Source organism: Halobacterium hubeiense (assembly GCF_001488575.1).
GTDB classification, from domain to species: domain Archaea; phylum Halobacteriota; class Halobacteria; order Halobacteriales; family Halobacteriaceae; genus Halobacterium; species Halobacterium hubeiense.
Map to the genome: position 1 here is coordinate 1,471,868 of NZ_LN831302.1, position 55,159 is coordinate 1,527,026.

Annotated in this window: 55 protein-coding genes (2 of these 55 cut by a window edge); 20 read left to right on the forward strand and 35 right to left on the reverse strand. The window is 69.0% G+C overall.

Annotated elements, in window-relative coordinates; translation table 11 throughout:
- Nucleotides 1-854, forward strand: the 3' portion of a protein-coding gene (locus HHUB_RS07675; RefSeq protein ID WP_059057045.1) for a tyrosine-type recombinase/integrase. 28 nt of this gene lie to the left of the window's left edge; 854 of the gene's 882 nt are visible here — the last part of the coding sequence; the start codon falls outside the window, past its left edge; it ends in the stop codon at nt 852-854.
- A gap of 31 nt (nt 855-885) precedes the next feature.
- On the opposite strand, the gene HHUB_RS07680 is transcribed toward HHUB_RS07675, so the two are convergent.
- The 4 genes from HHUB_RS07680 to HHUB_RS07695 all read right to left on the reverse strand — a co-directional run bounded on the left by HHUB_RS07680 (nt 886) and on the right by HHUB_RS07695 (nt 3,429).
- Nucleotides 886-1,494 (reverse strand): RipA family octameric membrane protein, encoded by a 609-nt coding sequence (locus tag HHUB_RS07680; protein WP_059057046.1) that lies wholly within the window; start codon nt 1,492-1,494, stop codon nt 886-888.
- Nucleotides 1,491-1,910: a TIR domain-containing protein gene (locus HHUB_RS07685; protein WP_059057047.1), complete on the reverse strand. Its 420-nt coding sequence runs from the start codon at nt 1,908-1,910 to the stop codon at nt 1,491-1,493. The genes HHUB_RS07680 and HHUB_RS07685 overlap by 4 nt, the downstream gene beginning before the upstream one ends.
- Nucleotides 1,911-1,998: 88 nt before the next feature.
- Nucleotides 1,999-2,865: a hypothetical protein gene (locus tag HHUB_RS07690; protein WP_143416374.1), complete on the reverse strand. Its 867-nt coding sequence runs from the start codon at nt 2,863-2,865 to the stop codon at nt 1,999-2,001.
- A 363-nt stretch (nt 2,866-3,228) separates the two neighbouring features.
- Nucleotides 3,229-3,429, reverse strand: coding sequence for a DUF7511 domain-containing protein (locus tag HHUB_RS07695; RefSeq protein WP_059057049.1), 201 nt, complete (start codon nt 3,427-3,429; stop codon nt 3,229-3,231).
- A 117-nt stretch (nt 3,430-3,546) separates the two neighbouring features.
- On the opposite strand from HHUB_RS07695, the gene cyaB reads away from it, so the two are divergent.
- Entirely contained in the window at nt 3,547-4,167 is a 621-nt protein-coding gene (gene cyaB, locus HHUB_RS07700; protein ID WP_059057050.1) for a class IV adenylate cyclase, read from the forward strand.
- 81 nt (nt 4,168-4,248) lie between these two features.
- A complete protein-coding gene (locus HHUB_RS07705; RefSeq protein WP_059057051.1) occupies nt 4,249-5,469 on the forward strand; it encodes a methionine adenosyltransferase in 1,221 nt (406 codons plus the stop codon).
- Between the two features lie 249 nt (nt 5,470-5,718).
- Here the strand turns inward: HHUB_RS07705 and HHUB_RS07710 are convergent, their stop codons facing one another.
- Both HHUB_RS07710 and HHUB_RS07715 read right to left on the reverse strand, forming a co-directional pair.
- The gene (locus HHUB_RS07710) at nt 5,719-6,291 is read right to left on the reverse strand and encodes a hypothetical protein (protein WP_059057052.1); all 573 of its coding nucleotides are present in this window, start codon (nt 6,289-6,291) and stop codon (nt 5,719-5,721) included.
- Between the two features lie 74 nt (nt 6,292-6,365).
- Nucleotides 6,366-7,526 (reverse strand): cystathionine gamma-synthase, encoded by a 1,161-nt coding sequence (locus tag HHUB_RS07715; RefSeq protein WP_059057053.1) that lies wholly within the window; start codon nt 7,524-7,526, stop codon nt 6,366-6,368.
- 125 nt (nt 7,527-7,651) lie between these two features.
- Here HHUB_RS07715 and HHUB_RS07720 point away from each other — a divergent pair, with 125 nt between their 5' ends.
- Nucleotides 7,652-8,929: a dicarboxylate/amino acid:cation symporter gene (locus HHUB_RS07720; RefSeq protein WP_059057054.1), complete on the forward strand. Its 1,278-nt coding sequence runs from the start codon at nt 7,652-7,654 to the stop codon at nt 8,927-8,929.
- 3 nt (nt 8,930-8,932) lie between these two features.
- On the opposite strand, the gene HHUB_RS07725 is transcribed toward HHUB_RS07720, so the two are convergent.
- Nucleotides 8,933-9,217, reverse strand: a complete 285-nt coding sequence (locus tag HHUB_RS07725; RefSeq protein WP_059057055.1) for a hypothetical protein — start codon at nt 9,215-9,217, stop codon at nt 8,933-8,935.
- Between the two features lie 82 nt (nt 9,218-9,299).
- On the opposite strand from HHUB_RS07725, the gene HHUB_RS07730 reads away from it, so the two are divergent.
- On the forward strand, nt 9,300-12,011 hold the full coding sequence (locus HHUB_RS07730; RefSeq protein WP_059057056.1) for a DEAD/DEAH box helicase: 2,712 nt from the start codon (nt 9,300-9,302) through the stop codon (nt 12,009-12,011).
- On the opposite strand, the gene HHUB_RS07735 is transcribed toward HHUB_RS07730, so the two are convergent.
- Both HHUB_RS07735 and HHUB_RS07740 read right to left on the reverse strand, forming a co-directional pair.
- Complete coding sequence (locus HHUB_RS07735; protein ID WP_059057057.1) at nt 12,012-12,599, reverse strand: archaellin/type IV pilin N-terminal domain-containing protein; 588 nt, start codon at nt 12,597-12,599, stop codon at nt 12,012-12,014. It abuts the gene before it with no gap.
- Nucleotides 12,600-12,696: 97 nt separating this feature from the next.
- Nucleotides 12,697-13,710: an alcohol dehydrogenase catalytic domain-containing protein gene (locus tag HHUB_RS07740; protein ID WP_059057058.1), complete on the reverse strand. Its 1,014-nt coding sequence runs from the start codon at nt 13,708-13,710 to the stop codon at nt 12,697-12,699.
- Nucleotides 13,711-13,797: 87 nt separating this feature from the next.
- Between HHUB_RS07740 and HHUB_RS07745 the strand changes: the two genes are divergently transcribed.
- Nucleotides 13,798-14,310 (forward strand): hypothetical protein, encoded by a 513-nt coding sequence (locus tag HHUB_RS07745; RefSeq protein ID WP_059057059.1) that lies wholly within the window; start codon nt 13,798-13,800, stop codon nt 14,308-14,310.
- Nucleotides 14,311-14,315: 5 nt separating this feature from the next.
- Here the strand turns inward: HHUB_RS07745 and HHUB_RS07750 are convergent, their stop codons facing one another.
- Nucleotides 14,316-15,422 carry a sensor histidine kinase gene (locus tag HHUB_RS07750; protein WP_059057060.1) on the reverse strand — a complete coding sequence of 369 codons (1,107 nt, stop codon included), beginning with the start codon at nt 15,420-15,422 and terminating at the stop codon, nt 14,316-14,318.
- A gap of 45 nt (nt 15,423-15,467) precedes the next feature.
- On the reverse strand, nt 15,468-18,188 hold the full coding sequence (locus HHUB_RS07755) for an ATP-dependent helicase (RefSeq protein WP_059057061.1): 2,721 nt from the start codon (nt 18,186-18,188) through the stop codon (nt 15,468-15,470).
- Nucleotides 18,189-18,656: 468 nt separating this feature from the next.
- Here HHUB_RS07755 and HHUB_RS07760 point away from each other — a divergent pair, with 468 nt between their 5' ends.
- Nucleotides 18,657-19,391, forward strand: a complete 735-nt coding sequence (locus HHUB_RS07760) for an MBL fold metallo-hydrolase (protein ID WP_059057062.1) — start codon at nt 18,657-18,659, stop codon at nt 19,389-19,391.
- 1 nt (nt 19,392) lies between these two features.
- On the opposite strand, the gene HHUB_RS07765 is transcribed toward HHUB_RS07760, so the two are convergent.
- From HHUB_RS07765 to HHUB_RS07795, 7 genes are all read right to left on the reverse strand, one after another.
- Nucleotides 19,393-19,884, reverse strand: a complete 492-nt coding sequence (locus tag HHUB_RS07765) for a cation:proton antiporter regulatory subunit (protein WP_059057063.1) — start codon at nt 19,882-19,884, stop codon at nt 19,393-19,395.
- A 45-nt stretch (nt 19,885-19,929) separates the two neighbouring features.
- Nucleotides 19,930-21,126 (reverse strand): cation:proton antiporter, encoded by a 1,197-nt coding sequence (locus HHUB_RS07770; protein WP_059057064.1) that lies wholly within the window; start codon nt 21,124-21,126, stop codon nt 19,930-19,932.
- A 41-nt stretch (nt 21,127-21,167) separates the two neighbouring features.
- On the reverse strand, nt 21,168-22,637 hold the full coding sequence (locus tag HHUB_RS07775; protein ID WP_059057065.1) for a globin-coupled sensor protein: 1,470 nt from the start codon (nt 22,635-22,637) through the stop codon (nt 21,168-21,170).
- 64 nt (nt 22,638-22,701) lie between these two features.
- Nucleotides 22,702-23,769, reverse strand: a complete 1,068-nt coding sequence (locus tag HHUB_RS07780) for an mRNA surveillance protein pelota (RefSeq protein WP_059057066.1) — start codon at nt 23,767-23,769, stop codon at nt 22,702-22,704.
- 35 nt (nt 23,770-23,804) lie between these two features.
- Entirely contained in the window at nt 23,805-24,434 is a 630-nt protein-coding gene (locus tag HHUB_RS07785; RefSeq protein WP_059057067.1) for a DUF4013 domain-containing protein, read from the reverse strand.
- Nucleotides 24,434-26,554 carry a ribosome rescue protein RqcH gene (gene rqcH / locus HHUB_RS07790; RefSeq protein WP_059057068.1) on the reverse strand — a complete coding sequence of 707 codons (2,121 nt, stop codon included), beginning with the start codon at nt 26,552-26,554 and terminating at the stop codon, nt 24,434-24,436. The genes HHUB_RS07785 and rqcH overlap by 1 nt, the downstream gene beginning before the upstream one ends.
- A 191-nt stretch (nt 26,555-26,745) precedes the next feature.
- Nucleotides 26,746-27,552, reverse strand: coding sequence for a ZIP family metal transporter (locus tag HHUB_RS07795; protein WP_059057069.1), 807 nt, complete (start codon nt 27,550-27,552; stop codon nt 26,746-26,748).
- A 103-nt stretch (nt 27,553-27,655) separates the two neighbouring features.
- Between HHUB_RS07795 and surE the strand changes: the two genes are divergently transcribed.
- Complete coding sequence (gene surE, locus HHUB_RS07800) at nt 27,656-28,429, forward strand: 5'/3'-nucleotidase SurE (protein ID WP_059057070.1); 774 nt, start codon at nt 27,656-27,658, stop codon at nt 28,427-28,429.
- A 215-nt stretch (nt 28,430-28,644) separates the two neighbouring features.
- Here surE and HHUB_RS07805 read toward each other — a convergent pair whose 3' ends face one another.
- The 5 genes from HHUB_RS07805 to HHUB_RS07825 all read right to left on the reverse strand — a co-directional run bounded on the left by HHUB_RS07805 (nt 28,645) and on the right by HHUB_RS07825 (nt 34,012).
- Nucleotides 28,645-30,291, reverse strand: a complete 1,647-nt coding sequence (locus HHUB_RS07805; RefSeq protein ID WP_059057071.1) for a tRNA uridine(34) 5-carboxymethylaminomethyl modification radical SAM/GNAT enzyme Elp3 — start codon at nt 30,289-30,291, stop codon at nt 28,645-28,647.
- Between the two features lie 43 nt (nt 30,292-30,334).
- On the reverse strand, nt 30,335-32,416 hold the full coding sequence (locus HHUB_RS07810) for a DHH family phosphoesterase (protein ID WP_059057072.1): 2,082 nt from the start codon (nt 32,414-32,416) through the stop codon (nt 30,335-30,337).
- 80 nt (nt 32,417-32,496) lie between these two features.
- A complete protein-coding gene (locus HHUB_RS07815) occupies nt 32,497-32,733 on the reverse strand; it encodes a hypothetical protein (protein WP_370683880.1) in 237 nt (78 codons plus the stop codon).
- Nucleotides 32,734-32,784: 51 nt separating this feature from the next.
- On the reverse strand, nt 32,785-33,423 hold the full coding sequence (locus HHUB_RS07820; protein WP_059057074.1) for a YIP1 family protein: 639 nt from the start codon (nt 33,421-33,423) through the stop codon (nt 32,785-32,787).
- A gap of 1 nt (nt 33,424) precedes the next feature.
- Entirely contained in the window at nt 33,425-34,012 is a 588-nt protein-coding gene (locus HHUB_RS07825; protein ID WP_059057075.1) for a thymidine kinase, read from the reverse strand.
- A 112-nt stretch (nt 34,013-34,124) separates the two neighbouring features.
- Between HHUB_RS07825 and HHUB_RS07830 the strand changes: the two genes are divergently transcribed.
- Nucleotides 34,125-34,553 carry a universal stress protein gene (locus HHUB_RS07830; RefSeq protein WP_059057076.1) on the forward strand — a complete coding sequence of 143 codons (429 nt, stop codon included), beginning with the start codon at nt 34,125-34,127 and terminating at the stop codon, nt 34,551-34,553.
- Nucleotides 34,554-34,577: 24 nt separating this feature from the next.
- Here HHUB_RS07830 and HHUB_RS07835 read toward each other — a convergent pair whose 3' ends face one another.
- Together HHUB_RS07835 and HHUB_RS07840 are read right to left on the reverse strand one after the other, a co-directional pair.
- On the reverse strand, nt 34,578-35,585 hold the full coding sequence (locus tag HHUB_RS07835; protein WP_059057077.1) for a sodium:calcium antiporter: 1,008 nt from the start codon (nt 35,583-35,585) through the stop codon (nt 34,578-34,580).
- A gap of 63 nt (nt 35,586-35,648) precedes the next feature.
- Nucleotides 35,649-36,566, reverse strand: a complete 918-nt coding sequence (locus tag HHUB_RS07840; protein WP_059057078.1) for an HhH-GPD family protein — start codon at nt 36,564-36,566, stop codon at nt 35,649-35,651.
- 94 nt (nt 36,567-36,660) lie between these two features.
- Here HHUB_RS07840 and HHUB_RS07845 point away from each other — a divergent pair, with 94 nt between their 5' ends.
- Together HHUB_RS07845 and HHUB_RS07850 are read left to right on the forward strand one after the other, a co-directional pair.
- Nucleotides 36,661-36,975, forward strand: coding sequence for a hypothetical protein (locus HHUB_RS07845; protein WP_059057079.1), 315 nt, complete (start codon nt 36,661-36,663; stop codon nt 36,973-36,975).
- A 57-nt stretch (nt 36,976-37,032) separates the two neighbouring features.
- Nucleotides 37,033-37,449 carry a plastocyanin/azurin family copper-binding protein gene (locus tag HHUB_RS07850; protein ID WP_059057080.1) on the forward strand — a complete coding sequence of 139 codons (417 nt, stop codon included), beginning with the start codon at nt 37,033-37,035 and terminating at the stop codon, nt 37,447-37,449.
- Here the strand turns inward: HHUB_RS07850 and HHUB_RS07855 are convergent, their stop codons facing one another.
- Both HHUB_RS07855 and HHUB_RS07860 read right to left on the reverse strand, forming a co-directional pair.
- Nucleotides 37,450-38,826: a class-III pyridoxal-phosphate-dependent aminotransferase gene (locus tag HHUB_RS07855; RefSeq protein WP_059057081.1), complete on the reverse strand. Its 1,377-nt coding sequence runs from the start codon at nt 38,824-38,826 to the stop codon at nt 37,450-37,452. It abuts the gene before it with no gap.
- A 65-nt stretch (nt 38,827-38,891) separates the two neighbouring features.
- Nucleotides 38,892-40,196 carry an MgtC/SapB family protein gene (locus HHUB_RS07860; protein WP_238323938.1) on the reverse strand — a complete coding sequence of 435 codons (1,305 nt, stop codon included), beginning with the start codon at nt 40,194-40,196 and terminating at the stop codon, nt 38,892-38,894.
- Between the two features lie 97 nt (nt 40,197-40,293).
- On the opposite strand from HHUB_RS07860, the gene HHUB_RS07865 reads away from it, so the two are divergent.
- Nucleotides 40,294-41,445, forward strand: coding sequence for an AI-2E family transporter (locus tag HHUB_RS07865; protein ID WP_082687204.1), 1,152 nt, complete (start codon nt 40,294-40,296; stop codon nt 41,443-41,445).
- Here HHUB_RS07865 and HHUB_RS07870 read toward each other — a convergent pair whose 3' ends face one another.
- On the reverse strand, nt 41,446-41,688 hold the full coding sequence (locus HHUB_RS07870) for a hypothetical protein (RefSeq protein WP_059057082.1): 243 nt from the start codon (nt 41,686-41,688) through the stop codon (nt 41,446-41,448).
- A gap of 2 nt (nt 41,689-41,690) precedes the next feature.
- A complete protein-coding gene (locus HHUB_RS07875; protein ID WP_058983503.1) occupies nt 41,691-41,969 on the reverse strand; it encodes a PadR family transcriptional regulator in 279 nt (92 codons plus the stop codon).
- 176 nt (nt 41,970-42,145) lie between these two features.
- Here HHUB_RS07875 and HHUB_RS07880 point away from each other — a divergent pair, with 176 nt between their 5' ends.
- The 3 genes from HHUB_RS07880 (at nt 42,146) to HHUB_RS07890 (ending at nt 44,365) form a co-directional block, all read left to right on the forward strand.
- Nucleotides 42,146-42,391 (forward strand): hypothetical protein, encoded by a 246-nt coding sequence (locus HHUB_RS07880; protein ID WP_059057083.1) that lies wholly within the window; start codon nt 42,146-42,148, stop codon nt 42,389-42,391.
- Between the two features lie 63 nt (nt 42,392-42,454).
- Nucleotides 42,455-44,047 (forward strand): SLC13 family permease, encoded by a 1,593-nt coding sequence (locus HHUB_RS07885; RefSeq protein WP_059057084.1) that lies wholly within the window; start codon nt 42,455-42,457, stop codon nt 44,045-44,047.
- Nucleotides 44,048-44,158: 111 nt separating this feature from the next.
- On the forward strand, nt 44,159-44,365 hold the full coding sequence (locus HHUB_RS07890) for a cold-shock protein (protein ID WP_059057085.1): 207 nt from the start codon (nt 44,159-44,161) through the stop codon (nt 44,363-44,365).
- Nucleotides 44,366-44,663: 298 nt separating this feature from the next.
- Here the strand turns inward: HHUB_RS07890 and HHUB_RS17065 are convergent, their stop codons facing one another.
- From HHUB_RS17065 to HHUB_RS17630, 3 genes are read right to left on the reverse strand one after another with little or no spacing between them, the layout of a single operon-like run.
- Entirely contained in the window at nt 44,664-44,810 is a 147-nt protein-coding gene (locus HHUB_RS17065; RefSeq protein ID WP_169793401.1) for a hypothetical protein, read from the reverse strand.
- A gap of 37 nt (nt 44,811-44,847) precedes the next feature.
- On the reverse strand, nt 44,848-45,759 hold the full coding sequence (locus HHUB_RS07895) for a DUF1028 domain-containing protein (RefSeq protein ID WP_059057086.1): 912 nt from the start codon (nt 45,757-45,759) through the stop codon (nt 44,848-44,850).
- Nucleotides 45,760-45,790: 31 nt separating this feature from the next.
- The gene (locus tag HHUB_RS17630) at nt 45,791-46,240 is read right to left on the reverse strand and encodes a DUF7528 family protein (protein ID WP_082687205.1); all 450 of its coding nucleotides are present in this window, start codon (nt 46,238-46,240) and stop codon (nt 45,791-45,793) included.
- Nucleotides 46,241-46,430: 190 nt separating this feature from the next.
- On the opposite strand from HHUB_RS17630, the gene HHUB_RS07905 reads away from it, so the two are divergent.
- Entirely contained in the window at nt 46,431-47,345 is a 915-nt protein-coding gene (locus HHUB_RS07905) for a glycosyltransferase (RefSeq protein WP_059057088.1), read from the forward strand.
- Nucleotide 47,346: 1 nt separating this feature from the next.
- On the opposite strand, the gene HHUB_RS07910 is transcribed toward HHUB_RS07905, so the two are convergent.
- The gene (locus tag HHUB_RS07910; RefSeq protein WP_059057089.1) at nt 47,347-48,630 is read right to left on the reverse strand and encodes an alpha/beta hydrolase family protein; all 1,284 of its coding nucleotides are present in this window, start codon (nt 48,628-48,630) and stop codon (nt 47,347-47,349) included.
- A 99-nt stretch (nt 48,631-48,729) separates the two neighbouring features.
- On the opposite strand from HHUB_RS07910, the gene HHUB_RS07915 reads away from it, so the two are divergent.
- The 3 genes from HHUB_RS07915 (at nt 48,730) to HHUB_RS07925 (ending at nt 50,788) form a co-directional block, all read left to right on the forward strand.
- Complete coding sequence (locus HHUB_RS07915) at nt 48,730-49,440, forward strand: DUF7117 family protein (RefSeq protein WP_059057090.1); 711 nt, start codon at nt 48,730-48,732, stop codon at nt 49,438-49,440.
- 68 nt (nt 49,441-49,508) lie between these two features.
- A complete protein-coding gene (locus HHUB_RS07920; RefSeq protein WP_059057091.1) occupies nt 49,509-50,195 on the forward strand; it encodes a hypothetical protein in 687 nt (228 codons plus the stop codon).
- Entirely contained in the window at nt 50,192-50,788 is a 597-nt protein-coding gene (locus HHUB_RS07925; RefSeq protein ID WP_059057092.1) for a hypothetical protein, read from the forward strand. Before HHUB_RS07920 ends, HHUB_RS07925 begins: the two co-directional genes overlap by 4 nt.
- 70 nt (nt 50,789-50,858) lie before the next feature.
- Here HHUB_RS07925 and HHUB_RS07930 read toward each other — a convergent pair whose 3' ends face one another.
- The gene (locus tag HHUB_RS07930) at nt 50,859-51,752 is read right to left on the reverse strand and encodes a bifunctional methylenetetrahydrofolate dehydrogenase/methenyltetrahydrofolate cyclohydrolase (protein ID WP_059057093.1); all 894 of its coding nucleotides are present in this window, start codon (nt 51,750-51,752) and stop codon (nt 50,859-50,861) included.
- 92 nt (nt 51,753-51,844) lie between these two features.
- Nucleotides 51,845-53,092: a serine hydroxymethyltransferase gene (gene glyA, locus HHUB_RS07935; protein ID WP_059057094.1), complete on the reverse strand. Its 1,248-nt coding sequence runs from the start codon at nt 53,090-53,092 to the stop codon at nt 51,845-51,847.
- Nucleotides 53,093-53,226: 134 nt separating this feature from the next.
- On the opposite strand from glyA, the gene HHUB_RS07940 reads away from it, so the two are divergent.
- Nucleotides 53,227-55,159 carry the 5' portion of a hypothetical protein gene (locus HHUB_RS07940; RefSeq protein WP_143416375.1) on the forward strand. Its footprint extends 131 nt past the window's final position, so only the first 1,933 of its 2,064 coding nucleotides appear in the window; the start codon lies at nt 53,227-53,229; its stop codon lies beyond the right edge, outside the window.

The window sequence follows — 55,159 nt, forward strand, 5'->3', positions numbered from 1 at the left end:
CCACCAGAGAGTACAAGTCCTGGATAAAGCGCTTCGACGAGTGGATTGACCAGGAGCCGGACCTGTCCAGCCTCAGGGACTTCGACGCCGTTCTCCGCGACCCGGACGCAATCGCCGAACTCAAGAAAAATGCGGGCAGATTCACCGCTTGGAGCACCGCGCGGCCCCCAGATGACGGCTACTCATACAGCGCGCGCGTCAAAGCACTCTCCGCCGCGAAGTCCTGGCTCGCGTTCGCCCACGACGTCAGCTTCAACGGCGGCCCCGGCGACCTCGTCAACAACATCGCCAAGGGCGACTACAACGCCTTCGACCCCGAGATAGCCACACCGGAGCAGGTCGCCGACGTCCTGGACGACACCGCCGACTGCAACGCCGACTCCTGCCACGCGATGGCCCGCCTCTCCTACGACGCCATCCTCCGCGTCTCCGAGGTCGTCCGCATCGAGTGGGACGACGTCGACCTCGAGCGCGGCACCGTGTACGTGCGCGCCGCCAAGGGGAGCCAGAACCGGCACGTCGGCCTCTCCGACCGCACGCTCGACGTGCTCGAGGACTACCGCGGCCTAGTCCGTGAGCGGTTCGACGACCCGGAGTGGCTGTTCTACGGCTTCTACCAGCACAACTGGAACAGGCCCTGGAAGGCGCACGCGTACTCCTCGCACTTCCAGCGCAACCACTGGGATGCCGGCCACCACTCCTTCGCGCGCCACTCCGCCATCACCAACCGGCTGCGGAACGGCGAGAGCCTCACCGACGTCAGCCAGCGAGCCAGGCACTCCTCGCTGAAGATGACGCAGAAGTACAACCAGTTCGCGCGCAACGGAGACACGGTCCCGCCGGAACTCCGATAGCCCCGCGGCCTGATTTCGATGACGGCTTGAGCTATTCCCCCGTGTAGTCCCAGTATCTCTGGCTTGGACTCTTCCCGCGCAAGACCATAATGGCGTATACAACCCATAGAGCGGTGAGTGCCGCGAGGCCGTATGGGAAGTAGCTGAGCGCGTTCAAGAGCGAGAGGGACCCGTAGAGTACGAGAACGCCATAGAAGTAGCCGAATACGCGCGGCCACCAAACCTCAACCGTGGTGTGCTTGATGTACGCGTGCGGTTCCTGCCCCTCCTTCAGCCGCGTCCATTCCATATTGAACGGGTCGAACGGAAGCTCCTCCGCCATCTCCCACATGACGCGGTACTTCCCGCTGTTCAGCTGTTTGTAGGAGAGAATGTGGAAGGACCACAGCACACAGAACGGCAGCCCCACGGCCCCGATAATGAGTATCCCTACGTCCGAGAAATACCCCAGCTTTGCCCCAATTCCTGCGATTCCGAGGAGTGCGATGAGGAGGCGGAGATAGAACCGATTGTTTCTGAGGCGGCGGTTACTAACGTTGAGCGTGGTCTGTCCGTAGAATTTCCACTGTTCCAGCGCGGCGTCCGAGTCAACACCCCCGTCATCCGTCGGGTCGTCGGATTTCTCCCCACCGCCACTCATGGCGCAAGGTCGCGGACGCCTTCGACCACCGAGTCGGTGTTCCAGCCAACCATCTCATCGGCATGCTGCTCGACGTAGTTCGAGGTCCGGTCGTTTCCCCACGGTTTCACACCGAGAATCGGCTTCCCTTCTTCCTCAGCGATGCGCACCTCCTTCCCAATCCAGTCGCTGTAAGTAGAGTACATCCCGGCCAGGACGATGACCACTGACGCGGACTTGATTTGCTTCTCCCGGAGGACCTTCTCGAGCTCTTCGTCGGTGTCCGTATCGAACTTTTCCTCCTTCGGGACGCTGTAGTCCCGGAAGTCAAGCTCGTCGGATTCCTCAAGGAGGCGTACCAACCGCGCGTGCTCTTGGTCATAGTCCCAGGAGTGTGAGATGAAGAGTGCGTACTCCTGCCGGTCTTCGGACGACACCGCACCGCCTCCGCCACCACCCCAGGGCTTCCTGCTGCCTGACTCGGGTCGGCTACCGCTTCCATCTGCGCTCTTCGGAATGTGTCTGTTACCCATTTTCGGTCACCTTTGTCGTGCTGAATGAATTGAGAAGCGCCTGACCGCTGCCGAGCTTTTCTTCGGTCCCGGCCTTCCACTCTGCGTGAGCCTTTGGCTCGTGTACGTCGTCCTCAAGGCCGCTCTGCTTCCTCCATCGACCACCTGCGGCTGCGACAACCTCCGGTGGTGCTCTCTTCAGGAACCGAACGGACTGCTGGCCGATGATGAGAATCCCCGATGGCTTCAGCTCAGTTACCAGCGTCTCGACGTCCGAGATTGGCTGGTGGACCCGTCCCTCGTATCCCGACGCGTAGAACACGACGAAGTCCTCTCCAAGCCGCTCCATCGTGGGGCGGCATAGCCTGAAATGCCACGGCAACCAGCCCTTGGCTTGTACGAAGACGTGCGTGCGGTGGTTCTGGAGGCGTTCCGCGAACCACTCCGTCCCCATCATGCTGTCACGTATTGCCCGCAGCTGCTCCAACGGGGACATCGAGGGTTCGTACACCGAGTATTCCGTTGGGATGTGGAAGTCCGGGCCGAACCGACGGACGATGTCCAGTTCCTCGCGCCAGTCTAGCTTCCGGAGAGTATCGTCGTGAACTGTCGTGGTCGTGATTACAGTCTGGTCCTCTCTGAAGTACGTCCGGGCGGTCTCGTCGTGGATGTCCGCCAGCTTCCGCGCGGAGTCGATAGACAGCATGACCGTCTCTATAGAGGGGTCTGCCAGCACCGCACTCCGCTCAACAGAGTTGGGGACCTTCACGCGATTAACCACTCCCGACACCGGGTAATCATCCCGGAGACGGGAGTCGTCCTCGGACGACGGTTCGTCTGGGTCTTTAGATGTATCTCCTGTTGGGTCTCGAAAACTCATCCAGGTCCTCCGGTCTCCGCTTGGTTTTCATGGGAGACAGTTAGATATCAACCTGCAGAAAGTTAAGCGTTCCCACGGCACAAAGTGTCAAAGGTGGTAGCCGTGCCTTACTGGTCAACGATTTATATACTGCCGCGAAAACCCTCGGAGGAGTGCCGTCGTCTATTTCGAGGTGGTCTCTCGCGTCTCCGGCACTTCGTGCCGCTGCTCCAGGAGCTTCTTGACGCGCTGGGCCTTCCAACCGCTGAACGTCAGGTGGCGCGCGATGAGATCGTGGTCGAAGTACCGCTTGTTCTTCGAAGCGTGCTTGCGAATAAATGTCTCTATCCTAATATAACAGGAACGGCGTCGCGGGTCGCGCGGTCAGCGGTGCTCGGCTAATGTGACGAGGGCGTCGGCGTCCACGGATAGCCATGCGGTGAGCCGCCGGTCGCCGTTGACGTCCGGCGGGGAGAGCGTGCAGCGGTCCGGCGTGTTCTGGTAACGGACGACGGTCGCCTCCAGCGGCGTCGTGTCGGCGTCGTCGCGCGACTGGGGGGCGCCACGGGTGGTGTCGGTGGACATCGTGACTCGGGTCGGACTTCGAGAGACCGCGGGATAACGCCTGCTAAGAACCCCACGTAGCACTATTGAGCACTCTGAAACGCCGTGTTTTTCCGGGGTCGCCGCGAGCAGTCGTGCATGTACGAAGTGGAGGTGAAGGTGCCGGCGGACCACGACGCGGTCCGCGCGGCGCTCGCCGACGTCGACGCCGAACGCATCGGGACGGTGGCACAGGCGGACACGTACTTCGACGCGCCGCACCGCGACTTCGCGGAGACCGACGAGGCGCTGCGAGTGCGGCGCGTCGCGACCGCGGCCGCGTCCTTCGAGCGCGATGCAATCGAGGGCGGGCTCACAGACGCCATCGACGCCGTACTGGACGGCGAGTACCGCGCCGAGGGCGAGTCCCGCGTGACGTACAAGGGGCCGCTGCTGGAGGCCGAGTCGAAGTCCCGCGAGGAGTTCGAGACCGGCGTGGAAAGCGGCGCGGAGATGCGCGAGATTCTCTCGCGGCTCGGGTTCGACCCGGCGGCGACGGTGCGCAAGCTCCGCGAGACCCACCACGTCGAGGCGTTCGAAGTACTGTTGGACGCCGTCGAGGGCGTCGGCGAGTACGTCGAGGTCGAGACCGAGGTCGAGTCCGACAGCGAGGTCGAAGCCGCCCGGGAGGACGCCTACGACCTCCTGGGGCGGCTCGGGCTCGACCCCGACGACCAGATTCGGACGTCGTACCTCGGCCTCAAGCTCGCTGACGCCTGACGAGTATATGCGCGGTAGACATATTCGCGCTCGCCGTGCTTTTCGCAAGTTATAGAAGCGGAGACGGGCAACACTTGCGCAATGACCGAGCGGAACATCCAAGTGCAGTCTCTCGACCGCGGCGCGGTCGAGGACGAGGACGTCGAAATCGTCGAACGAAAGGGGCTCGGCCACCCCGACTCTATCTGCGACGGCATCGCCGAACACGTCTGCGAGCGCCTCGCCCGCGAGTACATCGACCGCGTCGGCGAAGTGCTGCACTTCAACACCGACGAGACCCAGCTCGTCGCCGGCACCGCCGCGCCCGCGTTCGGCGGCGGCGAAGTCGTCGATCCCATCTACATTCTCGTGGTCGGCCGCGCGACCAGCCACTACGTCGCCGACGACGGCACCGAGTACCACATCCCCGTGGAGTCCATCGCGCTGGAGGCCGCCCGCGACTACCTCCGCGAGCACTTCCCGAACCTCGACCTCGAAACCGACGTCGTCGTCGACGTCAAGCTCGGCGAGGGCTCCGGCGACCTCCAGGAGGTCTTCGTCGAGGACGGCCCCGACGTGCCGATGGCAAACGACACGAGCTTCGGCGTCGGCCACGCCCCCCTCACGGAGACCGAGCGCATCGTCTACGAGACCGAGCAGTCACTGAACGGCCCGTACGGCGACGCCCACCCCGCCATCGGCGAGGACGTCAAGGTGATGGGCAAGCGCGAGGGCGACCACATCGACCTCACGGTCGCCGCCGCGCTCGTGGACGCCCACGTCGAGGACCTCGAGGACTACAAGGCCGAAGTCGAGGCCGTCCGCGAGCACGTCCACGACCTCGCGACCGACCACACCGACCGCGATGTCGCCGTCCACGTCAACACCGCCGACGACTACGAATCCGGCTCCATCTACCTCACGACCACCGGCACGAGCGCCGAGCAGGGCGACGACGGCAGCGTCGGCCGCGGCAACCGCGCGAACGGCCTCATCACGCCGAACCGCTCGATGAGCATGGAAGCCACCTCCGGGAAGAACCCGGTCAACCACATCGGGAAGATATACAACCTCGTCTCCACGGAAATCGCCGAGAGCATCGTCGACGAGGTCGAGGGCATCCGCGACCTGCGCGTCCGCCTGCTCTCGCAAATCGGCCGCCCCATCGACCAGCCCCACGTCGCCGACGTCCACGTCGTCACCGAGGACGGCCTCGCGGTCGCCGACGTCGAACCCGACGTCGAGCAAATCGTGGACGCCGAGCTCGCGAACATCACCGACGTCACGCAGCGCGTCATCGACGGCGAACTCGACACCTTCTAGGGCACGTTTTGCGCTGCGGGCGCGTACGCTCACTCGCTGCTCACGGCTCGCTACGCTCGCCGTTCGCATATCCCGGGGGCTCGCACTTCGCGCCTCGCTGTGGTCGTTCGCGCAGTGAGTCGGACACCTCGGGCTCTTCGAGCCGTCCTCAGAACGCGAAGCTTCTGATGGGCTGTGCAAGAGATTCGCTCTTGCGAACGCTCGGCGTCCGAATGCTAACGGCTGCCGGCTGCCGAGTCAGTCGCAGTTCTAGGTCTCTACTTCGGAGACGACGTTCAGGCTGAACCTCCAGCCTTCGCCGAGATAGTTGTCGTCCTCGAAGCGGTACGTTCCCGTCGGATGGCATTCCTCGCTGTCGTGGGCGGCGAGCACGTGGAATTCGCGGCTGGCGGTCTCGCCGGGGTCGAGCGTCTCCTCGCGCATCACGGCGGGGAGCGCGACGCCGTCGGTCGCCTGCCAGCAGTCGTCGCTCGGTTCTTCTGGTGTGACGCCGGCGTCCGGTGAGAGCAGCAGCGTCGCCTCGCCATCCTCGCGCGTGCCGCGAATCGCGTCCCACGGGACGAGCGACCCGAACGTGAACGTTCGGGCGTCGTCGGCGTCGTTCGTGAACGCGACCTCGAGGCGCGCGGGGTGGTCAGTCGTGAACTGCGCGGTGACGGTCACGTCGATAGTGGCGTTCTCGACCGGCGGGTCGTCGGTCTGGACGTTCGTGAGCGTGTACGGGAAGTCACTCGTGTCGTCCGGGGTGTCGCCGGCGGGCGCGCCCGTGCAGCCCGCGAGCGCGGCGGCCGCCAGCGTCCCGAGGTAGGTGCGGCGGTTCACGTGTACCCGGACGAACGCCTTTGTTAAACTCTTTCTCCGGACTCAAAGAACAGTTTTAGCGCGCCGACCGACCGCTAGAAGACCGCGTCCAGCGCCTGCTGGAGGTCGGCCTCGAGGTCATCGACGTGCTCGATGCCGATGCTCGCGCGGATGAGCGGGTCCGTCAGGCCCGCTTCCTCCCGTTCTTCCTTGGGGATGGCGGCGTGGGTCATCGCGGCGGGCTGCTCGATGAGCGACTCGACCCCGCCCAGCGATTCGGCGAGCGTGAACACTTCGGTTTCAGCGACGAACTCGCTTGCCTCCTCGAGGCTGGCGTCCAGCTCGAAGGAGAGCATCCCGCCGAAGTCGTCCATCTGCTCGGCCGCGAGGTCGTGGTCCGGGTGGCTCTCCAGTCCCGGGTAGAAGACGTGCTCGACGCGGTCGTGGGCGTCCAGCCACTCGGCGAGCTCCTGGGCGTTCGCGCAGTGGCGGTCCATGCGCACGCCGAGGCTCTTCGTCCCTCGAAGCACGAGGAAGCAGTCGAACGGGCTCGGGGTGGCGCCGACGGAGTTCTGGTAGAAGCCGAGGCGCTCGTCGAGGTCCTCGTCGTCCGTAATCAGCGCACCCGCCACGAGGTCGGAGTGGCCGCCGAGGTACTTCGTGAGGCTGTGGCAGACGAGGTCCGCGCCCAGTTCCAGCGGGCGCTGGAGGTACGGCGTCGCGAACGTGTTGTCCACGGCGCAGAGCGCGTCGTACTCGTGGGCGACGTCCGCGAGCGCGCTGATGTCGTTGACGTTCATCAGCGGGTTCGTCGGCGTCTCCACCCAGAGGAGTTCCGTGTCCTCGCCCATCGCCGCCCGGACCTCGTCGTGGTCGGTGGTGTCCACGAAGTCGAACTCGAGGTCGTACTCCTCGTAGACCTGGGTGAAGATGCGGTGGGTGCCGCCGTAGACGTCGTTGCCCGCGACGACGTGGTCCCCAGATTCGAGGAGGTTCATCACGGTGTTGATGGCGCCCATCCCCGAGGAGAACGCGCGGCCGTAGTCGCCGCCTTCGAGGCTGGCGAGGTTCGCTTCGAGGTCGGTCCGGGTCGGGTTCCCCGTCCGGCTGTACTCGTAGCCGCGGTGGTCGCCGGGCGCGTCCTGCTCGTACGTGGAGTTGGCGTAAATCGGCGTCATCAGCGCGCCCGTCTCCTCGTCGGGCTCCTGCCCGGCGTGGATGGCGCGCGTCTCGAAGTGTTCGTCGTCGTCGCTCATGTTCGGAGCGTCGGCCGCACGCGAGTTAGGTCTGTTCGTTAGGGGCCGGCCCCGCCGCGTCCGGGATACCCGCAGAAACGGGCGGAAAGGCGTCTTTTTTGCCAGTCTAGCGGCTGGTCGGCGGTATGTCCGGACCAGTCAGCACCGCGTGGCAGCGATACCGCTCGGTCCCGCTCATCGCGCGCATCTTCGTCGCGTTCCTCCTCGGGTCGGCCGCGGGCGTCGCGTTCGGCGAGCGAATGACCGTCGTGCAGCCGCTGGGCGACCTCTTCCTGCGGCTGCTGAACATGCTCGTCATCCCCATCATCGTGTTCACGCTCCTGACGGGGATTCGCCAGCTCTCGCCCGCGCGCCTCGGGCGCATCGGCGGCGTGACCGTCGGCCTGTACGCCGTCACCACGACCATCGCGGGCCTCATCGGGCTGGCCGTCGCGAACCTCCTCCAGCCCGGCCGCGGCGTCGAGTTCACGGGCGGCGAGGCGCAGTCGCAGGCGCCGCCGTCGCTGACCGAAGTGGTGCTGGGCATCGTCCCGAACAATCCGGTCGCGGCGATGGCCGACGGCAACCTCCTCGCGACCGTCTTCTTCGTCATCGTCTTCGGCATCGCGCTGACGTACGTCCGCGCGCGCAACGACGAACTCTCGGACAGCGTCGACTCCGTCTTCGAGGCGTTCGAGGTCGGCGCGGAGGCGATGTTCGTCGTCGTGCGCGGCGTCCTCGAGTTCGGCGTCGTCGGCGTGTTCGCGCTGATGGCCGCCGGCATCGGCACGGAGGGCGTCGGCGTGTTCTCCTCGCTGGGCGAACTCGTGCTCGCGGTGGCTATCGCCGTGGTCGTCCACATCGCGTTCACGTACCTGTTCGTGCTGATGCGGCTGGTCGTCGGCGTCTCGCCGCTGTCGTTCCTCTCGGGCGCGAAGGACGCGATGGTCACCGCGTTCGCCACGCGGTCGTCCAGCGGCACGCTCCCCGTGACGATGCGCAACGCCGAGGAGGACCTCCGCATCTCCGAGCGCGTGTACTCCTTCGCGCTCCCGGTCGGCGCCACCGCGAACATGGACGGCGCGGCGATCCGGCAGGCCATCACGGTCGTCTTCGCGGCGAACGTCGTCGGCCAGCCGCTCGCGCCCACCGAGCAGGTGCTCGTGCTCGTGGTCGCCGTCCTCATCAGCATCGGGACGGCGGGCGTGCCCGGGGCCGGCCTCGTGATGCTGACCGTCGTCCTGAATCAGGTCGGCCTGCCGCTGGAGGTCGTCGGCTTCGTCGCGGGCGTGGACCCGATTCTGGGCCGCATCGCCACGATGAACAACGTCACCGGCGACCTCGCGGTCTCGACGGTCGTCGGGAAGTGGAACGACGCGCTCGACCTCGACGGCGGCGTCTGGAGCGCCGTGACCGACGACTGACGCTCAGATGACGTCGTCGGGGTCGTGGGCCTCGCGCATCCGCTGGGCCTCCGCGGCGTACTGCTCCACGAGGTCGGGGTCGCCGGTTTGCCCGAGGTTCCCGGGGTCGGCGTCCACGGCCGCGGTCGTGTCCCGTACGTCCGAGAAACTGGTGAGCGCGCGCTCCTTGCGGAAGTACCGCTCGCCGTCCGGGGTCGCGTACGTGAGGATGATGATGTTCTGCTCGTCGTCCGAGTACGTGCGTTCGACCAGCCACACCCGCACGGACTCGTCGCCGTCGTCGCTCATACCGGCCAGTTAGCGCTCGCGCGGAAAGAACGTACTGGCGGACAGCGACAGGGTTTTTCGCGGTGCGCTCCACACGTCTCCCGTGAACGTACGGGGCGAGGTGACCGACGTCGACGAGGTGCGGTCCGTGAACACGCAGTACGGCGACCGGGACGTGCTCGACGTCCACGTCCGGCCTGACGCGGACAGCGACGCGGCCGCCGACGACCCCGGGGCGTCCGTGCGCGTGACGCTGTGGGGGAAGTGGACGGAGACCGTCCAGTACCTCGAATCCGGGATGGAGTTGCTGGTGACCGAAGCCGAAGAGGACGAGTGGAACGGCGAGGTCCAGTATTCGACGAGCAAGCAGTCGTACGTCGTCGTCGAGCCGGACTTCCTCGTGGACGTGACGAACATCCGGTCGTTCGTGCAGTGTCCGCGCCTCTACTACCTGAACAAGCTCTCCGGGCTCCCCCTCAAGTACCCGGTGACGAAGGGGACCATCGTCCACGAGGTGTTCGGCGACCTCCTCCGAGGACGGGACCTCGACGAGTCCGTCGCGGAGCGCGTGGCTGACGCCGGCCTCGAACTCGGCCTACTCGGCCGGGACCGCGAGGAAGTCGAAGCCGACGTGCGCGCGAACGCGTCGGCCATCGAGGGGTGGCTGAAGCAGGGCCACCTCTCCGGGGACGGCGGCACCACCGAGGACACAGCGGAGGGCTGGCGCGCGGGCGACGACTGGCGCTCGGAGTACACCCTCATCTCGGAGACGTTCGGCATCAAGGGGCGCTGCGACGCCATCCGACGGGGGATGCCCGTCGAACTGAAGACGGGGAAGAACACGAACCGCGACCCGCGCTTCCACGACAAGGTGCAGGCGGCCTGTTACGCGCTGATGCTCGAAGACCGCGGCGTGAACGCCGACACCGGCACCTTGCTCTACACGAAGAACGCCGCAGTGGACCGCAGCGAGGAGTCCGGCGACCTCTCGCCCGCCAAGGAGTTCTCCATCGGGAAGGGCTTCCTCGACTTCGTGGTGCGCCAGCGCAACCACCTCGCGGCAATCGAGTACGAGGGGAGTCCGCCGACGGGCTTCGAGGCGGACGCGAAGTGCGAGTACTGCTTCGAGCAGGACACCTGCATGGTCGTGTCGGGCCGCCTCGACCAGGAGTCGAAGGCCGGCCAACTCGGCGAGCCGCTCCCCGACGAGGAGCGCGCGTACTTCGACGACATCTATGCCGCAATCGAGCGCGAGCGCGGCTCCGTCCACGACGAGTACCGCAAGCTCTGGGAGCAGACCGCCGCCGAGCGCGCCGACGACGACCGCGCGGTCGTGGACCTCGAACCCGCGGGCCAAGAGGAACTGCCGGACGGCCGGTGGCGGCTGACCGCAAAGCGGCCGACCGCCGCGGCCTCGAAGATTCGACAGGGCGACCGCGTGCTCGCCTCCGACGGCGACCCCGTGCGGGGGACCGCGGAGATGGCGCGCGTGGAGACGCTGGCGCCCGACCGCGTCGTCGTCACCGCCGACGAGCCCGTCGAACTCCGGCGGCTCGACGTCTACCCCTCCGAGTTGAGCGTCGACCGGATGATCACCGCGCTCCACGACGCGCTCCTGAAGGGCGACCAGCGCCGCAAGGACGTGCTCTTCGACCGCGCGAGCCCCGAGTTCCGGGACGACGAGCACACCGTCATCGAGAACAACGACGCGCAGAACGACGCCGTCAGCAAGGCGCTGAACGCCGAGGACTTCGCGCTCGTCCACGGACCGCCCGGCACCGGGAAGACGTACACCATCGCGACCCTCATCCGGGAGTTCGTCGACCGCGGCGACCGCGTGCTGTTGTCGGCGTTCACGAACCGCGCCGTCGACAACGCGCTCGAAGCTCTACGAGAACAGGGCCACGAGGACATCGTCCGCGTCGGGACGTCCACGGGCGTCCGCGAGGACATGCAGGACCTCCGCTTGAACCAGTCCGGCGACCCGGCGGAGTGCGCGCGAGCGCTCCAGACCGCCGACGTCGTCGCCGCCACCACGGCGACCTGCGGCTCTCGCGTGATGCGCGAGCAGGAGTTCGACGTGGTGCTGGTGGACGAGGCCAGCCAGCTCACCGAGCCGGACACGCTCGCGGCAGTCAACCGCGGCGAGCGCTTCGTGCTCGTCGGCGACCACGAACAGCTCCCGCCGGTCGTGCGCTCGGGCGGCCGGCTCTCCAAGTCCCTGTTCGAGCGCCTCCACGACACCCACCCGGAGGCGTCGGTGATGCTCGACCAGCAGTACCGGATGAGCCAGCGCATCCAGGCGTTCTCCTCCGAGGAGTTCTACGACGGCCAGCTTCGCCCCGCGACGGGAGAGGTCGCCGCGCAGACGCTCGCGGACCTCGGCGTGGAGACGGGTGGCGCGGTCCAGAACGGGGTCACATTCCACGACGTGCCCGGAACGAGCGACGCGCACGTCGACCCCGCGGAGGCCGAGCGCGTCGGCGAGGTCGTCCGCGAGTACGTCGAGGCCGGCGTGAATCCCGAGGACGTCGGCGTCATCGCGCCGTTCCGCGCGCAGGTCGCCGAAATCGGGCGCCGGGTCCCCGAGGGCGTCGCCGTGGACACCGTAGACCGCTTCCAGGGCTCTTCCAAGGAGGTCATCGTCGTCTCGTTCGTCGCGACCGGGAGCCTCGACGGCCCCATCTTCGAGGACCACCGGCGCGTGAACGTCGCGCTCACTCGCGCGAAGAAGAGCCTCGTGCTCGTCGGCGACGAGGCGGCGCTGCGCTCGGAGTCGCTGTACGACCGGATGGTCGAGTGGGCGTCGCTGTGACTACTCGACGGTCAGCACGCCGTCTCTCGTCACGTCGCCGTTGACGTTCACGGAGACGTCGTACTCGCCGGCGGACGCCGGGTTCCGGACGTCCGAGACGTCGAGGACGAGCCAGTCGCCGGCCTCGACGTCGTGGTTCCCGCCGAACGTGACAGCGAGCGTGCTGCCGTCGTTGCTCGTCGAGAGCCCACTCAGGTCGACCATCGCGTCGGTTTCGAGGACGCCGTCGCCGTCGCTGTCGATGCCGATGCGCTCGATGTCCGACCCGCTGACGTTGCTGACGTCGGCCGAACTCGGGTACGTGACCTGTAGCTGGTTCAGGGAGTTCCCGACGGCGTCCGAACCCTCCTCGACGTGAACGCGAACGTAGTGGTCGTCGGTGTCGCCCGGCTCACCGTCGGCTGCGTGGATGAGTTCGGTCTGTACCTCGTCGGCCGCTCCGCCGTCCGTTTCGCCGTCCGCGAACGACGGCATCTCGATGTCGCCGACGGCCGGCACGGCGACCAGCACCGTCCCAGCCAGCACGACGGTGATGGCCACCATGAGCGCGACCCCGACGACGGGACTGACTGCCCGTCCAGCGCGCATCACCGGAGAGACTCGCGGCCCGCGGAAAACGGCGATGGCCGTTCCGTTACACGTTGCGACCAGTAGGCGTTCGACGCGACGACGAATATCGCTGCTCTCAGGGCGTGACGACGAGCTTGCCGACCGTGTCGCGGTCCTGCATCGCGGCGAACGCCGCACCCGTCTCCGCCAGCGGGTAGGTGTCGGCGACCTCCGGCGCGAGGTCGCCGGCCGCCACGAGGTCGACGAGCCGCTGGAGGTCCTGCTGGGTGCCCATCGTGGAGCCAATGACTCGCTTGTGCCCGAGGAAGAGGTCCGGAACGTCGATTTCCGAGCGCCCGCCCGCCGTCCGGCCACAGATTACCATGCGGCCGCCGCGCCGGAGCACCGTCTGTCCGAGTTCCGTGTACTCGCCGCCGAGGTGGTTGAGCACGGCGTCCGGCTCCCCGACGGCCTCAACCTCGGCCCGAATCTCCTCGGGGTCGGTAGACTGAATCGCGTGGTCCAGTCCCAGTTCGGTCACGCGGTCGAGCTTCTCCCGCGAGGACGACGTGCCGACTGTCTCCGCGCCGAGGACGTCTGCGAGCTGGACGGCGGCGACGCCGACGCCGCCCGTGACGCCAGGCACGAACACGAGGTCGGTCGGCCCGACCTCGGCGCGCCGGAGCATGTGGTAGGCGGTCATGTACGCCGTCGGCAGGGCCGCAGCGGCGGTCGCTCCGATTTCGTCCGGGAGCGCGACGAGCCGGCTGGCGTCCACGCGCGCCTGCTCGGCGAGGCCGCCGTGGAACAGCGAGAACTCCTCGCAGAGGTTCTCCGGCCCCTCGCGGCAGAACCGACACGTCCCACAGGTCTCGTTCGGACACAGCAGAACGCGGTCGCCGGGCTCGACGCCCGTCACGCCGTCCCCGACGTCCCGGACGGTGCCGGCGACGTCGAGCCCGCTGACGAACGGGAGGTCGTCGGCCGCGACCATCGCGGAGTCGCCCTCCAGAATCCAGAGGTCGTGGCGGTTGATGGCGCACGCTTCCACGTCTACGACGGCGTCGCCGGCACCCGGTTCGGGGGTCGGCTGGTCGACGACGCCGACGCCGTTCGGTCCGGTCAACTCGGTGAATGCTGCGGCACGCATCGCGTCGTCGTTCGGCCGACGCCCGGATAGGCATACGGGTGGTCGTCGCCTCTGCCTTTATCTCGGTGCGCAGCGAACCTACACGGGATGCAGACTCTCGCAGTCGCGGCGACGCTGGTAGCGCAGGCGGGCTCTGGGCTCGACGTCGACGTCACGCTCGGGCAGGGGCTCGTCGGCGGCGCGGTCGGCGCGTTCCTGACGACGCTCGTGGTCGGCGCCATCGCGGTGGCGGTGTTCCCCGAGCGCACCGAGCGCCTGATGGCGCGCGTCCTCGACGACCCCGTGAACTCGTTCGCCTACGGCCTGTTCAGCGTCCTCGCGCTGTTCGTCGTGGCGATACTGCTCGTGTTCACCGTCGTCGGCATCGTCGTCGCGCTCCCGCTGGTGCTGGTCGCGTACGTCGTCTGGGCGGTCGGCGCCGCCGTCGCGTACCTCGCCGTCGCCGACCGGCTGGTCGGCCACGAGGACGGCTGGCTGAAGGCGCTGCTCGTCGCGGCGACCATCAACGGCGCGCTCGCGGCGACTGGCGTCGGCGGCCTCCTCGCGGTCGTCGTCGGCATCACTGGCTTCGGCGCCGTCCTCCAGCCGTACCTCGACTGACGCGCTCACCGGGCGCGGGCGACGAGTCGCTCCCAGACCCCCGGCTCGGCCGTCGCGTCCGGCAGTCGGAACCTGACCGTGGTGCCGTCGCCGTCGTCGGCGAACTCCACGCTCCCGCCCGACTCCCGCACCGTCCAGTAGACCAACCAGAGCCCGAGCCCGCTGGCGTGCGAGAGCGTCGTCTCCTCGGGCTGGTCGAGGACGTCGTACTCGCGGCCGGGAATCCCCGAGCCGGTGTCCGCGACCTCCACGACCACGTCGTCGCCCGGCGGGTTCCGAACCGACGCCGTGATGCGAACGCTCTCGTCGTTGTGTTCGACGGCGTTCGCCAGCACCTCGTAGAGCGCGTCCTCCAGCGCGGCGTGGGCCGACACCGCCGCGTCCTCGGTGGCCGCGATTTCGACGTCGGCGCCCGGGTACTGCTGGCGGAGCCGCTCGACGGCGTCCGCGAGGACGGCGCCGGCGTCCTGCTCGCGGCAGTCGCCGCTCTCCCAGATGTCGAGGATGCGGCGCGTGCGCTCGCTGTTCTCCAGTAGCTCGTCGACGTGGTGGCGCGCGACCGCGACGTCCTCGTCGCCGGCGCCGAGCCGCGTTTCGAGGTTCTGAAGGTGGCCGTCCACGACCGCCAGCTCGTTGCGGAGGTTGTGCCGAAGGACGCGTTGGTTCATCGTGAGCAGCTTCACGAGGTCCGCGAGCCGCGTGCGTTTCTCCTCGGAGACGACCGCGTAGAGGCTCGCCTGCGCGCCGACCGCGAGCCCGAGCCACATCGCGAACACCACCATGAACTCGACGTCGACGACCGGGTGCCCCTTCAGCAGCCAGATGAGCGCGACCGCGACCGCCAACAGCGCGAAGCTCACGCCCGTCAGCGTGGTCAGTCTCGCCGCCCGCACCAGCCCGGGCTGGCTCACGTCCCGGCCGCGCGCGTCGGTACCGGAGTAGACGAGCGTCCCCGACAGCGCGAGCAGAATGAGCGTCTCCAGCGTGACGGCGAGCGTCCACCCCACGTGGAAGCCGTACGCGACGGCGACGACGTACCCGAGGGCGGCGTACGCGTAGAACCACCAGTGCGCGGCTGGCTTCGTCGCCCGCTCGCGCACGCGTCCGAGCATAGCTGACGTTTCCGGTGGCGCACCGTTAATGCGTCGGCGACCCAGTCAGTCGTCGACGTGCTCGCGGACGCGCTCGTGGAACGCCCGCAGCACCGCGTCCTCGTCGTCCGCCAGCACCACGTCGCTGGCCGACAGCGTCGCCAGCCCGAACGACAGCGGGGACGGCGACTGCAGGGTCGTCTCGGCTATCTCGACGTCGCCCGCCCGGATTTCCGACAGCACCTCGCGGACGCCCGCCAAATCGAGCTTGTCCTCGATGAGTTCCCGATAGGTCTCGTCCAGTACCGCGAAGTCCGCTAAGTCCTCGGCGAACCCGAGCAGCATCTCGCTTGCGACCTGTTGCTTGCTCGCGGACTTCTCGCGGCCCTTGTAGCGCTTCAGCACCATCAGCGCGCGCGTCGCGTCGATGCGGAAGTACCGCTGGAGGAGGTCCGTGCCGTCCAGCGCCGCCCGGAGCGTCTCGCGGGCGTCGTCGGGGTCGGTCTGCCGCAGTAGCTCCGCGACGTCCACCTTGCGGTTCAGCGGCATTGCGAGCGTGAAGCCGTTGTCCGCGACGGAGACGGCGACGTTCGCGTTCGCCTCGTTCGCGCACCGGTACGCCAGCAGGCGCGAGAGGCCGTCGTTGAACCGCCGGCCGTACGGCGTGCGGACGTGGTAGCGGCGGCGGTACTCGTCGCGGTCCTTGACCTCCTCGATGGCGATTCGCTCGGTCGTGCTGACGCTCTCCTCGCCGGCGTACCGAATCTGGTCGTCGTACATCCGCGCGAGCGCCCGGACCGCGTTCGCGCCAATCGGGAACTCGCGGAGCCAGCGCCGCACGGCCGCCGCGCCGCCGTCGTCGTACTTCGCGAGGAGGTCCGTCTGGAAGCGCGCTATCTCCCGCCCGAGGTCGTAGGACAGCGGCAGGCGCTCGGAGAACCACGACGGGACGGTCGCGCGCTCGCTCGTGCGGTCGACGTACACCTTCGACCCGCGGCGGTAGCGGTACGCGAACCGGTCGCCGCCCAGCACGAACACGTCCCCCGCTTCCAAGGTGTCGAGGTAGCTCTCGTCGAGCTGGCCGACCCACTCGTCGTCGCCGCGCACGTAGACGTTCACCGTGAACGAGTCGGGAATCGTCCCGAGGTTCTGGAGGAGAATCGGGCGCGCGAGCCGCCCGCGCTTCCCGATTAGTCGCTCGCCGACCGCGAACTCGGGGTAGTGGTGGGTGCCCGAGGTGGGGTCGTCGGGGTCGCCGTCGTCGCCGCCCGGCGGGTCGTTCTCGTCGCGCCAAATCTTCGCGTACACGTTCCGGTCTTCGAGGCCGTCGTACTCTGCCGTGAGGTAGCGGAACAGCGACTCGAAGTCGTCGTCCGCGTACTCGCGGTAGGGGTACGCAGCGCGCAGCGTCTCGCGGACCTCCGCTTCGGGGAGCGGTCCCTCGATGGCCATCCCGTAGACGTGCTGCGCGGCGACGTCGTGGGCGCGCTCGGGGATGTGCACGCGGTCCACGAACCCCTGTTCGGCCTGCCGGAGCATCACCGCACACTCCACGAGTTCGTCGCGGTCGAGCGCGATGACCCGGCCCGTCACGGTCCTCCCGGGGCGGTGGCCCGCGCGCCCGACGCGCTGGAGCAGGCTCGCCACCGACTTCGGCGACCCCACCTGCACCACGAGGTCGATGTGGGGCATGTCGATGCCGAGTTCGAGGCTCGTGGAGGTCGTGGTCACTTTCAGCGACCCCTCCTTGAGTTGCCGTTCGACCTCCTGCCGGCGGTCCTTCGACAGCGAGCCGTGGTGGCACGCCGACTCGTCCTCGCCGACGACGCCGCGCTCCCGGAGATTCTCCAGCACGCGCTCGGCGCCCGAGCGCGTGTTCGTGAACACGAGCGTGCTGTCGTTCGCCTCGATTAGCTCGCTTAGCTCCGCGTAGAACGCGTCGTTGACCGCGCCCGTCGAGGCGTTCACGAGGTCCGGCGTCGGACACGACAACTGGAGGTCGTAGTCCCGCGCGAACCGCGCGTCCACGATTTCGCAGTCTCTCGCTTCACCATCCTGAAATCCGACGAGGTAGCTCGCGATGTCCGACAGCGGCTCCACGGTCGCCGAGCAGCCGATGCGCGTGAAGTCGCCGGCGAGCCGCTGGAGGCGCTCCAGACTCACCGAGAGGTGCGTGCCGCGCTTCGAATCCGCGAGGCTGTGAATCTCGTCCACGACGACGTACTCGACGCTCCGGAGCTTCTCCCGGAACTTCGGGGAGTTCAGCAGAATCGCCAGCGTCTCCGGCGTCGTGTTCAGGATGTGCGGCGTCTGTTCGAGCATCTGCTGGCGCTCGTAGTCGGAGGTGTCGCCGTGCCGAATCGCCTGCCGGACGTCCGTCTCCACACCGCGCTCGGCGAGGCGCTCGCCGATGCCGTCCAGTGGCTCCGCGAGGTTGCGCTCGATGTCGTTCGCCAGCGACTTCAGCGGCGACACGTACAGGCAGTACACCTCGTTGTCCAGCCCGTCGGCCCGCTCGCGCTCGAACAGCTCGTTCAGAATCGCCGTGAACGAGGCGAGCGTCTTCCCGGAGCCCGTCGGCGCCGCCACCAGCGCGTTCTCGCCCGCGTGAATCAGCGGAATCGCCTCGCGCTGGGGCGGCGTCAGACAGCCGCCGTCCTGCTCGGGACGCCCGAACCGCTCGACCCACCACTCGCTGACCGCGGGGTCGAGGCTGTCCAGAATCTCGCGGTCCGAGGACTGGCTCGCGCCCGCCGACCGCGCCGTCGCCTCCGACTCCGAACTCATCTATCGCGTGTGCTTGGCTCCCGTACGGCAAGTGTCTGACGCCGCTAGGCAAATCGCGGCGTTCGTGCTTGTTTCGCCTCGCTGTTTCCGGACTGACCGGGTTCTTCGACGCCTCGAAAGCCCCGGCGCTGTCGCGGTCGCTCGTGGACATATCTGCTCGCTGCGCTCGCAGATAGTCGCCTACGAGACGACCAAGTGAACGCGACAGCGCCGACCCTTTCAGTCCGCCCGTAGCCGGCTGGTCAGCCGGTAATTGGGCGGATTGAAAGGGGCGAGGCTGTAGACGAAGGCGCGCGACGCAAGCACCGCAGCGAACGTAATGAGCGAGGAGCGCAGCGAGCGCACCGAGTCTACGGCCTCGGGGCTTTCGAGGTGTCATCGTTTCCGTTCACGAGAAGAGAAGATGCAGCACTTACTCACGAACACGTAGCCCGAACCGTTAACCCCCTTCCTTCCCCGAATACAGGTATGCAACTGACGTTCCTCGGGACGGGGAGCGCGATGCCGACCGGCGACCGGATGCAGACCGGCCTCCTGCTGGAGAAGTCCGACAGTCGCTTGCTCGTGGACTGCGGGAGCGGCGTGCTGCACACGCTCGCGCGGACGGACGTGGGCTACGAGGGCGTGGACACCGTGCTGTTGACCCACCACCACCTCGACCACGTCAGCGACCTGCTGCCGCTGTTGAAGGCGCGGTGGCTGGCGGGCGAGGAACACCTCACGGTCGTCGGGCCGACCGGGACAAAGGGGCTCGTGACGGACTTGCTGGACGTCCACGACTACCTAAAGGACCGCGTGGACCTGACACTGCGGGAGGTGGACGCGGGGAGCTTCGAGGTGGCGGGGTTCGACGTCGAGTCCATCGAGACGCGCCACTCGATGCACGGGCTGGCGTACAACTTTGACGGCGACCTCGTCTTCAGCGCGGACACCGAGGCGTTCGCGGGGATGGGGGAGTTCGCGGACGGCTGCGAGGTGCTCGTCCACGACTGCTCGTTCCCGGACGAAGTAGACGTCTCCAACCACCCGACGCCGACGCAGCTCGGCGAGTCGCTGGCCGACGCGGAAATCGAGGCGCTGTACCTCACGCACCTCTACCCGCACACGGAGGGCAAGCACCGCGAGATGCAGGCGTCGATAGAAGAACACTTCGACGGGCACGTCGCGTTCGCACGGGACGGCCTCGTCGTCGAAACCGAGTGAGTCAGGCGTCGCTGTCCTTGTTGACGCGCTGTTGTAGCTCGCGCTGTTCGTCCCGGGTGCCGAGAGTCACGAGCACGTCGCCAGCTTCGATGACTTCGCCCGCGCCGGGATTCGCGATAGTGTCGCTGCCGCGCTGAATCGCCAGCAGGGTCGCGCCCGTCTCCGCGCGAATCGCCGAGTGGCCGACGGAGTTGCCGGCCAGCGGCGAGTCCGCGGTGACGTCGTACCACTCGATGCGGGCGTCGCCCACGGGGACGTCCGCGGTCTCTGATTCGGCGGGCTGGAAGTACGCGCCGCCGAGGACGGCGCCGAACTGGCGGGCTTCCTCGCCGGTGAGCTCCGCGACGCGCTCGGCGTCCTCGCCGGCGTCGCGCTGGCGGTACAGCGTCCGCGTGCCGTCGTGGCCGATGACGACCGACAGCCGGCCGCCAGCGGCGAGGTCGAGTTCGTACTTCCGGCCGACGTTCGGGAGGTCGCTCTCGCGGACAGGCATTGCGCGACGGTTCGACGGGCGCGCGCAAAAGCCCACCGCCGCCGGTCAGCGCGCGTCGGCCCACGGCAGCGCCGCCCACAGCCGGTCGCTGTGCCGCATCGCGAGCGTGCCGAGGACGCTCGTCGCGAGCACGTAGCCGACGGTGAACGCGGGCACGCGCTCCGTGAGGACGGGCGTGGTGCCGACGCTGGCGGCGAGCGCGGCGATGACGAGCGCGAACTCCCCGCGGGGCGCGAGCGCGGACCCGACGCGGAACGCGCGCCGCGGTTCGAGGCCGAACTGGCGGCCGGCGTAGTAGCCGGAGACGTACTGGCCGGGAATCGTGATGGCGACCGCGACGGCGACCGCCCACGCCTCCTCGGTGATGAGCGCGGGGTCCGTGGAGAGCCCGACGGCGGCGAAGAACAGCGCCGCGAACAGGTCGCGGGACGGCGACAGCAGGCCCTCGACGCGGTCGGTGAGCGTGGTGCGCCCGACCGCGGCGCCGACGAGGAACGCGGCGACGGCGGCGCCGACGCCCGAGCGCTCCCCGAGGCCGGCGACGGTCGCGGCGACGCCGAGCGCGAGCAACACGAACAGCTCGCCGGACTCGACGTCGAGGAGGCGTTCGACGACGCTGGTTCCGCGGAGCGCGACTACTGCGCCCGCGGCGACGAGCGCGACCACGACGGCCACGTCGGTCGCGAGCGCGCCGAGGTCGGTGGCGCCGAGCAGGACCGCCGACAGCACCGCGAGGTAGCCCGCGGTCGCCACGTCCTCGACGACCACGATTGCGAGAATCGCCTCGCTTTCCGGGTTGGCAATCCAGTCCAGCTCCAGCAGGAGCTTCGCGACGATGACCGTCGAGGAGTTGAACAGCACGCCCGCGAGCACGAACGACGCCACCCAGTCGAAGCCCAGCAGGACGCCCACGGCGAACCCCAGCGGGAGGCTCACGCCGACGTCGATGGCGCCGCCCGCCAGCACCTGCCGGCCCTTCTCGAAGAGCGCGTCCAGACTCAGTTCGAGGCCGACGAAGAACAACAACAAGACTACGCCGAGGTCCGCGAACAGCGCGACGGTCTCGGGGTCGCCGACGAGCGTCGGCTGGAACCCCCACAGCGCGGGCGCGTGCGGCCCGACGAGCATCCCGACGACGAGGTACGCGGGGATGACCGACTGGCCGACCCGGCGCGCGAGCAAGCCGGCGGCCGCCAGCGCCACCAGCACCAGCCCCACGTCCAGCAGTGTCAGTCCCGCCACGCCGCCACCTCGCGGCGCCACCGAGAAAGCCGTTGTCCTCCTCAGGTCAGCCGCGACACCGACTCCCGGACGTCGTCGACGGTCTGTCGCTGGCGCTCGGTCGCGGCCGCGATGTCGTCCAGCGCCGCCGCGACCTCCGCCGCGCGGTCGTCCACGTCGTCGACCATCTCCGCGACCTCCTCGACGCTGGTCGCCTGCTCGTCGGTCGCCTCCGAGACCTCCTGGACGCCGCTGGCGGCCGCCTCGACGGCGTCCGTGATTTCTCGCAGCGTCTCCATCGCCTCCTCGACGCGCCCGACGCCGTCCTCGATTTGGCGGTTCATCTCGTCGAGGCGCTCGACCGCCGCCTCGGTGTCCGACTGCATCGCCTCGACCAGCTCCTCGACGCGCGTGGACTGCTCTCGGGACTCCTCGGCGAGGTCTTTCACTTCGTCGGCGACCACGGCGAACCCGTCGCCGGCTTCACCGGCGCGCGCGGCCTCGATAGACGCGTTCAGCGCCAGCAGGTTCGTCTGCTCGGCGATGTCGTCGATAACCGCCGTGACCTCCCCGACGTCGCCGGCGCGCTGGCGGAGCTGGTCGACGTCCTCGGCGACGCCGTCGCTGGCGGCCTCGATGTCGGCCATCACGTCGAGCGCGTCGTCGGCCGCCTGCTCGCCGCGGCCCGCCAACTCAGCGGCGTCCTCGCTGGTCTCGCGGACGTCCGCCGCGGTCGCCGCCACCTCCTCGATACTCGCGGAGACGCTGGAGACCTCGCGGGCGACGCTCTCCGTGCGGTCGACCTGCTCGTCGGTGAACGCCTGCATTTCGTCGGCGCGCTCGGCGACGTCCCGGGAGGCGTCCGCCAGCTCCGCCAGCGGCTCCTCGACGTCCTCCGCGACCGCGTTCGCGAGCTCGGTGCGGCGCTCGACTTCGGACTGGAGGCGCTGGGCGTACGAGTCGATGTACGTGTCCATCGCCACCTGCTGGTCGAACGTCAACAGCTTCAGCATCGGCAGGAACCGCTCGACGAGCTCCTCGACGGCCTCGGCGGCGTCGTCGCCGCGGTCGGCGGTCACGTCCTCGACGAGCGCGTCGAGCAGTCCCTCGTAGTAGCGCGTGTACGCGCCGAGGTACACCTCGGGGCCGAGGTCGAGGAGGTCGTGAATCTTCCCGATGCGGGCGCGCTGCTCGACGTACTCTCGGTCGTACTCGCCGCGCCCGAGCCCGAGCAGGTACTGCGTCTGCGTGCGCTTGAGCTGCTCGACGGTCTTCGTCGAGCGTCCGAAGATGTCCAGCGTGCGGTCGAACTCCTGGAGGTGGTCGTAGAAGTCCTCCACGAGGTCCTCGGCCACGCGCTCGAACAGCTCGGACTCGCGCGCCAGCGCCGCCTCGTCGGCGTCGTCGATGTCCGTGAACTCCTTGCGCCACGCGATTTCCTCGTCGTCCAGTCCGATGCGGTCCGCGAGCGCGTCCCCGTCAACCCCGCCGCGAACGTCTTCGGTTACGCGCGGGGATTTATCAGTAGCCATCGCGGTGGCGTTCCCGGTTCGGTCACTTATGCGTTGGCCGCGATTCCAAGAATTGAGAGTCAGCCTATTCCATCCGGTACCGCAGGACGGCCGCGACGCCGCCTAGGTTCCGGAGCTGTTCGCCGGGCGCGAACTCGTGGCTGAACACGGTGACGTCGCCGCCCTGCTGTTCGACCTGCGTCACGAGGTCGTTGACGTCGACGCCCCAGTCGCCCTCGCCGGCGCGCTCCTTGCGCAGGCGCTCGTCCAGAATCAGTAGGGTCTCGACCGCGCCGAACTCCACGGCCTTCTCGACCTCCTCGATGCCGTAGGCGGCCTTCCCGTCGGTGGCTATCTGGTCGGTGAGCTCGTCGATGAGTTCGGACTCCTCGGCGATGCGCGTCTCCTCCTGGACGTCCTCGACGGCGCCGCGCTTCAGGACCTCGTGGACGCCGCGGCCGCCCACCGCGCTCGTGTCCACGGTCGTAATCTTGTCTGCGAGGCTCCGGTACTCCTCCTGGATGTAGTCGAGGGCGTCCTGCTTCGTGAACCCCGGGCCGGCGAGGATGATTGCGTCCGCGTCGAGGTGCGAGAGCGCGCTCGCCACGTCCTCGAACAGCTCCTCGCGGGAGCGCGCGTACTCGCCTTTCCCCGTCGTCCCCGTGAACGACCCGTACTCGTCGATGCCGTACTGCTGGACGACGTGGATGTACGCCTCGCCCTCCTCGACCGTGGCAATTGCCACGTCGGGCTGGTCCGTGGCTTCGACGGCCTCGTTGAGGCGTTCGAGCTGGTCGGGCTTCCAGTGCTTCTCGACCTCTATCTCCTCGCGCTCCTCCACGTTCAGCGTGTGGTGGAGGCCGAGTTGGTCCTCCCGCGAGCAGTCCGCGATGGTGCCCGACACCCGCAGGCGGTTCGAGAACTTGTGGAACTCCACGTCCTCGACGTCGATAGTGACGTGCATGTGCTCGCGCTCGCCGCCGGTGTCCCGCATCTGGTCGTCGTTGCGCTGGATGCGGCGGTGGGTGTCCCCCGCCACGAGGTCCCCGGGCTCCAGCACGTACGCCAGGTGCCAGAGGTCGTCGAGGCTCTCGGGGACGAGCGTGATGCGCTCGCCGCCGCCCTCGACCTGCCGGCGCTCCTTCAGTTGCATACCCGGACGGAGGCGGGGGACGCCCAAGTGTCCTGCTACTCTCCGGCCGCCTCCACCGTCGTGCTCGCCCCCCACCCGAAGCATGCCGCGGCCAGCACCTCGCAGTAGAACGCCAGCAGGTAGCCGACCAGATACTCGCCCAGCCACGCCGCGAGCGCGGCGCCGACCGCCAGCGCCGCGACGCCGCCCGCCCACCGCGTGAAGTACCGGGCGTCCCGGAGCGTGCGCCCGACCGCGCTCGGGTCGAAGCCGGCGCGCAGCGACCGCGCGACGGCGGCGTGCGCGACGCTCGCGGGTGCGGCGTACGCCAGCGGCAGGAGGATGCCGAGCAGGCCGCCCGCCAGCAGCGCAATCGGCACCGCGGAGACGTTCGTCCCCGACGGCAACACGAACGCGCCGAGGTACAGCGTCGCCGCCGACGGCACCGCGTACGCCGCGAGCACGGCGACCGTCCGGCCGGTGTCTGCGGCGACCGTCCGCCAGCCGCGGAACGACGGCGGCTCCGAGCCGGTCGCGGCCGCCCGGGTCACGCCCGCGAGGTGGCCGGCGACGACGGCCAGCGGGAGCGCCGGCACGACGAGCGCGTGCAGCAAGTGGAGAATCCACCCGCCGAGGTAGCGGTCCTCGGCGTCCCCCGCGAGCGGGTACGCCAGCGCGTCCCGCATCAGTCCCGGATGCGGCTGCCGCCCGGCGGCATGTACTTCTGAATCTCGTCCGGGCTGGCGACCTTCCGCACGAACGACTCGTCGGCGAAGCGCTCGCGGAACTCCCGGTAGATGCGCTTGGCGGCGTCACCCTGCGCGTACCGCCCCGGCTCCAGCTCGATGGCCGTCTCCACGTCGTCGACGACGGCGTCGATGGGGCCGCCGAGCACGCGCGTGTGCGGCTCACAACTGATACCGACCGCCCACTCCGCGGGCAGGTCCCGGAAGTACGTGCGGTCGCCGCGAATCGCGAACCCGCCCTTCTCCAGGTACTCGCCGCTCTCGGGCGTCTTCGACACCTGGTCGGGCGACACCATGTAGGCGTCACCGGAGCCGCGGCCGTCCTTCCAGACCGAGGAACAGCAGACCGCGAACTGGGCGGCCTCCCGCTTGCTCGCCTCGGGCACCTCGATGTCCTTGGAGGGCTCGCTGGGCGCGGAGGTCTTCAACACGGTGACGGGGCCGCCGTGGGCCTGCGCGTGGAAGAAGCGGTCGTAGCGGTCCATGTAGTTCTTCACGAGCTCCTCGTTCTGGTCGGCGTTCCGGCCGCCGATGACGAGGAAGCCGTCGGAGGTCCGGAACCAGCGGAACCGCTCGTACCACTGCTCCTGCTTGCGAATCGGAATCGAGGCGCGGGAGAGCCAATCGACATCCTCCTCCTCGTCTTCGTCGGGCTCGTCGGGCTCGGCCTCCCACTCCTCGCGGCGCTGTTTGGCGGCTTCGAGGTCCTCACGGGTGTTCTCGATTGCCGCGCGTGCGCCCTCCTTCTTCTCCTCGATGCGCTTGGCCTCCTGGTAGTGCTCGTCGGCGTTCTTCTCGACGCCCCACGCGGGGTCCACTTCGATGGTGTGGTCGTCCAACTGCACGCGGACGGTGCCCTCGGACTCGTCGATGCCCGCGAACGCGTCCGCGCCGGGCACGTCACCCGCCGCCTCCTCGAACGTCTCTGCGATTTCCTGCCAGCCGTGGCCCGCGTCGCGGGCGTCCTGCACCGTCGAGAGGATGTCGTCCACGAGGTCGTAGTTCGCGTACAGCAGTTCGGCCTTCTCGCGCTCGGCCTCGGCCTGCTGCTCGAAGTCCTCGATGGCCTGCTCCTGCTGTTTGATGATGTGCTCGTGCTTCTGAATCTCCTGCTCGAAGTCCGGCTTCGAGACCGCCTCGCCGCTCTCCTCCTCCTCGGTCGTGTCGAGGTTCGTAAAGTAGTCGTCTAAGGCGTCGTTGAAGCGGTCGTAGGCCTCGGAGGGGAGGTCGGCGCGCTCTTCGAGGTCCAGCGGCGTCACGTCCACGCGCTGGCCGCGTGCGGCCTTCCCGTCCTCGTCTTCGCCCTCCTCGGGCTCGAAGTAGACGCGGGGGTCGAGGTCGCCGGCCCGAATCGCGTCCAGCAGGCGCTCGCTGGCCTCGTAGAGCGCGCGGAACTCCTCCTCGGTGGCGTCGTCGATGTCCTTGGTCTTCTCGACGCCCGCCAGCGTGCAGAGTTCCTCCCCGTACAGCCCGCCGAAGTTCAACTGCGTGGCGAGCGTCCGCACGAGGTCCGTGTCCGACTCGCGCATCTTCGCCGCGAACCCCTCGTAGTCCAGTTCGAGGGGGTTGACGCGCGAACTCGGGAACCCGTACTGGGAGCCCGGGGCGACCGTCCGCGACTGCAGGCGGACGGTGTCCAGCGAGTCCACGACCTCGCCGTTCTGGTCGACGACCGCGATGTTGCCGTCCCCGAACAGCTCCGCGACGATGGTCGTGTCCTTGTCCTCGCGGCGGAACTCGAACTCCAGAATCCGGTCGAAGCCGTGCTGGCGCACCTCGTGGAAGTCCGCTCCAGAGAGGCGGTTCCGGAGCATCTTCGCGAAGTTCGGCGGGCGGCCCGGCGCCGCCGGCACGTGCTCGGGCGCCGCGACGTGCGCGCGCTTGGTGTCCCCGACCTCGATGAGCAGTTCCACGCGGCCGCGGTCGAAGTCCCGCATCTTCAGCCGCAGGAGGTCGTCGCCGTAGAGGTAGGCCTTGTCGACTTTCGCCCCCTGATAGCCGTTGAGCTCCGCAGTGAGGGCGACGAGGTCGACGCTCGTCAGCTCCCGCTTCTGGTCCATGCTCCCGTTCTTGGCGGGGGGAACCCCTCTGCCTTACGGTATGGGTGGTCCGGCGAAGCCGGGCCACCAGATGCGAACGGCGAGCGATAGCGAGCCGTGAGTCGCGTGGCCGACCGCAGGGAGGCCACGTTACAGCGAGCGGGGCGGAACGACCCGCGAGCCGTGTGCCCGAACGAGTCGAGATCAGCCAGCTACGCGAGGCTCACGTCCAGATACAGCATGACGACGACGCCGAGCATCAGGCCGAGCGTGGCGACGCGCTCGTTCCCGCGTGAGTGCGTCTCCGGGACGATTTCGTCGCTGATGACGAACAGCATCCCGCCGGCGGCGAACCCCATCGCGTACGGCAGAATCGCGCCCGACACCGACACCGCCCACGCGCCGAGCAACACCAGCGGAATCTCCACGAGTCCCGCGCGGATTCCCGTGAGCGCGGCGTACGTCGTGCGGTCGAACCCGGCGTTCACCGCCGCCACGGAGACCGCCAGCCCCTCGGGGATGTTCTGGATGCCGATGGCGAGCATCAGCGACAGGCCCTCCGCGACGTTCCCGCTCCCGAACCCGACGCCGACCGCCAGCCCCTCCGGCATGTTGTGGATGGTGATGGCGACGATGAACAGCAACAGCGGCGCCAAGTCCGCCTCCGAGATGGTCTGGTCGCTGCGCTGGCGGCCCGTGATGAGGACGTGGGCGTGGGGGACCCAGCGGTCCGCGCGGTCCAACAGCAGGACGCCCAGCGCGATGCCCGCGATGACCTCCACGAGGCCGTTCTGACCGCCGAACTCGATGCCGGGCAGGATGAGGCTCGTGAAACTCGCGGCGAGCATCACGCCCGCCGCGAACCCGAGTGCGCCGTCCAGCGAGCGCTGCGAGGGATTCCGCCACACCACGACGAGCAGCGCCCCGAGGAGGTTCAGCCCCGCGATGACGACCCCCGCCACGAGCGCCTGCATCACGGGGTCGTTGCCCGCGACCCGGAGGAACCACGTCTCTAGCATACCCCAGCAGTCGCGGGCCGCTGGCTTAAACACGGGGACCGCCGCCCCGGGTCCGTCGCCGAGACCGGAACCGATACACCCGGCCAGCCAGTAGCGACGCGTAATGACCGAGTCGCTGTCCGTCCTGCTCACCAACGACGACGGCATCGACGCCCCCGGCATCCGCGCGCTCCGCGACCGGCTCGCCGACGACCACGACGTCACCGTCGTCGCGCCCGCCGCCGAACAGTCCGGCACGGGACAGACCCGGACGTTCGAGACGCTTGACTACGAGGAACGCGAGGACGGCTACGCCGTCCACGGCACGCCCGCCGACTGCGTCGCCGTCGCCGTCGCCGCCCTCGACTTCACCCCGGACGTCGTCGTCTCCGGCTGCAACGACGGCCCGAACCTCGGCGCGCACATCCTCGCACGCTCGGGCACCGTCGGCGCCGCGATGGAAGCTTCGTTCCTCGGCCTCCCCGCAATCGCCGCCTCCATGTACGACTGGGAGTTCGACCCCGCCGGCGACTGGGAGCCCACGTACGACCAGTTCCACACCGCCGCCGACACCGTCACCGACCTCCTCCCGGAGTTCGTCGCCGGCGACGTCCTCCCCACCGCCGACTACCTCTCCGTCAACGCCCCCGCCACCGAGTACGCCGACGACCCCGTCAAGCGCGTCACCCGCCCCACCGAGGAGTACGAGCTACAGGCGACGGTCACGGAGAACGGCGTGGACGTCGAAGACCGCTTCTGGCACCAGTTCCTCGACCGCGACGTCCCCGACCCCGAAGGCACGGACCGCCACGCCTGCGTCGACAACGAAATCAGCGTCACCCCCCTGACCGTCCCCCACTCCGTCGCCGACGGCGCCACGCCCGGCGGCCTCCTGTAGTACCTTTTGCGCTGCGCTCGCGGCCTTCGGCCGCTCGCTCGCCGATGCTGGTCTCGTTCTAAATTCCGTCGCTGGCACGAACGTTCAAGTATCAGAACGGGACCAGCCCCGCGCGTGACCTGAGTTCCACCGCGGGGCGCTCCGAGCCGAGCAATCGGTACGGCGAGCGCGGCGACCGCCCCGTGAGAACGAGCCGCCTGTGAGCCCCAATCCGCCTACAGCTGCTTGCTGACGTAGGGGCCGTCCTGTCGGTAGCCGAGCTTCTGCTTGTAGTACTGGCGTGCGCCGATGCCGGAGATGACGCTGAGCTTCTCGAAGCCCGCGTCGGCGGCCATCTCCTCGGCGCGCGTCATCAGGCGCTGCCCGTAGCCCTGGTGCTGGTGCTGGCCGTCCTCGGTGTCGTTGCCGACACCGACCTCGCCGCCGTAGACGTGGAGTTCGCGCAGCAGCGCCGCGTCCTCCAGTTCGTCTCGTACTGGGTCGTTCGGGAAGCGCAAGCGCGCGAACCCCACGAGGAGGTCCTTCTCGAAGTCCTCGAAGCTGATGAAGTGCTCCGTGCCGCCCGCGGCGTCGTAGGTCATCACGTCGAGTTCGACGTTCTCGGGCTCCTCGTCGTTCATCCCGGCCTCCCGGCAGCGGATGCACTCGCAGGTGTAGCCGTGCTCGTCCATCTTCTCCCACGCGAGCTGGCGCAGATTCGACTTCCAGACGCCCGCGTCGATGTGGTCCGCGGGGATGTCCCGCTGGACGCGCTGGAGGCGCGTGTACCGCGGAATCATGTCCATGACTTCCGCGACGAGTTCGGCGGCCTCCTCGTTCTGCAGCGGCTCGAACTCCTCGTTGCGCCACATGTCGTACGTGACGGTGTCGCGGACGACCAGCGTCGGGTAGATCTTGAGGTAGTCCGGCTTCCACTGTTCCTCCTCGAACAGCCGCCGGAAGTCCTCCAGGCACATCTCCTTGCTCATCCCCGGCTGGCCCGGCATCATGTGGAAACCGACCTTGAACGCGGCGTCCCGCAGCCGCCGGTTCGCGTCGATGGACGCCTGCACGCCGTGCCCGCGGTGCATCTCGCGGTTGATGCGCTCGTAGGTCGTCTGCACGCCGACCTCGACTTTGGTGCCGCCGAGGTCGAGCATCCGATTCACCTGCTCGGGGTCACACCAGTCGGGCTTCGTCTCGAACGTCGTCCCGATGTTCCGGATGTCGCCGTGCTCGTTCTCCGCGATAACGTCCTCGAGGTAGGAGAAGTCATACTCCTCGGGGTCCTGGGCGAACGACTCCGTCTCGGAGGGGTTCGGTTCCTGCTCGGGGTCGAAGTCGTTCAGCGCTTCGAGCGCGCGCTTCACGAACCACTCCTGGTAGTCGTGGCTGCGCGCGGTCATCGTCCCACCCATCAGGATGAGTTCGACCTTGTCGATCGGGTGACCGATTTCCCGGAGCTGGTGGAGCCGCAGCGTCACCTGCCCGTAGGGGTCGTAGTCGTTCTGCACGCCGCGCGCGGCCGCTGGCTCGTGGCCCGTGTACGACTGGCTCGATGAGAACTCGCTGGCGGGCCCGCCCGGACAGTACAGGCACTTGCCGTGCGGACACATGTGCGGGCTGGTCATGATGGCGACCGGCGTCACGCCCGACGCGGTCCGCACGGGTTTGCGCTGGAGGACTTCTTCGAGGTCGTCGCGGCGGTCCTCGGGCGCGAAGTCCAGCAGCTCGGAGTGCTTGGGCACCTTCGATGCGGAGTATTCGGAGCACACTTCGAGCTTCGCGCTCTCGACGTCGTCCTTGCCGACGTCCCCGTCGAGGATTCGTTCGACGAGCTCCTCGCAGGCGGCCTCGAATGCGGGGTCGGCGTCCGCGCTCATTACTCCGTAGGAGCCGCCGCGAGCGAAAAAGCGTGTCGTTGCGTTACGCGAGCTGGTCAGCGATGGCGTCGACGACCGCGTCGACGACCGCGTCCTTCTCGCCGGAGAGGAACTCGATGCGGCCGTCGCGTGCGCCGCGCGGCTCGACACCGGCCTCGGTGAGTTCGTCGGCGACCGTCTCGCCGACGGCGCGCACGTCCACCGCGTCGCCGCTGCGGACGCGAATCTCGTCGCCGCTCACGCCGACGAGCACGTCCGCGCGGTCGCGGCGCCGGTAGAGCTCGTCCAGCAGGAGGTCGACCGGCGGGAAGTCGTACTCGTGGGTGTACGCGTCCACGTCGAGCGTCTCGAAGGCGACGCCGTCCTGCCCACGCACGTCGAGGTGGGGTTCGGCGGTCGAGACCTCGGTTTCGAGGCGCTCGCGGAACTGCTCGGAGACGTGCTCGATGAGCGAGTCGTCGGCCTCGCCCCACAGCAGGTCCGAGATGAGTTCGCGCTTGTCCTCGTAGGACTGGTAGAACGCTTCCAGCGCGATAGCGTCCCGGAGGTCGGCGAGCGTGTCCGGGCTGTAGTGGGTCTGGGCGGCGAGGTCCGCGTACGCTTCGGGCGTGTTGGCCCAGTACGCGACGGCGGGCAGGTGGTAGAGGTCCTCGCGGACGTCGTCGTTGACGAACGCGGCGAGCTGCGAGCCGAGCGCACCCGTGTTCACGGGGTTCTCGCCTGCTTCCGTCGGGCTGACGAGAACGTCTGCGCCCGCGGCGTCGTCGGTGTAGCCGCCGTCGATGGCGACCGTGTCCGCGTCGTAGATGTCCAGCAGGTCGATGGCGTCCGTGGACTCGCTGGTGGAGCCGGCGCCGACGAGCACGAACAGCGGGTGCTTCTCGTCGTGGCGCTCGGCGGCCTCCAGCATACTCGTGACGTCGCCGGTGGCGTCGTCGATGGTGTAGAAGGCATCGTCGAGCGGGCGGCGGTCGACGTAGTGGTACTCGGCGTCCTCGCGGGCGTGCTCGTCGCGGATGAGCGGGAGGAGCGCGCGCTCGATGGCGGTACCGGCGACGTAGCCCTCGACGGTCGCGGTGTGGCGGACGATGACCGGGCGGGCTTCGACGACGGCGCGGCGGATGGCGGTCGCGGCGTCGACGAGGTCGTCGGTGACAGCTTCGACGGCGTCGTCGGCAGCGAGCAGGTCGGTCGTCTCGGGGGCGGCGCGCTCGGTGAGCGCGTCCTCCATGCGGGCTTCGACGGCCTGCGCGTCGGCGCCATCGAGCACGCGGAGGTCCTCGGTTTCGACCTGCAGTTCGCCGCGGCGGCGCTCGACTTCGCCGACGATGCGGACGACGGCGCCGGCTTCGACCTCGGGGTAGGCGCGGACGCCCGCTTCGACGAACGCGGCGCAGTCGACGGCGCCGGTCTCGTCGGCGAGCTCGAACACGGTCGGGCCGCTGGTCTGTCGGGCGTTCGCGACTTCGCCCTCGACGGCGACGCGCTCGTCGACGTGGTCGTCGAGGTCGGCAATCGGGACGCGGGCCGGTTCGTCGTCCGCGTCGGACGCCTCGGCGGCCGCGTCGTCGGTCGTCGGTTCGTCCTCGGTCTCGTGCTTCTCGGCTGCTTCCGGCTCGGCTGCTTCCGGCTCGGCGTCGTCAGCGGACTCGGATTCGGCTTCGGCCTCGGCCGGTTCCTCGGTTTCTTCCGGTACCGGGGTGCCGCCGTCGGCAGTGCTGGTCTCCTCTTCCTCTTCGTCGGGGAGTTCGGCGTCCGACTCCGCGTGCGGGTCGTCGACGAGGTGGCCGCGGAAGTCGCGGTCGTCCTGTCGAATCGACCAGCCGAGGTCGACGTTCTCGTTGTCGTGGACGTCCGTGACTTGGACGTACACTTCGTCGCCGGCGTCCCAGCCGAGCGATTCGAGGCGGCCGGGCACTTCGCTGCGGTGGAGCAGGCCGGTGACCGAGTCGCCGATGTCCACGAACACGCCGAAGTCGGCGAAGCCGTCGATGGTACCTTGGTAGTAGCGACCGGGCGTCAGTTCGTCGGGAGAATCTCCGCGGAACTCGAAGGCGACGTCCTCCTCGTGGGTGTCACAGACACGGCCGTCCGTGGAGGAGCCGCAGATGATACACGTACCCATTTGCTTCGACAGAGCGTGTGCTGCCGTAAACGATTATCGAAAGCTCGCCGGTCGCGCGGGGGTTCGCTCGCGGCCGCGAGCTACTCGAAAACCGGGCTGTCGCCCTCCAGCGCGTCCACGTCGTCGACGACGTCGCGGACGTCCTCGGGGAACAGCGCGACCTGCACTTCGTTGCCGCTGTCGTCCTCGAAGACGAGCTTGACGCGCTTGTCGCCGAACTCGCGGGCCTGCGCGGATTCGACGTCGAAGAGCTTCGCGTCCGCGGACGCGTTCGACGGGCCGACGTGCTTGACGGCGCCGTCCTTGAGTTCGAACATGAGGTCGGAGAAGTTGACGTTGAGCACGCGCCGGGGTTCGCGGCGGACGTACTAAACTCCGAGCACTGCGGCGGCTCGCCCGACCGTCGGCACGTAGTCGGCCGCCCACGGGAACAGCGCCGCGGTCGCGGCGAACCAGCCGAACCCGGAGCCGTACGCGAGCGCGCCGGGGACGACCGCGGCGGCCGCGGCGCGTGCGAGCGTCGTGTCGTGGACGATTCGCGTGCCGGCGACGAGCAGCGCGAACGCCCACAGCCCGCAGGCGAACGTGACGACCGGGACGCCGACGCCGACGAACGCGCAGGGCGCGCTGGCGTACGCGAGCACTTGCACGGTCTCGCTGACGCCGCCGCGGTCGGGCGCGACGGCCGCCAGCGCGAGCGTCTCGGCGGCGGAGAGCGCGTGCAGCGCGGCGGGCGCAATCAGGAGGACGGCGAGCGCGAGCGTGAGGACGGCGGCCAGCCACGTCGGCGCAGAGAACGCCAGCGCGCGTCCGGGGTCGAGCGCGAGCCGCGTCCCCTGCGAGACGAGTACGACCGCCATCGCGAACACCAGTCCGGGAGCTTGGTCGCCCGGCGAGACCGCTTCCTCGAAGAACGTCGCCGGGTTCACGAGCACCTGCGTGAACGCCTTCGCGAGGCCGAGTGGCCCGCGCTCGCGGCCGCCCTCCGGCTCGACCCACGTCGTCATCTCAGTCCCGCTCGACGACGTGGCAGTTCCGGCACCGTGCCTCGTAGGACTCCTCCGCGCCGACCATGATGGTGGGGTCGTCGTAGTGGGCTGGCTCGCCCTCGATGAGCCGCTGGTTCCGGGTCGCGGGCTCGCCGCACTGCGTGCAGATGGCCTGGAACTTCTCGACGTACTCGGCGACCGCCATCAGCTGCGGGATGGGGTCGAAGGGCTCCCCGCGGAACGTCTGGTCGGTGCCGGAGACGACGACCCGGCGGCCGTCGCTGGCGAGGTTCTGACAGACCTCCACGAGTTCGCCGGGGAAGAAGTTCGCCTCGTCGATGGCGACGACCTCCTCGCCGTTGAGGTGGCTGGGAATCTTCGAGACGCCCTCCGCGGTGGTGTCGACGACCGTCGCCTCCCACGTCCGGCCGGCGTGCGAGCCCAGCGTCGCCTCGCCGTACCGGTCGTCGATGGCGGGCGTGAACGCCGCGACCGACTGGCCCGCGATTTCCGCGCGCCGGAGCCGCCGCAGCAGCTCCTCCGTCTTCCCGGAGAACATCGACCCCGTGATGACCTCGACCCACCCGGAGTTCGTAATCGCGTGCATGCTCACAACGGGGGCGGTCGCAGGGCAAAACGCTTGCTCATCTGGGGCGTCGATTACGAGCAGGCAGGAATTCACCCGCACCTATTTTGTGCGGGCTTCCCTCTCGGGGCGTATGTACGACGACGTCCTGTTGCCGACCGACGGGAGCGGCGCCGCGGACGCCGCGGTGCCGCACGCAATCGAGCTCGCGGACCGCTACGGCGCCCGCCTGCACGTCCTCTACGTCGCGGACACCACCGAGTACAGCACCGTCACGTTCGAGGACGACGTGGTGGACCCGCTGGCCGAGGAGGGGCAGTCGGTCGTCGACGAGGTCGTCGAGAAGGCCGGCGACCTGAACGTGGAGGCCGTCGGCGTCGTGATGAAGGGCGGCGCCTACGAGACCATCCTCCAGTACGTCGAGGACGAGGGAATCGACGTGGTCGTGATGGGGACCCACGGCCGCCGCGGGCTCGACCGCGCGCTGCTCGGGAGCGTCACCGAGCGCATCGTCCGCACGTCGGACGTGCCCGTGCTGACGGTCAGGGAGGACGAGGAGTAGTCGGGCGCGGCGGTCCGCCCGCGGTCAGATTCCGCGGACGGTCTCGATGACGCCGAACGACTCCAGGCCCATCCACGCGAGGAAGACCGCGTACAGCAGGAGGAAGCCGACGGCCTCGCGGTCGCTGAGTTCGAGGTGAGTGCGGGTGGTGACGACGAACACCAGCGTCGCGAACGCCAGGAAGCCCATCGTCGGCACCGCGACGCGGAAGTCGATGGTGGCGGTGCCCGCGAGCAGGACGCCCAGCGGAATGGCGACGAGGAGGTTGAACGTGTTGCTGCCGAGGACGTTCGTGACGCTTGTGACGCTCTCGTCGTTCTTCGCGGCGCGGACGCTGACGATGGCGTCCGGGAGGCTGGTCGCGGCGGCGATGACAGTGACCCCCCAGAGGAACGTCGGGGTGTCGAACGTCGCGCCGAACGAGAGCGCGGCGCGCACGATTCCCTCGACGCCGACGCCGATGACGACGAGCGCGACCGCGAGCGTGGCCCACTCGCGGCGCGGGCGCACGTCCGGCGCCGGCTCGGGGACGTGCTCGGTGGCGTCCTGCTGGTGGAGGAAGACGTAGACGCCGTACGTCGCCAGTGGGATGACGGCGAGCGACGGCGTGAGGATTGCCGCGCGGTTCGTGCCGCCCGGGACGTAGGTCGCGCCGAGCGCGAACACGAGGAAGAGGACGAGAATGGAGATGACGTAGAACTGCGCGTCCTTGTGGACGATGTCCCGCGTGGTCGTCAGCTCCTCGCTTGAGAACGCCGACAGCGCGGGAATCACGAGGAGGTTGAAGATGGCGCTCCCGACGATGGCGCCGACGCCCAGCGAGAACTCGCCGTGGACGACCGTGCTGACGACGATGGAGCTAATCTCGGGGAAGCTCGACCCGACCGCGACGACGATGGCGCCGTGGACGGCCACCGGGAGGCCGTAGTACCTGCTGAGGCGCTCGGCGGCGCGCTCGAAGAAGCTGCTCCCCTTCCAGATGACGGCGGTGCCGGCGACGACGAGCGCCAGCGGAACGAGAACCCCTGACATTGACAGTGGCGTACAGTCGGCGGTCGGTTATTCGTTCTCCCTCCGAGGCAAGTCGGCGAGCGTTCACGCCGCGAGGCGCGCGACCGTCTCCTCGCCGCGGTCTTCGAGTTCCACGAGGCCGTCGTCGGCGAGGTCTTCGAGCAGCCCGCGGAGCCACTCGCGGCCGGTGTCGCCGCCGTAGTCCACGCGGACCCGCGGCCCGAGTTCGTCGAGTTCGAGTTCGCCGTGCTCGCGGAGCGCGCCGACCGCTCGCCCGCGCTTCTGCCGGCGGCTCCCCTCGAAGGTGGACTGCTCGGGGACGTCCGGCGCGGAGAAGTCCCCGGAGGCGTACGCCGCACACCACTCCCGCCACGGACAGCCGGCGTCGTCGCAGTTCGGCGACTTCCCGCACGCGACGCCACCCAACTCCATGATGGCGTTGTTCCAGACCTCGGACTCCCCGTCGGGCATGAGTTCGTTCGCGGCTTCCTCGAAGGCCGCGTCGTCGTCCGGCACGTCGAACGCGCGGTAGAGCACGCGCTTGACGTTCGTGTCCACCACGGCGTCGCCGTTGTTGAACGCGAACGACGCGACGGCGTTGGCGGTGTACGGGCCGACGCCCATCAGCTCCGAGAGTTCGTCCGGTGTCTCGGGGAACTCGCCGCCGTAGTCGTTCTCGACCTGCTGGGCGGCCTCGTGGAGGTACTTCGCGCGGTTGTTGTACCCGAGGCTGTTCGCCGACCAGAACCCCACCACGTCGGCGCGGTCAGCGGCCGCGAGGCCGGCGGTCGTCGGCCACTTCTCGAGGAACGCGTGGTAGGCGTCCTCGACGCGGGAGAGCTGGGTCTGCTGGCTCATCACCTCCGAGACCAAGATTGCGTACGGGTCGTCGGTGCGCCGCCACGGGAAGTCCCGGTGGCCGTCCTCGTACCACGCCACGAGCGCGTCCCGGACGGCGTCGGCGTCGCCGGGGAGCGCGTACTCCCCCTCGCCCTCAGTCATGGCCGGGGCTTGGAAACTCGCGCGCTTAGGGGTGGTGGTTCGGCCCGGACGCCCAACGAAAAGGCGTATGGCGGCGCCAGCACACGTCCCGCGTATGAGCCTCGACGACCTCGAAACCGACGTGGAACTGGCGTACGACGACCTCGACGACTACGCGTTCCTCGACCGCGAGAGCCGCCAGGAGCTGGCGATGCTGGGCGCGGCGCTGGACGCCGACACGGACGAGCTGCTGCGGCGCGCGATTCACCTGCTGTTCCAGTCCACCACCGAGTCCGGCCGCCTCGACTTCCACCTGCGCTCGACGTACGACGTCACGTACGACGAGTACCTCTCCGGGATGACCTTCGACGAGATGACCGGCGGCACGTCGGTCCAGCAGCCCGACGACGACCGCCGCTACCAGTTCTGACACGGGACGCCGACGGAATGCGGTCCTGTTAAATTCCCGACGCACTGACGACGAGGCATGCGAGACCGAACGCGACGCGACGTACTGCGCGCGACCGCTGGCATCGGCGCGACGGCGGCGCTCGCCGGCTGTCTCGGCGGTGGCGGTGGCGGCGATGGTGACGAGGACATCGAAGCGCTGGACGCCCCCGAGGGCACGGAAGTCGTCGAAGTCGGCCCGGACGGGAACTACGTCTTCGACCCCGAGGAACTCACGATTTCGACGGGGACGACCGTGCGGTTCGTGTGGCTGTCCGGGACGCACAACGTCGCCGTGTCGAGCCAGCCCGCGGACGCCGACTGGTCGGGCCACGAGACCATCGAGCAGCGCGGCTTCTCCTTCGAGTACACGTTCGAGGTGCCGGGCCGCTACGAGTACGTCTGCACGCCCCACCAGACGCAGGGGATGACCGGCGCAGTCGTCGTCGAGGAGTAGTTACTGCACGTCGTCGCTGTGGCCCGTCGAGGGCCCGGCCTTCGTGACTTTCGGGTCGTCGAGGGCGTCGAGGAAGACGTCCATCGCGACGTCGATTTCGCGCTCCGTGACGTCCAGCGGCGGGAGGATGCGCAGCGTCTTGTAGCCGCAGCCGAGCAACAGCAGCCCCCGCTCCAGGCAAGCTTTCACGACGGCTTCGCGGCGGTCCTTGGTGTCGAACTCGACGCCGAGCATCAGGCCGTTCCCGCGCACGTCAACGACGAAGCCGGGCGCGTCGTCCGCGAGAATCTCCTTGACCTGCCGACCACGCTCGGTGACGTTGTCCAGCACGCCGTCGCTGGTGATGGCGTCGATGGTGGCGACGCCCTGTGCGGCCGCGAGCAGGTCGCCCGCGCCCCACGTCGAGGAGAGCCGCCCGGTCTCGTCGGGGAAGAGGTCCTCGCTGGCGACGGTCGCGCCGACGCGCAGGCCCTTCGCCGAGGTGATGACGTCGGGGTCGATGCTGGTGTGGTCCACGCCCCAGAGTTCGCCCGTGCGGCCGAGCCCGGACTGAATCTCGTCGGCGATGACGGGGATGTTGTGGGTCTGCTGAATCTCGGCGACGTCGTCGGCGAACTCGTCGCTGGGGACGCGGTAGCCGCCCTCGCCCTGCTGGGGTTCGAGGACGAGGTAGGCCACCTCCTCGGGGTCGATGACACCGCGCTCGGGGTGGAGCTTGTCCGCGAGGACGTTCCCGCCGGGGCCGTTGGTCTTCCACCCGCACTCGCAGTCGCCCTCGCAGGAGCAGTACGGCGCGGAGACGACGCCGCCGATTTCGGGGTAGCCGGTGCGGTGGACGGCCTTCGAGCGGTTCAGTGAGAGCGCGCCGAGCGTGCGCCCGTGGAACGCGCCGTCGAACGTGAACGCGCGGTGGCCGCCGTTCGCGTAACAGATTTTGATGGCGTTCTCGATGGCTTCCGCGCCCGTGTTCGAGAGGAAGACCGTGTCGAGGTCGTACTCCTCGGTGATGTCCGTGAGCCGGTGGAGCAACTGGGTCGAGGTCGGCACGTCGGCGTCCTCGGGCGGCCAGCCGCCGCTGGCGTAGAAGTCCTGCCCCGCAATCTTCGAGGGGTCCACGACGTCGAACTCCTCCAAGCGGTCCATAATCTTGGGATTGTTGTAGCCGAACGGCGCCGCCGCGACGTGGCTCGTGAAGTCCATGAGGACGTTGCCGTCCACGTCACGGCAGAACGGGCCGGCGGCGTCCTCGGTGATGTCCCAGACGAACTCGTAGACGTAGGTGCTGGGGGCGGCGTGCTCGTGGTGGTACTGAACCCACTGCTGGGCCTTCTCGCCGGGCAGGCTCCGGACGCTCGGCTCGGCGGTCTCCCTGTCCATGGTAGTGGTTGCCCGGGCCGCCGACAAAAGCGATTCGTTACGGTTCAGGCAAGCTTCACCGCGCCTCAGAGCGCGACGGCGGCGGTCGCGACCCCGCCCGCGACGAGCAGGACCACGCTGTACCCCGCGACGCGGTACGCGAACGAGCGGTTGTCGCTGGTCGCCGTGAGCGCGACCTTCACGCCGATGGAGGAGGCGGTCGCCAGCAGCACGGCGACGGTGGCGGCAGTCTCCGAGATTGCGCCCGTGCGGTAGAGCACGATGGCGGAGGTGGTCGCGCCCGCGCTCGACACGAGCCCGGAGAGGATGGCGGTCGCGTAGAGGCCCGCGGAGCCGAACTGGGTCTGCGCGAGCCCGCCGGCGACCACGACGACGAGGAACATCGCGCCGAACGCCAGCGCGTTCCGCATCGAGAACGGGCTCTCCAGCTCCATCTCGACGCGCGTCGTCCAGTCGGCGGTGGCCGCCGCGACGCCGACGCAGCCGAGGACGATGACCACCAGCGGGACGGTCGCGGACACCAGCACGCCCGTCGAGAGCGTGAACACGACGACGATGAGGAGGTTCCGCAGCGCCATCGCGGCGTTCGCCAACAGGACGCCCGCGACCGCGTACGACGCCGCCTCCGCGCGCTGGCCGACGTGGTCGAGCATCGTGCCGACGACCGCCGTCGAGGACGCCAGCCCGCCGAAGAAGCCCGTGACGGCGATGCCGCGGCCGCCGTAGGTCTTCACGACGACGTAGTTCACGATGCCGATGCCGGCGACGAACACGACCATCAGCCAGACCACGCGCGGTTCGATGCTGACCGCGTACGGCCCGGACCCCAGCGACACCGTGCCGGCCGGCAACAGGGGGTAGACGACGAACGCCAGAATCGCGAACTCGAACGTCGAGCGCAGTTCCTCCCGGGAGAGCCCCCACGCGAACCCGTGGAGCTCGCGCTTGAACACCAGCAGGACGGAGCTCGTGACGGCGACGACGGTCGCGGGCAGCACCGCGTCGACGGCGACGAGCACGCCGACGCCGTACGCCACCATCAGGCTCACCGCGGTCGTCAGGTGCAGTCCCTCGTCCTCGTCGCGCATCCCCGAGACCATCAGGACGCCCGTGACGACGATGACGAACGCCGCGCCGACGCTGGAGAGGTACGGCGGGCAGACGCCCGCGGCGTCCGCACAGCGCTCCGTGTCCACTTCGGTGAAGATGGTGGCGAGGACGCTGACGAGCGCGAACGTGCGGATGCCCGCCGCCTTCTGGGCCCACTCGCGTTCGAGGCCGATGAACAGCCCGAGCGCGACCGACAGCGCGAGGCGGACGACACGGCTGTCCACCGGAACGTCCGCCAGCGACTCGAAGATACCGGGCACTCTCGGCCGTTCACCGTCGGCGGGCAAAAAGTTGCGGGCTCGCTCCGACCTGATGGCTGGCGAATCTTTTTGCGTCGGCCCGCCGGTAGCGTACGTAATGGACTTCGACCGCGGTCGGCTCGCGTGGTGGGCGGGCGCCGCCGTACTCGGCGGCGTGCTCGCGTTCACCGTCTACTCGTTCCTCGGGACGTTCGTGCTCGGTATCTTCATCTACTACGCGACGCGACCGGTCTACCGCCGGCTCGAACGCTGGATTCCCCGGCCGACGATTCGGGCGGTGGTGGCGCTGGTGACGCTGGCGCTGCCCGCGATGCTGGTCGTCGCCTACACCACCGCAGTCGGCCTGCAGGAGCTGGAGCGGTTCGTGGACGCGCAGAACGTCGACCTCGGGCACGTCGAAACGCTCCTCGACCCCTACCTCGACGTCTCAACCATCGTGCAGGACCCGCAGGCGTTCCTGAATCAGCCGTCCGTGCAGGAGGCGCTGGCGTCGACGGCGAGCAACGCCTTGCAGTACGTCGGGTTCCTCGGGACGCTGTTCGTCCACCTGTTCGCGGTCGTCATCGTCGCGTTCTACCTGCTCCGGGACGACCACCGGCTCGGCGGCTGGTTCCAGCGCCGGTTCACGGACGGCAGCGGCGTCGCGGAGGCGTACGCGCGGGCGGTCGACCGCGACCTCTCGACGGTGTTCTTCGGGAACATCGTCTTCGCGTTCGCCACCGGCGTCATCGCCGCGGTGTCGTACGGGACGCTGGACGCGCTCTCCCCGGCGGGCATCGCCATCCCCTACCCGGTGCTGTTCGGGCTCATCACGGGCATCGCGAGCCTCGTTCCGGTCGTCGGCATCAAGCTCGTGTGGATGCCGCTGGCGGGGTGGCTGGCGTTCGTCGCGTTCCAGAGCGGCACGGGGTACGGGTTCGTCGCAGTGTTCGTCGCCGTCGCCGCAGTGGTCGTGGACTTCATCCCCGACTTGCTGTTGCGGCCGTACGTCTCCGGCCGGGACATCCACCTCGGGCTGGTGATTCTGTCGTACGTCTTCGGGCCGCTGCTGTGGGGCTGGTACGGACTGTTCCTCGGCCCGCTCGCGCTCGTGTTCGTCGTTCACTTCGCCCGGCTCGTGCTCCCGGAGCTGCTGGCCGGCGAGGAAATCTCCCCGGAAGCGCTCGGCGGGGACGTGCTGACCGCCGACGAGGGCGAGCAGACCCACGTCTCGGAGTTCGAGTCGGAGGGAGAAGCCGAGGAGTCCTAGTCAGCGCGCTTCGAGGCCGGTGCCGTCGCGCGGGCAGTACGCGAACTCGGGGTCGCGCGTTCGGAACCCGCACTCTGGACACTCGTAGACGGTGGGTTCCTCGGTGCGTCGCCGGAACAACAGCGGAATCAGCGGGACCGCGAGGAAGAAGACGGCGACGTCGAAGACGACCCACGCGGCGACGCTGACGGCGAGACTCGCGAGCACGCCCGCGGCGGCGGTGGCGGTCCGCGAGGAGACCACGGCTAGTCGAGGTCGACGTACTGCTGTTCCCACTCGCGGCGCGCGGCGATTTCGCGGCGGCCGCGGCGAGTGAGCGTGTAGTAGTTGGTGCGCTGGTCGAGCTGGCCCTTGTCCACGAGGCCCTTGTCCACGAGCGTGTCGAGGTTGGGGTAGAGGCGGCCGTGGTGAATCTCGGACTCGTAGTACTCCTCGAGTTCTTCCTTGATGGCGAGGCCGTGGGGCTCGTCCAGTCCGGCGACGACGTAGAGGAGGTCTCGTTGAAACCCTGTCAGGTCGTACATATGTATTACTCTCGTTACGTTTTTCGACTGGTAGAGCATAAGCGTAGGGGATTGCGATGGCGGTTGCCGACAACTGCCCGGCCTGTACCGAAGTGACATGTCGAAATCGGTGACTCCGGGAGCGGGGTCGCGGCGGTCCCCCGAACTTTATGCCGGCCGGCCGGCGACACGCTCACATGGCCGGCGCGGACGCCCACGACCTCGCGGACGTCTCCCCGACAGCGTGGCGACTGCTCCGCGTCGCCGCCGACTTCAGCCAGCGCGACGTCGAGCGGGAAGTCCCGGACCTCCAGCAGGCCCACGTCTCGATGCTCGAAGGCGGGAACCGCGGCCTCTCCGCGGACCGCCGCCGCGAACTGTTCGCCCTCTACGCGGCCGAACTCGACGACGAGCAGGTGGCCGTCCTCGTCGAGCACTTCTGAGCTGCCCCGCCGAAGTAAATCCGTTAATCATTAACGATAGCAGTCGCCAGTGGTCGTGTATCAATGATACAGATGGACGTTCGCTCGACGCGCGGACGGCTCGCGGTGTTCGGGCTCGCGCTCGCAGTCACCGCCGTCATCGCGCTCGCACCGACCCCCGAAGGCCTCGCACTCGAAGGGAAGTACGCCATCGCCACGATGGCGTTCGCGGGCGTGCTCTGGGTGACCGGCGCGCTCCCGCTGGCGGTCACCGCGCTCTCGATTCCCGCGCTGCTGACCGCGTTCGGCGTGTTCGGCGACCTCGACGACGCGCTCGCGCCGTTCGCCGACCACCTCATCTTCCTGTTCATCGCGGGGTTCATGCTCGCGAACGCGCTCCAGAAGTACGACATCGACCGCCGCATCGCGCTGTACATCATGGCGCGCATGGGCTCCAGCCCCCGCAAGCTCATCCTCGCCGTGATGGTCGCGACGGCCATCCTCTCGATGTGGGTCTCGAACACCGCCACCAGCGCGATGATGACGCCCATCGCGGTCGGCGTGCTCGCGCAGGTCGTCGGCCGCGACGAACTCACCGAGGCCGGTGACGACGACCTCACCACGAACGTCCAGGTCGCGACCCTCCTCGGGACCGCGTACGGCGCCAGCGTCGGCGGCGTCGGCACGCTCATCGGCACGCCGCCGAACGCCGTCGTCGCGGGCGTCCTCAACGACCAGCTCGGCTACGAAATCGGGTTCGCCGACTGGCTGCTCATCGGCCTCCCCATCGTCGCCGTCACGCTCCCAATCGTCTGGTACGTCCTCACGTACTGGCTGTTCCCGCCGGAAATCGAGGACGTCAGCGGCGCCCGCGAGGAAGCGCGGCGCTACCTCCGCGAGGAGGGCGAGCTGAGCACGCGCGGCCGCCGCGTCGCGTACATCTTCACCGCGACCGCCGGCCTCTGGGTGCTGGGCGGCCTCGGCGGCCCCGTCTGGTGGCTGTTCGAGACCGTCGGCCTCAGCACCGACACCGCGAACGTCCTCCACACCACGCTGTTCGGCGGCAGCGGCCCGACGCTGTTCGGCACCGAGGGCGGCTACCAGGGCCTGCTGTACTACGTGATGGTCGGCCTCTACGCCATCCCCACGCTCGTCCTCGCGGACACCACCGAGTGGGAGGACCTCGTGGACATCGACTGGGGGACCATCCTCCTGTTCGGCGGTGGCCTCTCGCTGGCCTCCGGGTTCGCGAACAGCGGCGCGACGCGCTGGATTGCCGAGACCATCTTCGGCTCGCTCACCGGCCTCCCCATCGTCGTCATCGTCGCCGCCGTCGTCCTGCTGGTCATCTTCCTCACCGAGATGACCTCCAACACCGCCACCGCCACCATCATCGTGCCCGTGCTCGTCTCCATCGGCGGCATCCTCGCCGCGACGCTCGGGCTCGCCGAGGAGTCCGCCGCCATCTTCCTCTCGGTCAGCGGCGCCATCGCCGCGAGCTTCGCGTTCGCGCTCCCGGTCGCGACGCCGCCCAACGCCATCGTGTTCGGCTCCGGCTACCTCGAACAGCGCGACATGATGCGCGCCGGCGTCGTCCTCAACCTCCTCATGACCGCGGTGCTGACGCTGTTCATCTGGGTGCTGTTCCAGTTCGTCTGGCCGATGTTCCTCTGGTAGCCCGGCCGGACGCCCCGCTTCGGCGGACTCGTCGCGGTGGGACTCCGCGACGGCCGTGCTACCTTACCTCTCGGAACTGTTATCCGTGTAACGCGTCTCTCTCTGGTCGTAATGGCAGCAGGCAACGTTGACTTCTTCAACGACACTGGCGGCTACGGTTTCATTTCGACTGACGACGGCGACCTCGACGACGACGAAGACGTGTTCTTCCACATGGAAGACGTCGGCGGCGAAGACCTCACCGAGGGCACCGAGGTGGAGTTCGACATCGAATCCTCCCCGAAGGGCCCGCGCGCGGCGAACGTCGTCCGACTGTAATCTGACGATTCACCTGTAGCTCACAGCGACAGCCGACACTCCCGAATTTTTCGCCGATTACGCGTCCGAGCGGCGGCTCTGCACGCGATACAACGAACTACGACAGCGACTCGTGAGCGACATCCGCGGCGCTGTGGCTTCGAGTTCGATGCAACGGAAAAGGATGCGGAGCCGAAAAGTCGGCCCCGCAGCCGCCCTGAATTGGTCCCCGCTGACGCTTCGGCCCTCCAAAGCGAAGCGTCACTTGGGTCAAAACGGGCGACGATAATAAACCTATCCCCGGCAGTAACGGCTGCCGCTACATGTGCTCTTCTTCGAGCACCCAGCCGAGCGCGCGCCGGTAGTACGTGAACATCTCGCGGACGCCCTCGTGGTTCATCTCCTCGGAGTCGAGCTGTTCGGCGAGAAACTCGTACTGCTCGCGGATCTCGTCCTCGCTGCGCATACCGACCGTCGGAGCGCCGGCCGTATCAATTGCCGTGTTACTGCCGGTCGAGGCGCGAGAGCCCGTGCCAGATGGCGTTCACCAGCTTCTCCTCGCCGTCGCCGTCGGCGTCGTCCCAGCCGCGGGCGAGCGCGTCCTCCAGCGCGTCGAGGTCGTGGTTCTCGAAGTTGTTCATCCCGCGGAACGCCTCTAACGCCTCCCGCGCCTCGTCCCCAAAGTCGCCGGACGGCGTGCCGTCGTAGAACCCGAGGTCCGCGAGCGCTTCCTCGACGGCTTCGGCCGTCTCTCCGTCGAGTTCGCGGTACTGTTCGGGGTCCTCGCGTTCGAGGAGCGTGACGTCGTAGACGCGGAACACGCGCTCCAGCTCGTCGATTGGGTGCTCGTGGTCGTCCACGCGCACGTCGATCCAGCGGTCGTTCCCGCCGTCGTAGCCGCCCTCGGGCTTGGCGACGTACAGCGCCGCGGACTGCTCGCCGCGCTGGTCGCCGCCCGCCTCGTTGCCCGCGTGCAGTGCCGCGATGAGCTTCTCCGGGAGGCCGCCGTCGGTCGCCTTGAACGTGTCGGCCATCGCGTCCACGGTCTCGCGGTTCTCCAGAATGTTCCCCTGCACGGTGTAGTGCTCGCCCTGCCGGTCGCTGGCGTGGTCGAAGCACTCCTCGCCCGTGAACGCCGCCACCGAGCCGTCCTGTCCCACGATTCCGACCTGCCGCTGCGGAGCGTCCTCGTCGTCGGCGGTGAGTCGCTCGATTACTTCGTCGGCCGAGTAGCCGTCGCGGAGCAGGTCGAGGCCGTCCGGGCCGTACGCGACGTTCGCGAAGCTCTGCGTGGCGATGGCGCCCGCGTCGGCGCTGGCGAACGGGACGACAGCGCCGACGCCGACGAACTTCGACTGCACGGCGACCCCGACCGCGTCGGTCTCGGGGTCGCACGCGACGATGGAGAACGTCATGGCCGGCAGGTGGCCGCCCGCGGGCAAAAGCCTACGGCTCGACCACCTCCGTTGCCGTCTTCTCGGCGGTCAGCGGCTGTCTGCTCGCGAGTTCGACGGCGAACCCGGGGTGCTCGACGAGGTGCCACAGCACCATGTGTCGGCGGCCCGCCGTCAACCCCGTAGTGGAGAGGTCGTCGGCGGTGAACTCCGCGGGCAGGCGCTGCCAGAGCCGCGCCAGCGCGTCGAAGGAGTCGAACACCTTGCGGTTGCCGGCGGAATCGGCGCCCCGCCGCTCCACGACGTAGCTGCCGTCCGCGCGGTGGACGCCGACGGTGTTCACGAACGCCTCCCGGGATGTCAGCGCGTCGTCCAGCGAGTCGCGTAGCTCGGCGGCGGCCTCGCGGGAGAGAAGCAGTTCCTCGTCGCCGACGGTGACGGCGACCCGGCTGCCGCGGCGCTCGACGTGGTGGTCAGGCGAGCGGTCGGATTTCTCGACCAGCCACGTCGCCGTGGCTTACTCTATCCTCGGCTGCCGGCGTCGTCAGATTCTGACTCGGCATCGTGAGCGGTGATTGCGGACACACCCAGTTAACTCCGGTGGTGGGACAGACCCACCTGTCCGACCGCGTGCCACGACTCGACGCCGGGCCGCCGTTCAATTTTTCATCCGACTCCGGGAACACCGACGCATGGCGCCGCCGACGACCGTCCTGTTGCCGACCGTTGAGTGGACTCCGGCCTGCGAGGAGGTAGCGTCCCAGCTCCGCCCCGAGGACGAACTGCTGGTCGTCTGCGACACCGAGGCGGACCCGGTCGCCGAGCGCGCGGGCGACCTCCCCGACCAGACTGCCCTCGTGTTCGCCGGCGAGCCCGAGGCGTGTTCGGGGAAGGCCAACGCTATCGCCGCGGGGATGGAGGCCGCCGCGCACGACCGCATCGTGTGGACCGACGACGACTTCCACCACCCGCCGGACTGGCTGGCGACGCTCAACGCCGACTACGAGCGCCACGGTCCCGTCTCCGAGCTCCCGTTCTTCGTCGGCCGCGACCCGCTGTCGAAGCTGCTGGAACCCGTCTACGCGCTCGGCGGCACGCTCGGCGTCTACGCGGCCGACCAGGCGTGGGCGGGCGCGGTCGCCTTCGAGCGCGACGACCTCGACGCCGATGCGTTCCTCGCGGACCTCCGCCGGACGGTCAGCGACGACGGCCTGCTCGCCGAGCGCCTCGATGTCACGCCGCTGCGGCGCGCGCGCCGCGTCGAAGTCGGCGGCACGCTCCGGCGGACGCTGGAGCGCCACGTCCGGTTCACGAAAATCGTCGCCACCCACGACCCCGGCGGGCACGTCGTCACGGCGCTGGTGACGCTCGCGCTCTCCCTCGCGTGCCTGTTCGCGCCGCTGTCCGCCGCGGTCGGCCTCACCGGGTTCGTCGCGGGCGTCTACGCGGCGTTCGGGGTTCGCCGCTGGACCGCGCTGCTCGCGTACCCCGCGGCGCTGGCGGCGATTCCGCTCGGCGTCTACGCGCACGCGCGCCGGACGTTCGTCTGGGGCGGCCGGCGCTACCGCTGGCGCGGGAAGTTCGACGTCGAGGTCGTCGAGGACTGAGCTACGCGTCCGCGACCGATTCGACCCACGCCGCGAGGTCAGCGACGACCTCGCCGGCGACGTTGTCCGCGAAGTAGAGGTGCGCCATCGTCGTCGGCTCGTGGGCGTCCCTGAAGTAGTGGCCGACCTCGGGGTAGCGCTCCACGCGACTCTCCTTGGGGAGGTCGAGTTCGTTCCACGCCGCGTACCGCTGCTCGTGGAACGTCACGAGCTCCGGCTGAACGTCGGGGTCGGCGCGCCCCGACGTCGCCACGAACGCGGGCGCGTCCAGCGCTTCGGCGGTCGCGCCGGCGTCGTACTCCCGGAGGCTGTCGTGCCACCGGCCCGGCCGCCCGAACACCTCCTCGTCGGGGTCGTAGTCGCCGTCCGCGACGCGGCGCAGTTGCTCGCGGAGCGCCGCCAGTTCGGCTTCCTGTTCGTCGGAGAGGTCGCCGTCGGGCTCGAACTCGTACCGGAGCACCGGCGTCTCCGGGTCGCTGACCTGCTGGACGGCGCCGTCGAGGTTCGCGACGCCCGCGACGCCGCCGTGCCGGTCCGCGATTCGCGGGGCGGCGGTCCCGCCCTGACTGTGGCCGGCGACGAACACGCTGTCCTCGCTCACCGCGTTGGTCGCCGCGAGTTCGTCGACCGCGGCGACCGCGTCGTCCACGACTACGTTGTCGAGCGTGTACTCCTCGGCGGGGACGTCGTGGTCGCGCAAGCGCTTCGCGTACCGGAGGACGGCGACGCCCTCGGTCGCCAGCCCCCACGCGAAGTCTTTGAGAACGTTCGAGAGGCCGCCGTCGGGGTCGTGGATGCCCGCGCCATGGACGAGCACGACGCCCGGGAACGGCCCGTCTCCGTCCGGGACCGCGAGCACGCCGTCGAGGGCGACGTCGTCGGCATCGACGGTCACCTCGCGCTCGTCGAACGCGTCGAGGTCCGCGTACGCGGGCGGCTCGTGGGCGGTCGGCAGCGAGAACGCGACGACGGCGCCGTCCTCGACGCCCAACTCCAGCGTCTGCGTACCGTCCGCGAACCCCAGCTCGGCGAGCGCGCACGGCGCCTCGACTGCCAGCGTCTCGACGCCCTCGAAGTCGCCGTACTCGCCGTAGAGCCCGTACCAGAACTGTTCGAGGGCGTCCTCGGCGTCGGAGACGTCGCCGAAGCCGTCGGGGTAGGCGTCGACGACCGCCTCCCGGCCGTCGTCGGAGAGCAGGTCGGCGGCGGCCGCGGGGTCGCCGTCCGCCACGCGGACGGCGAACTCGCGGGCGGTCTCGCGGACCGTGTTGGTTTCGAGAGCCATCTGGACGGATCGTTGACGAGTCCGCGGCAAATAGGTTGGTGGTGTGACAATGGAGCGCGAGACACGGGTGTTTTGCCGCGCGCCCCCCAAAGGCGACGCATGGACGTGCGCGGCGAACGGGAGTGCAAATCGTGTGGGACGCGGTGGTCGTACTACGAGACGGGGAGCGTGGAGTGCCCCGACTGCGGGAGCATGCGAAGTGTCGGCGTCGGCGAGCGCAGCACGCACACGGACGGGAACGCCGACCTCGACCTCTCGGCCGCCCGCGAGGCCGCCGCCGACGGCGACCTGCGCGGCGCGCTCGACCCCGCGGCGGACGCGTGCCGCGACTACTGCCAGTCCCGGGGGTTCGTCTCTGGCGGCGACCTCCTCGACCTCGACGACACCTACCTCGCGGCGCAGGAACTGCGGCGCGCGGCGGTCCTGCTCGGGGACGCGCTCCGCACCAGCGACGACGCGGAGCGCTACGTGCTCGCGCTGTTGAACGGCGCCGAGGACGGCCAGCGGCCCGCGCCCGACGAAGTGCCCGAAGCCCTGCGGGCGGTTCGCGGACTCGCGTACGCGGCGGCGGTCGACCACTACCGGACGGACGTGCGGACGTACTGCGGCGGCGAGGTGCCCGAACCCGAGCGCGGACTGCTCGAACGCCTCCGCGACCACGCCAAGCGCGTGGAGGCGCTGGACGGCGACGTGGCTCCCGAGGACTCGGAGCGACTGGTCGAAGCGACGCGCGCCATCGCGGACGCGCTCCGCGGCGACGAGTCGGGCGTCGAGCGGGCGCGCACCCGTCTGGACGCCTTGACGCGGTAGCTCGGACGTTTCGAGGCTGGGGCGGGCCACCGCATTTCTTTTAGTAGTCAGCGTCGTTGATTCATCTTATGAGGTCTCCGACACGACGGACGGCTCTCGCCGTCTGCATCGCCCTCCTCCTCGTCACGGCCGGCTGTAGCGGCGGCACGGGACCGAGCAGCACAGCCACGAGCAGTGACGCGGCTACCACGGGTGCCGCGACCACGACCACCGCTGACGACGCGCCCGCTCCGGAGCCCGAAGTTCCCGCCAGTTCGACCGGCGTCGATACCGGGAGCGGCACGTGGTCGCCGGACGTCAGCGTCGAGCAGTACCCGCCGGGCGTCGCCGAGAACGGCACGCTCGCGAACGTCTCCGCGCTGCTGGACGCGCACTTCGCCGCGACGGCGAACGCCTCCGTGGTGTTCACCTACGAGATGACCGGTCCGAACCAGACCGTTTCCCGAACCTACGGCCACGGGGCCGACGGGACGCCGTTCTACAGCAGCCGCGACGAGAACACCAGCGACGGGGGCAGAGTCGTCGAGGAGACCTACTGGAACGGGTCGCGCGGCTACAGCCGGGTGTACGCCTCGACCCGCCCCGAACTGGGGACGGTCCACCGGGGCTTCCAGAACGTCACCTACCTCCTCGAAACGTACAAGCCAGGGGGTGAGGTATTCGGCCGACGCACCGACCTGGGGACCCCGCTTCATCTGGCAACTACAGCGTCAACGGCACCGTCGAGCGCGGTGACCGGACACTCGTCGAGTTGACCGCCGACGACGCCTCGGGCGACGCCGCAGATTCGATGACGGACTTCGACGGCCGAGTGCTCGTCACGCCCGACGGGGCCGTCTACGAGGCTACGTCGTCGACCACTCAGAGTGCCGACGACGGCACCGAGGAGCGCTACGCGTGGAACGTCTCACTGCAGACGGGCGTGGAGTGGACGGGGCCGCCCGCTTGGATAGACGGTATTCCGCAGCTCTCGGTGTCGATAGTGGAGGACGGCCGCGCGGTCGAACTCCGGAACACGGGCGGAGCGGCCCTCCCCGCGAACACCTCGCTGGACGTCTTCGCGAGGAACGAACCCCTCCGCGGGGAGGTCCGCAGCGGCGAGCCGCGTAACGCGAGGAGCGGCCTCCGCCCGCCCGAACGGGCGGCGACCCTCACGACCGACGTGCGCCTGGAACCCGGCGAGGCGGTCTACGTGACGGCGGGCGCCGACGGGAACGCGTCGTCGTTCGCGCTCCACGACGAACCGACGAGCGGGGAGTACACCTTCGGGTTCGCCGGCATCCGGAGCACGGACAGCGACGTCGGTTACTACCTCGGAACGGGCATCGTGTCCTGGAACACCGAGTGAGACGAGCGCCCCCATCGAGAAGTCGGGGCGAGCAGCGCCGCAGACAGTAGAGGGAGCGACGAACTCGCGGTCAGGGAAGCGTCACGTCGACGCCGGTCTGCTCGCCGGCGGCCTTCACGGTGTTGTAGAGCAGCATCGCGCGCGTCATCGGGCCGACGCCGCCGGGAACGGGCGTGATGGCGCTGGCCTTCTCCTTGGCGCTCTCGAACTCGACGTCGCCGACGAGCTCGTAGCCCTTCTCGGTGTCGGCGTCCACGCGGTTGATGCCGACGTCGACGACGACGGTGCCCTCCGAGAGCATCGAGCCGTCCACGAGTTCGGTGACGCCGGCGGCCGCGACGACGACGTCCGCGCGGCGCGTGTGCGCGGCGAGGTCGTCGGTGCGGCTGTGACAGACGGTGACGGTGGCGTTGCCGCCCGCGCCCTTCTGCACGAGGAGGTTCGCGAGCGGCTTCCCGACGATGTTCGAGCGGCCGACCACGACGACCTCCTTGCCCTCGGTGTCCACGCCCTCGCTTTCGAGGAGCTTCTGGATGCCGTGGGGCGTGCAGGGCTTGAAGCGCGCGTTCCCGGCGACGAGCTTCCCGACGTTCTCGGGGTGGAAGCCGTCCACGTCCTTCGCGGGATCGACCGCCGACAGCACGCGCTCGTCGGGGACGTGGTCGGGCGTCGGGTCCTGCACGAGGATGCCGTGGACGTCCTCGCGGGCGTTGAGCTCCGCGACCGTGTCGAACAGCTCCTCGGCGGGCGCGTCGGAGTCGATGCGGACGTCCTCGGCGGCGATGCCGATCTCCTCGCAGTCGCGCTGTTTCATCGAGACGTACGTCTCGCTGGCCTGCTTGTCGTTCATCAGGACGGTCGCGAGCCGCGGCGTGACGCCGGCGTCCTTCAGCGTCGCCACGGAGTCCGCGAGTTCCTCCCGGATGTCGGCGGCGACGGCGTTCCCGTCGATGATACTCGTCATGACGGAAACTCCGCGCTCGCCCGCCTTCAATTCGGCGGTTCGTGCACAAAACAGCGGTTCGTCCGTGAAGAATATTCACGAACGCCCAACAGTCACTCGTACAGCGGGTGTTCGCGGCAGAGGTCCTCGACGGTCGCGGCGACCTCGGCGTACACCTCGGCGTCGCCGACGTTGTCCACGACCTTCGCGATGCAGTCGCCGACGGTCTCCATCGCCTCCTCGTCGAAGCCGCGGGTCGTCAGCGCGGGCGTGCCGGCGCGGATGCCCGACGGGTCGAACGCGGAGCGAGACTCGTCCGGCACGGTGTTGGCGTTCAGGACGATGCCGACTTCTTCGAGGGCTTCCTCGGCGTCGCCGCCGGAGACGTCGGGGTGGGAGTCGCGGAGGTCCACGAGCACGAGGTGGGTGTCGGTGCCGCCCGAGACCAGCGAGAAGCCGTGGTCCTGGAGCGTCTCACCGAGCACCTCGGCGTTGCGCACGACCTGTTCGGCGTACTCGTCGAAGGACTCGTCCAGCGCCTCCTTGAAGCCGACCGCCTTCCCCGCGATGTTGTGCATCAGCGGGCCGCCCTGCGCGCCCGGGAACACCGCCGAGTCCACGTCGTCGGCGTACTCCTCGTCGCACATGATGATGCCGCCGCGGCCCGCGCGAATCGTCTTGTGCGTCGAGCCGGTCACGAAGTCCGCGACGCCGACCGGCGAGGGGTGTTCGCCCGCCGCGACGAGGCCCGTGATGTGTGCGATGTCCGCCATGTGGTAGGCGCCGACGGCGTCGGCGGCCTCCTGAATGCGCTCCCACTCGACCTCCCGGGGGTACGCCGAGAACCCCGAGACAATCATGTCGGGCTCGAACTCCTCGGCGGTCTCGCGCAGCGACTCGTAGTCCAGTCGGCCGGTGTCGGCATCGACCTCGTACTGCTCGACCTCGTACAGCTGGCCAGCGAAGTTCGCGGGGTGGCCGTGGCTGAGGTGGCCGCCGTGCGTGAGGTCAAGCGAGAGAATCTTGTCGCCGGGCTCCAGTACGGAGAAGTAGACGCCCATGTTCGCCGACGAGCCGCTGTGGGGCTGGACGTTGGCGTGGTCGGCGCCGAACAGCTCCTTCGCGCGTTCGATGGCGAGCTCCTCGACGTCGTCCGCGAACTCGCAGCCGCCGTAGTAGCGCTCGCCCGGGTAACCCTCGGCGTACTTGTTCGTGAGTTCGCTGCTCTGGGCTTCGAGGACGGCTTCGCTGGCGTGGTTCTCGCTGGCGATCATCGCCAGCGTCTCGTTCTGCCGGTGGCGCTCGCCGACGAGCGCGTCCGCGACTGCCGGGTCGACCTCCCGGACGTCGTCGTAGCTCATGCCTAGAGTGGCCGGTGCGCGCGGCATAAGTCTACCGAGGACGCCATAATTCACCCCCGCTCCTCGACAGAAATATAAGCCCGCTGGGAGTACGTGACAGCCGCGTGATTCAGTGGGAGGAAACCGGAACCGGAGTGGCTGCCGCCGACGCGGCCGGCAACGAGGTGACGGTTCGCGCCCCCGACTGGAAGCGCGTCCGCAGGGGGCGGGCGCTCGGGTGGCCAGCGGACGCCACGGCGGCCGGCGTCGCCACCGAACTCTCCGTGCCAGCCAGCGACGCGTCGGTGGTCGCGGGCGGCGCGCGCACCCCGCTGGCGACCGGCGAACGCCGCCGCCTCGCCGTCGGAGAGTACGTCCTCGAAGCCGGCGGCGCGCTCGACGTCCGCGTCGGCTTCGACGGCCCCGCGGTCGTGGAGCGCGGCGACCGGGTTACCGTCACCTTCGACGCGCCGACGGACGTCGCAATCGGCTTCCGCAGCGACGTCCGCGCACCCGCTGAAACAATCACCATCCCGAAGACGCTTGACGGCGTCGCGACCGCGGTGACCCACGCCGCGGCCGCCCATCGCACGACCACGCCCGACAGGTCGGCGCGACACCAGCGTTCTCACCCGCCGCAGTTCGCGTTCGGGGACGCGGTGGACGTGCCCGAGGCGGTCGCCGCGGAGACGCCCGAGACGGGCGTCGAACTCCGGCTCCCGCGCTCGCTTGCGGACCTGTTCGTCGCGGCGCCGCTGGCGTACTACCTCGGCGCCGAGGTCACCGTCGAAGCCGGCGTGACGCCGCGGCTGCGCGCGTCCGACGCGGACGTGAACTACGCGTTCGACTCGCTGACCGTGGACGTGCCGGAGTTGCTGGCGCGCGTCTTCTGGCTGGACTGTCTGGTCCGCACGGCCGTCCCGCCGGAGCACCGGCGCGCCGTGCCCGCCCGCGAGCCCGGGGACGTGACGCTCGCCGAGCACGACCTGCTGGACGTCCTCGACGTGGACCCGGTCGCGGCCTACGACGCGACGCCCGCCGACCGGCTCGCGACGTACCTCGACGCGCCGTTCGAGCGCGTCGCCGACGACCTCCCGGAGTGGCACCTCTCGATGCACGTCGCGCCCAGCCTCGACCACGTCGAGACGCTGCCGTTCCTCCTCGACCGGCTGGCGCTCGTCTACCCGCCCGAGACCGCCACCCTAGAGAGCGAGGAGCTACTGGAGCGCACGCTCGACGACTTCTACCGCGGGCCGCCCGGCCCCGTCGCCAGCGTCGAGATGCTGAAACCGAAGCTCCGGGACGGCCGCTGGCAGGGCTGGCTCGCGGAGGGAACGCCCATCGACGTGTTCAAGAGCCAGCCCGCGGCCTACCGCAACCACCTCGACTACCGGCGCGAGCACACCGAGGAGCTGTCGGTGGCGGTGGTGCTCAACGACCGCAGCATGACCGGCGAGCACGAGGCGGTCGCGGACGTCTACGAGGCCCACGCCGAGTCGCTGCCGATGGACGTCTCCTTCTTCGAGGACCTCACCCGCGAGGAGCTGGCGAACGTGCTCGGCGAGCACTACGAATTTCTCCACTACATCGGCCACTGTGAGGTCGAGGGCCTGCGCTGCGCGGACGGCAATCTCGCCGTCGAGGACGTCCCGGAGACGAACGTCGAGACGTTCTTCCTGAACGCCTGCGGCTCCTACTACGAGGGCGTGGACCTGGTGGAGCGCGGGAGCGTCGCGGGCGCGGTGACGCTGCGGAAGGTGCTGGACGAGCAGGCCGCGAAGGTCGGCATCGCGTTCGCGGAGCTGCTCGTCCACGGCTTCCCCATCGAGACGGCGCTCCGGCTGGCGCGGCGCCGCATCCGGATGGGGAAAGACTACGCGGTGGTCGGGGACGGGATGCAGACGCTCTCCCGGACGGACGGCGACGGCGCGCGCGTCGCACACGTCGAGCGCGACGGCGACGGGACCTGCGAGGTGACCTACGAGTACGTCGCCGCCGACAGCCACGGTTGCTGGTACGACGTCGACGCGGCCGCGTCGAAGCCGCGGCTCTGCGGGAACCCCACGGAGTTCGAGGTTCCCGCACCAG

Excerpts from the sequence above, each read along its gene's own strand:
- HHUB_RS07680 (WP_059057046.1), bottom strand. The coding sequence starts at position 1,494 with ATGAGTGGCGGTGGGGAGAAATCCGACGACCCGACGGATGACGGGGGT.
- HHUB_RS07690 (WP_143416374.1), bottom strand. The coding sequence starts at position 2,865 with ATGAGTTTTCGAGACCCAACAGGAGATACATCTAAAGACCCAGACGAA.
- HHUB_RS07695 (WP_059057049.1), bottom strand. The coding sequence starts at position 3,429 with ATGTCCACCGACACCACCCGTGGCGCCCCCCAGTCGCGCGACGACGCC.
- cyaB (WP_059057050.1), top strand. The coding sequence starts at position 3,547 with ATGTACGAAGTGGAGGTGAAGGTGCCGGCGGACCACGACGCGGTCCGC.
- HHUB_RS07705 (WP_059057051.1), top strand. The coding sequence starts at position 4,249 with ATGACCGAGCGGAACATCCAAGTGCAGTCTCTCGACCGCGGCGCGGTC.
- HHUB_RS07715 (WP_059057053.1), bottom strand. The coding sequence starts at position 7,526 with ATGAGCGACGACGACGAACACTTCGAGACGCGCGCCATCCACGCCGGG.
- HHUB_RS07720 (WP_059057054.1), top strand. The coding sequence starts at position 7,652 with ATGTCCGGACCAGTCAGCACCGCGTGGCAGCGATACCGCTCGGTCCCG.
- HHUB_RS07725 (WP_059057055.1), bottom strand. The coding sequence starts at position 9,217 with ATGAGCGACGACGGCGACGAGTCCGTGCGGGTGTGGCTGGTCGAACGC.
- HHUB_RS07735 (WP_059057057.1), bottom strand. The coding sequence starts at position 12,599 with ATGCGCGCTGGACGGGCAGTCAGTCCCGTCGTCGGGGTCGCGCTCATG.
- HHUB_RS07740 (WP_059057058.1), bottom strand. The coding sequence starts at position 13,710 with ATGCGTGCCGCAGCATTCACCGAGTTGACCGGACCGAACGGCGTCGGC.
- HHUB_RS07745 (WP_059057059.1), top strand. The coding sequence starts at position 13,798 with ATGCAGACTCTCGCAGTCGCGGCGACGCTGGTAGCGCAGGCGGGCTCT.
- HHUB_RS07750 (WP_059057060.1), bottom strand. The coding sequence starts at position 15,422 with ATGCTCGGACGCGTGCGCGAGCGGGCGACGAAGCCAGCCGCGCACTGG.
- HHUB_RS07755 (WP_059057061.1), bottom strand. The coding sequence starts at position 18,188 with ATGAGTTCGGAGTCGGAGGCGACGGCGCGGTCGGCGGGCGCGAGCCAG.
- HHUB_RS07760 (WP_059057062.1), top strand. The coding sequence starts at position 18,657 with ATGCAACTGACGTTCCTCGGGACGGGGAGCGCGATGCCGACCGGCGAC.
- HHUB_RS07765 (WP_059057063.1), bottom strand. The coding sequence starts at position 19,884 with ATGCCTGTCCGCGAGAGCGACCTCCCGAACGTCGGCCGGAAGTACGAA.
- HHUB_RS07775 (WP_059057065.1), bottom strand. The coding sequence starts at position 22,637 with ATGGCTACTGATAAATCCCCGCGCGTAACCGAAGACGTTCGCGGCGGG.
- HHUB_RS07780 (WP_059057066.1), bottom strand. The coding sequence starts at position 23,769 with ATGCAACTGAAGGAGCGCCGGCAGGTCGAGGGCGGCGGCGAGCGCATC.
- HHUB_RS07785 (WP_059057067.1), bottom strand. The coding sequence starts at position 24,434 with ATGCGGGACGCGCTGGCGTACCCGCTCGCGGGGGACGCCGAGGACCGC.
- rqcH (WP_059057068.1), bottom strand. The coding sequence starts at position 26,554 with ATGGACCAGAAGCGGGAGCTGACGAGCGTCGACCTCGTCGCCCTCACT.
- HHUB_RS07795 (WP_059057069.1), bottom strand. The coding sequence starts at position 27,552 with ATGCTAGAGACGTGGTTCCTCCGGGTCGCGGGCAACGACCCCGTGATG.
- surE (WP_059057070.1), top strand. The coding sequence starts at position 27,656 with ATGACCGAGTCGCTGTCCGTCCTGCTCACCAACGACGACGGCATCGAC.
- HHUB_RS07805 (WP_059057071.1), bottom strand. The coding sequence starts at position 30,291 with ATGAGCGCGGACGCCGACCCCGCATTCGAGGCCGCCTGCGAGGAGCTC.
- HHUB_RS07810 (WP_059057072.1), bottom strand. The coding sequence starts at position 32,416 with ATGGGTACGTGTATCATCTGCGGCTCCTCCACGGACGGCCGTGTCTGT.
- HHUB_RS07815 (WP_370683880.1), bottom strand. The coding sequence starts at position 32,733 with ATGTTCGAACTCAAGGACGGCGCCGTCAAGCACGTCGGCCCGTCGAAC.
- HHUB_RS07820 (WP_059057074.1), bottom strand. The coding sequence starts at position 33,423 with ATGACGACGTGGGTCGAGCCGGAGGGCGGCCGCGAGCGCGGGCCACTC.
- HHUB_RS07825 (WP_059057075.1), bottom strand. The coding sequence starts at position 34,012 with ATGCACGCGATTACGAACTCCGGGTGGGTCGAGGTCATCACGGGGTCG.
- HHUB_RS07830 (WP_059057076.1), top strand. The coding sequence starts at position 34,125 with ATGTACGACGACGTCCTGTTGCCGACCGACGGGAGCGGCGCCGCGGAC.
- HHUB_RS07835 (WP_059057077.1), bottom strand. The coding sequence starts at position 35,585 with ATGTCAGGGGTTCTCGTTCCGCTGGCGCTCGTCGTCGCCGGCACCGCC.
- HHUB_RS07840 (WP_059057078.1), bottom strand. The coding sequence starts at position 36,566 with ATGACTGAGGGCGAGGGGGAGTACGCGCTCCCCGGCGACGCCGACGCC.
- HHUB_RS07845 (WP_059057079.1), top strand. The coding sequence starts at position 36,661 with ATGAGCCTCGACGACCTCGAAACCGACGTGGAACTGGCGTACGACGAC.
- HHUB_RS07850 (WP_059057080.1), top strand. The coding sequence starts at position 37,033 with ATGCGAGACCGAACGCGACGCGACGTACTGCGCGCGACCGCTGGCATC.
- HHUB_RS07855 (WP_059057081.1), bottom strand. The coding sequence starts at position 38,826 with ATGGACAGGGAGACCGCCGAGCCGAGCGTCCGGAGCCTGCCCGGCGAG.
- HHUB_RS07865 (WP_082687204.1), top strand. The coding sequence starts at position 40,294 with ATGGACTTCGACCGCGGTCGGCTCGCGTGGTGGGCGGGCGCCGCCGTA.
- HHUB_RS07875 (WP_058983503.1), bottom strand. The coding sequence starts at position 41,969 with ATGTACGACCTGACAGGGTTTCAACGAGACCTCCTCTACGTCGTCGCC.
- HHUB_RS07880 (WP_059057083.1), top strand. The coding sequence starts at position 42,146 with ATGGCCGGCGCGGACGCCCACGACCTCGCGGACGTCTCCCCGACAGCG.
- HHUB_RS07885 (WP_059057084.1), top strand. The coding sequence starts at position 42,455 with ATGATACAGATGGACGTTCGCTCGACGCGCGGACGGCTCGCGGTGTTC.
- HHUB_RS07890 (WP_059057085.1), top strand. The coding sequence starts at position 44,159 with ATGGCAGCAGGCAACGTTGACTTCTTCAACGACACTGGCGGCTACGGT.
- HHUB_RS17065 (WP_169793401.1), bottom strand. The coding sequence starts at position 44,810 with ATGCGCAGCGAGGACGAGATCCGCGAGCAGTACGAGTTTCTCGCCGAA.
- HHUB_RS07895 (WP_059057086.1), bottom strand. The coding sequence starts at position 45,759 with ATGACGTTCTCCATCGTCGCGTGCGACCCCGAGACCGACGCGGTCGGG.
- HHUB_RS07905 (WP_059057088.1), top strand. The coding sequence starts at position 46,431 with ATGGCGCCGCCGACGACCGTCCTGTTGCCGACCGTTGAGTGGACTCCG.
- HHUB_RS07910 (WP_059057089.1), bottom strand. The coding sequence starts at position 48,630 with ATGGCTCTCGAAACCAACACGGTCCGCGAGACCGCCCGCGAGTTCGCC.
- HHUB_RS07915 (WP_059057090.1), top strand. The coding sequence starts at position 48,730 with ATGGACGTGCGCGGCGAACGGGAGTGCAAATCGTGTGGGACGCGGTGG.
- HHUB_RS07920 (WP_059057091.1), top strand. The coding sequence starts at position 49,509 with ATGAGGTCTCCGACACGACGGACGGCTCTCGCCGTCTGCATCGCCCTC.
- HHUB_RS07930 (WP_059057093.1), bottom strand. The coding sequence starts at position 51,752 with ATGACGAGTATCATCGACGGGAACGCCGTCGCCGCCGACATCCGGGAG.
- glyA (WP_059057094.1), bottom strand. The coding sequence starts at position 53,092 with ATGAGCTACGACGACGTCCGGGAGGTCGACCCGGCAGTCGCGGACGCG.